The 57,671-nt window shown below is 44.5% G+C and carries 52 protein-coding genes, 12 tRNA genes and 1 rRNA gene (1 of these 65 running past the window's edge); 59 read left to right on the forward strand and 6 right to left on the reverse strand.

Annotation, left to right across the window (positions count from 1 at the left end; genetic code table 11):
- Positions 1 to 67: 67 nt before the first annotated feature.
- The 13 genes from rrf to NSQ29_RS31125 all read left to right on the forward strand — a co-directional run bounded on the left by rrf (position 68) and on the right by NSQ29_RS31125 (position 1,283).
- A 5S ribosomal RNA gene (rrf, locus tag NSQ29_RS31065) occupies positions 68 to 184 on the forward strand.
- Positions 185 to 190: 6 nt separating this feature from the next.
- A tRNA-Asn gene (locus NSQ29_RS31070) sits at positions 191 to 266 on the forward strand.
- 1 nt (position 267) lies between these two features.
- Positions 268 to 343: transfer RNA gene (locus NSQ29_RS31075), tRNA-Thr, on the forward strand.
- An 11-nt stretch (positions 344 to 354) separates the two neighbouring features.
- Positions 355 to 429 (forward strand) — tRNA-Glu (locus tag NSQ29_RS31080).
- Positions 430 to 469: 40 nt separating this feature from the next.
- Positions 470 to 545: transfer RNA gene (locus NSQ29_RS31085), tRNA-Val, on the forward strand.
- A gap of 43 nt (positions 546 to 588) precedes the next feature.
- Positions 589 to 663: transfer RNA gene (locus NSQ29_RS31090), tRNA-Gln, on the forward strand.
- Between the two features lie 5 nt (positions 664 to 668).
- A tRNA-Lys gene (locus NSQ29_RS31095) sits at positions 669 to 741 on the forward strand.
- A gap of 15 nt (positions 742 to 756) precedes the next feature.
- Positions 757 to 840, forward strand: a tRNA-Leu gene (locus NSQ29_RS31100).
- A 6-nt stretch (positions 841 to 846) separates the two neighbouring features.
- Positions 847 to 921, forward strand: a tRNA-Gly gene (locus tag NSQ29_RS31105).
- Positions 922 to 929: 8 nt separating this feature from the next.
- Positions 930 to 1,006: transfer RNA gene (locus NSQ29_RS31110), tRNA-Arg, on the forward strand.
- A gap of 30 nt (positions 1,007 to 1,036) precedes the next feature.
- A tRNA-Pro gene (locus tag NSQ29_RS31115) sits at positions 1,037 to 1,110 on the forward strand.
- Positions 1,111 to 1,121: 11 nt separating this feature from the next.
- Positions 1,122 to 1,195 (forward strand) — tRNA-Gly (locus NSQ29_RS31120).
- 14 nt (positions 1,196 to 1,209) lie between these two features.
- Positions 1,210 to 1,283 (forward strand) — tRNA-Pro (locus NSQ29_RS31125).
- Positions 1,284 to 1,383: 100 nt separating this feature from the next.
- On the opposite strand, the gene NSQ29_RS31130 is transcribed toward NSQ29_RS31125, so the two are convergent.
- Both NSQ29_RS31130 and NSQ29_RS31135 read right to left on the reverse strand, forming a co-directional pair.
- On the reverse strand, positions 1,384 to 1,797 hold the full coding sequence (locus tag NSQ29_RS31130) for an ImmA/IrrE family metallo-endopeptidase (RefSeq protein ID WP_042132516.1): 414 nt from the start codon (positions 1,795 to 1,797) through the stop codon (positions 1,384 to 1,386).
- Between the two features lie 31 nt (positions 1,798 to 1,828).
- Entirely contained in the window at positions 1,829 to 2,257 is a 429-nt protein-coding gene (locus NSQ29_RS31135) for a helix-turn-helix domain-containing protein (RefSeq protein ID WP_042192135.1), read from the reverse strand.
- Between the two features lie 287 nt (positions 2,258 to 2,544).
- Here NSQ29_RS31135 and NSQ29_RS31140 point away from each other — a divergent pair, with 287 nt between their 5' ends.
- From NSQ29_RS31140 to NSQ29_RS31245, 22 genes are all read left to right on the forward strand, one after another.
- Positions 2,545 to 3,039 (forward strand): ArpU family phage packaging/lysis transcriptional regulator, encoded by a 495-nt coding sequence (locus tag NSQ29_RS31140; RefSeq protein ID WP_042194591.1) that lies wholly within the window; start codon positions 2,545 to 2,547, stop codon positions 3,037 to 3,039.
- 425 nt (positions 3,040 to 3,464) lie between these two features.
- Entirely contained in the window at positions 3,465 to 3,878 is a 414-nt protein-coding gene (locus NSQ29_RS31145) for a phage tail terminator family protein (RefSeq protein ID WP_042192133.1), read from the forward strand.
- Positions 3,875 to 4,054: a hypothetical protein gene (locus NSQ29_RS31150; protein WP_234537626.1), complete on the forward strand. Its 180-nt coding sequence runs from the start codon at positions 3,875 to 3,877 to the stop codon at positions 4,052 to 4,054. The genes NSQ29_RS31145 and NSQ29_RS31150 overlap by 4 nt, the downstream gene beginning before the upstream one ends.
- Positions 4,054 to 5,376 (forward strand): phage tail sheath family protein, encoded by a 1,323-nt coding sequence (locus NSQ29_RS31155; protein ID WP_339798863.1) that lies wholly within the window; start codon positions 4,054 to 4,056, stop codon positions 5,374 to 5,376. The genes NSQ29_RS31150 and NSQ29_RS31155 overlap by 1 nt, the downstream gene beginning before the upstream one ends.
- A 1-nt stretch (position 5,377) precedes the next feature.
- The gene (locus tag NSQ29_RS31160; RefSeq protein WP_042192125.1) at positions 5,378 to 5,848 is read left to right on the forward strand and encodes a phage tail tube protein; all 471 of its coding nucleotides are present in this window, start codon (positions 5,378 to 5,380) and stop codon (positions 5,846 to 5,848) included.
- Between the two features lie 113 nt (positions 5,849 to 5,961).
- Positions 5,962 to 6,384 carry a phage tail assembly chaperone gene (locus NSQ29_RS31165; protein ID WP_042131197.1) on the forward strand — a complete coding sequence of 141 codons (423 nt, stop codon included), beginning with the start codon at positions 5,962 to 5,964 and terminating at the stop codon, positions 6,382 to 6,384.
- A 190-nt stretch (positions 6,385 to 6,574) separates the two neighbouring features.
- A complete protein-coding gene (locus tag NSQ29_RS31170; RefSeq protein ID WP_341126883.1) occupies positions 6,575 to 8,608 on the forward strand; it encodes a hypothetical protein in 2,034 nt (677 codons plus the stop codon).
- A gap of 1 nt (position 8,609) precedes the next feature.
- Complete coding sequence (locus tag NSQ29_RS31175) at positions 8,610 to 9,362, forward strand: LysM peptidoglycan-binding domain-containing protein (protein ID WP_341126884.1); 753 nt, start codon at positions 8,610 to 8,612, stop codon at positions 9,360 to 9,362.
- 9 nt (positions 9,363 to 9,371) lie between these two features.
- Complete coding sequence (locus tag NSQ29_RS31180) at positions 9,372 to 10,334, forward strand: XkdQ/YqbQ family protein (protein WP_341126885.1); 963 nt, start codon at positions 9,372 to 9,374, stop codon at positions 10,332 to 10,334.
- A gap of 5 nt (positions 10,335 to 10,339) precedes the next feature.
- On the forward strand, positions 10,340 to 10,636 hold the full coding sequence (locus tag NSQ29_RS31185) for a DUF2577 domain-containing protein (RefSeq protein ID WP_341126913.1): 297 nt from the start codon (positions 10,340 to 10,342) through the stop codon (positions 10,634 to 10,636).
- Entirely contained in the window at positions 10,633 to 11,064 is a 432-nt protein-coding gene (locus tag NSQ29_RS31190; protein ID WP_341126886.1) for a DUF2634 domain-containing protein, read from the forward strand. Before NSQ29_RS31185 ends, NSQ29_RS31190 begins: the two co-directional genes overlap by 4 nt.
- Positions 11,057 to 12,115, forward strand: coding sequence for a baseplate J/gp47 family protein (locus NSQ29_RS31195; RefSeq protein WP_341059394.1), 1,059 nt, complete (start codon positions 11,057 to 11,059; stop codon positions 12,113 to 12,115). The genes NSQ29_RS31190 and NSQ29_RS31195 overlap by 8 nt, the downstream gene beginning before the upstream one ends.
- A gap of 1 nt (position 12,116) precedes the next feature.
- Entirely contained in the window at positions 12,117 to 12,530 is a 414-nt protein-coding gene (locus NSQ29_RS31200) for a phosphoglucomutase (protein ID WP_076300994.1), read from the forward strand.
- Position 12,531: 1 nt separating this feature from the next.
- Complete coding sequence (locus tag NSQ29_RS31205; protein ID WP_341126887.1) at positions 12,532 to 13,554, forward strand: DUF2793 domain-containing protein; 1,023 nt, start codon at positions 12,532 to 12,534, stop codon at positions 13,552 to 13,554.
- 11 nt (positions 13,555 to 13,565) lie between these two features.
- On the forward strand, positions 13,566 to 13,901 hold the full coding sequence (locus NSQ29_RS31210; RefSeq protein WP_076300996.1) for a hyaluronate lyase N-terminal domain-containing protein: 336 nt from the start codon (positions 13,566 to 13,568) through the stop codon (positions 13,899 to 13,901).
- A gap of 4 nt (positions 13,902 to 13,905) precedes the next feature.
- Positions 13,906 to 14,517, forward strand: coding sequence for a putative phage tail protein (locus NSQ29_RS31215; RefSeq protein ID WP_341059398.1), 612 nt, complete (start codon positions 13,906 to 13,908; stop codon positions 14,515 to 14,517).
- An 11-nt stretch (positions 14,518 to 14,528) separates the two neighbouring features.
- Positions 14,529 to 16,103 carry a hypothetical protein gene (locus NSQ29_RS31220; protein WP_341126888.1) on the forward strand — a complete coding sequence of 525 codons (1,575 nt, stop codon included), beginning with the start codon at positions 14,529 to 14,531 and terminating at the stop codon, positions 16,101 to 16,103.
- A gap of 248 nt (positions 16,104 to 16,351) precedes the next feature.
- On the forward strand, positions 16,352 to 16,714 hold the full coding sequence (locus NSQ29_RS31225) for a hypothetical protein (protein ID WP_341126889.1): 363 nt from the start codon (positions 16,352 to 16,354) through the stop codon (positions 16,712 to 16,714).
- Positions 16,714 to 16,845: an XkdX family protein gene (locus NSQ29_RS31230; protein WP_094871760.1), complete on the forward strand. Its 132-nt coding sequence runs from the start codon at positions 16,714 to 16,716 to the stop codon at positions 16,843 to 16,845. The genes NSQ29_RS31225 and NSQ29_RS31230 overlap by 1 nt, the downstream gene beginning before the upstream one ends.
- A 73-nt stretch (positions 16,846 to 16,918) precedes the next feature.
- Entirely contained in the window at positions 16,919 to 17,323 is a 405-nt protein-coding gene (locus NSQ29_RS31235) for a hypothetical protein (protein WP_094871759.1), read from the forward strand.
- On the forward strand, positions 17,324 to 18,016 hold the full coding sequence (locus NSQ29_RS31240; RefSeq protein ID WP_341126890.1) for a M15 family metallopeptidase: 693 nt from the start codon (positions 17,324 to 17,326) through the stop codon (positions 18,014 to 18,016).
- 13 nt (positions 18,017 to 18,029) lie between these two features.
- Positions 18,030 to 18,311 (forward strand): holin, encoded by a 282-nt coding sequence (locus NSQ29_RS31245; protein WP_341126891.1) that lies wholly within the window; start codon positions 18,030 to 18,032, stop codon positions 18,309 to 18,311.
- 102 nt (positions 18,312 to 18,413) lie between these two features.
- Here the strand turns inward: NSQ29_RS31245 and NSQ29_RS31250 are convergent, their stop codons facing one another.
- The 4 genes from NSQ29_RS31250 to NSQ29_RS31265 all read right to left on the reverse strand — a co-directional run bounded on the left by NSQ29_RS31250 (position 18,414) and on the right by NSQ29_RS31265 (position 23,542).
- On the reverse strand, positions 18,414 to 19,724 hold the full coding sequence (locus NSQ29_RS31250) for an MBL fold metallo-hydrolase (protein ID WP_341126892.1): 1,311 nt from the start codon (positions 19,722 to 19,724) through the stop codon (positions 18,414 to 18,416).
- Positions 19,721 to 21,400: an ABC transporter permease gene (locus NSQ29_RS31255; protein ID WP_341126893.1), complete on the reverse strand. Its 1,680-nt coding sequence runs from the start codon at positions 21,398 to 21,400 to the stop codon at positions 19,721 to 19,723. Before NSQ29_RS31255 ends, NSQ29_RS31250 begins: the two co-directional genes overlap by 4 nt.
- A gap of 5 nt (positions 21,401 to 21,405) precedes the next feature.
- Positions 21,406 to 22,485 (reverse strand): ABC transporter substrate-binding protein, encoded by a 1,080-nt coding sequence (locus NSQ29_RS31260; protein ID WP_149647941.1) that lies wholly within the window; start codon positions 22,483 to 22,485, stop codon positions 21,406 to 21,408.
- Positions 22,486 to 22,573: 88 nt separating this feature from the next.
- On the reverse strand, positions 22,574 to 23,542 hold the full coding sequence (locus NSQ29_RS31265; protein ID WP_234537508.1) for an ABC transporter ATP-binding protein: 969 nt from the start codon (positions 23,540 to 23,542) through the stop codon (positions 22,574 to 22,576).
- A gap of 166 nt (positions 23,543 to 23,708) precedes the next feature.
- Between NSQ29_RS31265 and NSQ29_RS31270 the strand changes: the two genes are divergently transcribed.
- From NSQ29_RS31270 to NSQ29_RS31385, 24 genes are all read left to right on the forward strand, one after another.
- Positions 23,709 to 24,602 (forward strand): LysR family transcriptional regulator, encoded by an 894-nt coding sequence (locus NSQ29_RS31270; protein ID WP_042192084.1) that lies wholly within the window; start codon positions 23,709 to 23,711, stop codon positions 24,600 to 24,602.
- A 236-nt stretch (positions 24,603 to 24,838) separates the two neighbouring features.
- On the forward strand, positions 24,839 to 27,631 hold the full coding sequence (gene ppc, locus NSQ29_RS31275; RefSeq protein WP_341126894.1) for a phosphoenolpyruvate carboxylase: 2,793 nt from the start codon (positions 24,839 to 24,841) through the stop codon (positions 27,629 to 27,631).
- Between the two features lie 1,075 nt (positions 27,632 to 28,706).
- Entirely contained in the window at positions 28,707 to 29,273 is a 567-nt protein-coding gene (sigW, locus tag NSQ29_RS31280; protein WP_042192081.1) for an RNA polymerase sigma factor SigW, read from the forward strand.
- A gap of 122 nt (positions 29,274 to 29,395) precedes the next feature.
- Positions 29,396 to 30,010, forward strand: coding sequence for a zf-HC2 domain-containing protein (locus NSQ29_RS31285; protein ID WP_042192079.1), 615 nt, complete (start codon positions 29,396 to 29,398; stop codon positions 30,008 to 30,010).
- Between the two features lie 218 nt (positions 30,011 to 30,228).
- Entirely contained in the window at positions 30,229 to 31,059 is an 831-nt protein-coding gene (cdaA, locus tag NSQ29_RS31290) for a diadenylate cyclase CdaA (RefSeq protein ID WP_042192076.1), read from the forward strand.
- A complete protein-coding gene (locus NSQ29_RS31295; RefSeq protein WP_076285559.1) occupies positions 31,052 to 32,509 on the forward strand; it encodes a CdaR family protein in 1,458 nt (485 codons plus the stop codon). The genes cdaA and NSQ29_RS31295 overlap by 8 nt, the downstream gene beginning before the upstream one ends.
- 111 nt (positions 32,510 to 32,620) lie before the next feature.
- Positions 32,621 to 33,961 (forward strand): phosphoglucosamine mutase, encoded by a 1,341-nt coding sequence (gene glmM / locus NSQ29_RS31300; protein WP_341126895.1) that lies wholly within the window; start codon positions 32,621 to 32,623, stop codon positions 33,959 to 33,961.
- 632 nt (positions 33,962 to 34,593) lie between these two features.
- Complete coding sequence (glmS, locus tag NSQ29_RS31305; protein WP_341126896.1) at positions 34,594 to 36,426, forward strand: glutamine--fructose-6-phosphate transaminase (isomerizing); 1,833 nt, start codon at positions 34,594 to 34,596, stop codon at positions 36,424 to 36,426.
- Between the two features lie 137 nt (positions 36,427 to 36,563).
- Complete coding sequence (locus NSQ29_RS31310) at positions 36,564 to 36,935, forward strand: iron chaperone (RefSeq protein WP_341126897.1); 372 nt, start codon at positions 36,564 to 36,566, stop codon at positions 36,933 to 36,935.
- Between the two features lie 295 nt (positions 36,936 to 37,230).
- Entirely contained in the window at positions 37,231 to 38,982 is a 1,752-nt protein-coding gene (locus tag NSQ29_RS31315) for a sensor histidine kinase (RefSeq protein ID WP_341126898.1), read from the forward strand.
- Entirely contained in the window at positions 38,979 to 39,782 is an 804-nt protein-coding gene (locus NSQ29_RS31320; protein WP_042192060.1) for a response regulator transcription factor, read from the forward strand. The genes NSQ29_RS31315 and NSQ29_RS31320 overlap by 4 nt, the downstream gene beginning before the upstream one ends.
- 66 nt (positions 39,783 to 39,848) lie before the next feature.
- Entirely contained in the window at positions 39,849 to 41,105 is a 1,257-nt protein-coding gene (locus NSQ29_RS31325) for an extracellular solute-binding protein (RefSeq protein WP_234541137.1), read from the forward strand.
- A 202-nt stretch (positions 41,106 to 41,307) separates the two neighbouring features.
- Complete coding sequence (locus NSQ29_RS31330) at positions 41,308 to 42,720, forward strand: ABC transporter substrate-binding protein (RefSeq protein ID WP_339243591.1); 1,413 nt, start codon at positions 41,308 to 41,310, stop codon at positions 42,718 to 42,720.
- Between the two features lie 62 nt (positions 42,721 to 42,782).
- Positions 42,783 to 43,769 carry a carbohydrate ABC transporter permease gene (locus NSQ29_RS31335; protein WP_234541141.1) on the forward strand — a complete coding sequence of 329 codons (987 nt, stop codon included), beginning with the start codon at positions 42,783 to 42,785 and terminating at the stop codon, positions 43,767 to 43,769.
- Positions 43,759 to 44,613 carry a carbohydrate ABC transporter permease gene (locus NSQ29_RS31340; RefSeq protein WP_042192048.1) on the forward strand — a complete coding sequence of 285 codons (855 nt, stop codon included), beginning with the start codon at positions 43,759 to 43,761 and terminating at the stop codon, positions 44,611 to 44,613. The genes NSQ29_RS31335 and NSQ29_RS31340 overlap by 11 nt, the downstream gene beginning before the upstream one ends.
- Before the next feature lie 284 nt (positions 44,614 to 44,897).
- Positions 44,898 to 45,863 (forward strand): glycoside hydrolase family 43 protein, encoded by a 966-nt coding sequence (locus tag NSQ29_RS31345; RefSeq protein WP_341126899.1) that lies wholly within the window; start codon positions 44,898 to 44,900, stop codon positions 45,861 to 45,863.
- 433 nt (positions 45,864 to 46,296) lie between these two features.
- Positions 46,297 to 48,069, forward strand: coding sequence for a sensor histidine kinase (locus tag NSQ29_RS31350; RefSeq protein WP_341126900.1), 1,773 nt, complete (start codon positions 46,297 to 46,299; stop codon positions 48,067 to 48,069).
- Position 48,070: 1 nt separating this feature from the next.
- Complete coding sequence (locus NSQ29_RS31355; protein WP_076300926.1) at positions 48,071 to 48,856, forward strand: response regulator transcription factor; 786 nt, start codon at positions 48,071 to 48,073, stop codon at positions 48,854 to 48,856.
- A 114-nt stretch (positions 48,857 to 48,970) separates the two neighbouring features.
- Complete coding sequence (locus tag NSQ29_RS31360) at positions 48,971 to 50,299, forward strand: ABC transporter substrate-binding protein (RefSeq protein ID WP_076300927.1); 1,329 nt, start codon at positions 48,971 to 48,973, stop codon at positions 50,297 to 50,299.
- Positions 50,300 to 50,371: 72 nt separating this feature from the next.
- Positions 50,372 to 51,259: a carbohydrate ABC transporter permease gene (locus NSQ29_RS31365; RefSeq protein ID WP_076300928.1), complete on the forward strand. Its 888-nt coding sequence runs from the start codon at positions 50,372 to 50,374 to the stop codon at positions 51,257 to 51,259.
- Positions 51,260 to 51,393: 134 nt separating this feature from the next.
- The gene (locus tag NSQ29_RS31370) at positions 51,394 to 52,158 is read left to right on the forward strand and encodes a carbohydrate ABC transporter permease (protein WP_445671346.1); all 765 of its coding nucleotides are present in this window, start codon (positions 51,394 to 51,396) and stop codon (positions 52,156 to 52,158) included.
- Between the two features lie 10 nt (positions 52,159 to 52,168).
- On the forward strand, positions 52,169 to 54,421 hold the full coding sequence (locus NSQ29_RS31375; RefSeq protein ID WP_341126901.1) for an FAD-dependent oxidoreductase: 2,253 nt from the start codon (positions 52,169 to 52,171) through the stop codon (positions 54,419 to 54,421).
- A 32-nt stretch (positions 54,422 to 54,453) separates the two neighbouring features.
- Positions 54,454 to 56,748 carry a glycoside hydrolase family 95 protein gene (locus NSQ29_RS31380; RefSeq protein ID WP_341126902.1) on the forward strand — a complete coding sequence of 765 codons (2,295 nt, stop codon included), beginning with the start codon at positions 54,454 to 54,456 and terminating at the stop codon, positions 56,746 to 56,748.
- A gap of 183 nt (positions 56,749 to 56,931) precedes the next feature.
- Positions 56,932 to 57,671 carry the beginning of an S-layer homology domain-containing protein gene (locus NSQ29_RS31385; protein ID WP_341126903.1) on the forward strand. The gene runs 2,578 nt beyond the window's last position, so 740 of the gene's 3,318 nt are visible here — the first part of the coding sequence; its start codon is at positions 56,932 to 56,934; its stop codon lies off the right edge, out of view.

Consider the following 57,671-nt stretch of genomic DNA (forward strand, 5'->3'; position numbering starts at 1 on the left):
GAACGCAAATTCAATTCGGATTCAGTTTTCAGGCATCAAGCCTGAGCATTTACGATGTAAATGCCCGTTTGGTGGCGATAGCGGAGGGGTTCCACGCGTACCCATCCCGAACACGACCGTTAAGCCCTCCAGCGCCGATGGTACTTGGACCGAAGGGTCCTGGGAGAGTAGGACGTTGCCAAGCGGATATTCCCTGATAGCTCAGTTGGTAGAGCACTCGACTGTTAATCGAGTTGTCACAGGTTCGAGTCCTGTTCGGGGAGCCATGCTCTCATAGCTCAGCAGGTAGAGTGCTTCCATGGTAAGGAAGAGGTCACCGGTTCGAATCCGGTTGAGAGCTCCACAGATTTGCAAGGCCCGTTGGTCAAGGGGTTAAGACACCTCCCTTTCACGGAGGTAACATGGGTTCGAATCCCATACGGGTCACCAACTTTTACTTGTACTTACCCTTAGAGGGTCCCATAGATATGGAGGCTTAGCTCAGCTGGGAGAGCATCTGCCTTACAAGCAGAGGGTCGGGGGTTCGATCCCCTCAGCCTCCACCATAATCTTCCTGAGAGATTATGGGCAACATAGAGGTACCATCAATGGGGATTAGCCAAGTGGTAAGGCAACGGACTTTGACTCCGTCACTCATAGGTTCGAATCCTATATCCCCAGCCAAGTGCGAGCCATTAGCTCAGTTGGTAGAGCACCTGACTTTTAATCAGGGTGTCGAAGGTTCGAGTCCTTCATGGCTCACTTTTATTATTATATGCGCGTGTGGCGGAATGGCAGACGCACCAGACTTAGGATCTGGCGTTTCACGACGTGGGGGTTCAAGTCCCTTCACGCGCACCACTTATTGCGGACGTGGCTCAGCGGTAGAGCATCGCCTTGCCAAGGCGAGGGTCGCGGGTTCGATTCCCGTCGTCCGCTCCATAATTTTTGCGCCCTTAGCTCAGCTGGATAGAGCGTTTGACTACGAATCAAAAGGCCGGGAGTTCGAATCTCTCAGGGCGCGCCATTTTTTTATTAAGCAATCATAATATTTTAACGGGATGTAGCTCAGCTTGGTAGAGCACCTGGTTTGGGACCAGGGGGTCGCATGTTCAAATCGTGTCATCCCGATTTTCACCTTTGCGGGTGTAGTTCAATGGTAGAACTTCAGCCTTCCAAGCTGATAGCGTGGGTTCGATTCCCATCACCCGCTCCATAATTTTATAGTAACGGGATGTAGCTCAGCTTGGTAGAGCACCTGGTTTGGGACCAGGGGGTCGCATGTTCAAATCGTGTCATCCCGATACTCAGCTTAATCGCTGCTCAAAAGCTCTTACTTCGGTAAGAGCTTTTTTTGTTATGTATAGAATTAAAACACGCATAAATCATATAACATATGTTCTATCATTCTTCCAAAAGAAATTGTACTTCTGGTGGAATACCAATCCGTAGGTAATAACTTTTCCATGACTCTTCTTGCTCAGGATTACTGCCTGTGGATAGTAGCTTTACAGCAAAGACATTAGCTTGACGTTCAAGCTTCCCAGGAGAGAAGTAGGAGCTTTCCTCTAGAAAAAAGCGGTTAATCCCCTTATGAAGACGATCATGTCCTAATTCATGCGCACAAACGAAGCGCTGCCACTCAACTGGCAACTCATTATGAATGACGATAAATCTTCTTCTTAATTTTCGGTAATATAATCCCTTTGTGCCTGTCCCAAGGTTCATGAAGCGAATATGAATACCTAGCGCTGAGGCCAGCTCGAACGGACAGTTGGTTTTATATTTTTTAATCAGATTATTGATCAGTTCATCCATATTCTTCACCTGCAGCATGTTAGTGTAGTTATTAAGTGTTGTTGGATTTCTTTCTCTTGTTCATCTGTTTGGCTTCCCAGAATAAGCCGGTCAGTACATCTTTTATCCTCTGTTTGTCATCCTTGTCTAGTGGAATCCCATCAAACATCAGCTCTCCATCATCCTCCAGCATTTTACGGAAGTCACGTTTATCCTTGCTTGTAGCCCACTCTGGGACAATCTCTTCGCTTGGAAGAGCCTGTTCCTGCAAATACCCCGCTTGATCCATTAGCTCCTCGTACGGGACTCCTGTAGCCTCTGCTATTTTGCGTAATGTAGTTGGCTTAGGAACACCTCTTAGACCATTTTCAATCCGTGAAATCTGTGATCCGCTAATACCTGCTGCTGCTGCCAATTGATTAATAGTAAGTCCCTTAGTTTCGCGAAGTTGCTTCATATAATCCCCAAAATCCTGTTTCATCTCAACCACTCCTTATAGACTGAAGCTTATGTTATTAATATAAGTCATTTTTGCCAATTGGTAAACAACAAAGCGTATATTATTGCCAAAAGGCAAGATAATGGAGGGAAAGCTATTCTTTTTCGCCCAAAACAGACTCAAACGGGGTTTTACGAGATTGGTAGAGAAGTGGTATATTATAGAAAAATACGAACAGAATACGAACACTTTTATATTTTAGCACATTGCTTAGGAAACTTCCGCAATTTAATCTCATTCTGTTAAAACCTAAAGGAGTGCATAAAATGATGAACTTATCTGCTTTACCGGAGCTAGACCGTCGCCGAACCCAGGTCGCTATAGAGAGCATGTTGGAGAAATACCGTATTTTTAAGACCGTTACATTTGAGGCTAAGGAAGCCAGTACTACTTATTCGTATACAGAAAGATTTCATGGTCCTACGAATACTGTTACTGATCAGACTGCTGCGATAGCTTCTTATAATGTGGATATACCGGCTGCTAGGAGGGCTTTTTGCTCGGCGATAGACTCTGTGGTAGAAAGACTCGATACGAGGGAACAGCAATTAGTAAGAGAGCGTTATATGAAAAGAGACGAAACGTACGATTATACGATTTACAATCATGTGTTTGATCCACCGGTAAGTAAGGATACTTACGTGAAGATACGCTCGAAGGCTTTTTATAAGATGGCTTTGGCTTTAACGGATCTCGGTCTACTGTCCCTTAACACTTTAATAACAGCACCTAGAGTGAAGAAAGAGAAGATTAGTATTACTTAAGAGATATAGACGGTTACTAAAGACTGTGTCGTCCGAGCGGATGATGCGGTCTTTTTTTATTGATTTTATGATCCTCCGAAAAACCGCTCTATACCATCCCAAAGCTAGCTTAAACCTCGTCGGTATACCGTCTCTGCAAGGCAAATAGGGGTGTATATTTATAACATGGCAAATGAAGCAAAAAGAACACCGCAAGAGCATGAATGCTCTGCTAATAGTTCAACCCTAGTGGTGATGAGAACAAATCTAGCGGTGAAAGATTCTTTTGGCATTGGCCTAGTATAGAAGGGTATTATCCAACATTGGATAGTATCCTTTTTGTTCTTAATTTTAGTAGAGGGGGTGTCTTCTTAAATGTTAATGCAATTGAAGGTTAACACCATCAAGGATCGGCGAACCGCCGCAGTTCAGAAAGGAATGGAGTGATGTCGGTACAACAATTACGAGAACACATTACGAGTGCGCTGGAGCGGTATTTTCCAGATGTGCCTGTGTATGTGGAGGGGGAGAAACCTCAGACGGCTTATTTTTATCCCGGACTGATCTCAGCGACACTGGATCGGCAGCGGGAAGGCCGATATTTAGCGGTCTATCGCTTCGGTATCCGTTATGAAAAAGGCAGTCTGCTGGAAGCTGAGAGAATGGCAGATAAGCTGAGTGAGGCAATGGCAGGGATGGAGCAAGAGGGTGGCTCCTTTCGTGTAGCTAGGCAAGCCTGGGAAGCTGGGGTAGAGGGGCATGGACCGCTTTTTACAACAGACTATATGGTGTATTTGCAAAGTGAGAAGCCTGACCCCATTAAGATGGGACATATGATAGGAGGAGAAAGACTGAAATGAGCACAAAGGTGAGTAATGGAGATCGTTTTGGTAAAGAGCAGATTGTGAATTCATCGCTTTTTACGGCTAAGGAAAAGGATGTGCTGAACGTTATTTTGCAGGATGACAAAAGTTATACGATCGAAGAAGCGAAGCAATCTATGGGATTGTTTATTAATAAGGAGGTTTTGAACTAATGGCAGGCGGAACATGGACAACTCAAAACAAAGTGCGCCCAGGGGTGTACGTAAATGTAGCATCGAATCAAGGTGCCATCGGCAAAATGGGAGAACGCGGGATTACTGCTTTGGCACTTGCCTTATCATGGGGAGAACCTGGAGTGATCATGGAGATTACCCCGCAGGACGACGTGAATAAGCTGCTAGGTTATGATTTGGAACATCTAACATTACTGCCAGTACGCGAAGCGCTGAAACGTGCGGGAACGTTACTGCTCTATCGATTGAATGAAGGGGTTAAAGCGGCAGTTACGAATAGTGGTCTGCAAGTAACGGCTAAATACGGCGGTGTACGCGGAAACGATCTTTCTGTTGTTATTGAAAAGAATATTGAGAATAATGCTCTTTTTGATGTAAAGACACTGCTGAATGGAACTGAACTGAATAAACAAACGGTTGGAACGGCTGAAGAGTTGGTCGCTAACGATTATGTACAATTCCAGAAAAATGGTGCAGAAGGCTTGAAGCTAACCGCAGGGATGCCGCTTATTGGCGGAGCTAATGGTACGGTGACAAATGGTGCGCATAGCGATTTCTTGTCTGCTCTTGAGGTGCTTGAGTTCCAAACGGTTGGACTAGTATCACAGGATAGTACGCTTAAGGCGCTGTATAGCTCTTGGGTGAGAAGACTGCGGGATACGGAAGGTAAGAAAGTGCAGGCTGTACTATCGGATTATGCTACTGCGGGTCATGAGGGTGTGATCAGCGTGAAGAATGGGGTAGTACTGAGTGACGGAACTAGGATTGATAACAACAATGCTGTTGCTTGGGTGGCCGGTGCTACGGCTGCTGCTGAGGTGAATCAATCACTGACTTATCAGGGATATGACGACTCCGTTGACGCTGATGTGCGGCTTAGCCATTCTGAGACGACTGCAGCTTTGCTGCGAGGTGAATTGCTCTTTACTTACAGTGGAGGGCGAGCTGTGGTGGAGCAAGATATTAACACGTTTACGGCATTTTCTCCGGATAAAGGCAAAGCGTTCTCCAAAAATCGTGTGCTACGCGTGCTGGATGGGATTGCGAATGATCTGAAGCGTATTTTTGAGAACTACTACATTGGTAAGGTAGCGAATAATGAAGATGGACGGGCTCTGTTCTGGTCACAATGTGCGACTTATATGAATGATCTGCAGGATATGGGTGCGATTGAGGGCTTTAACGCGCAGACAGATGTTGTCGTTGTGGCTGGTGCGGATAGTGATAGTATCGTGCTGGATGTGGCTGTGAAACCGGTAGATTCCGTAGAAAAAGTATATATGAAAGTGAAGGTGGTTTAAGATGGCATTTTTAAAAGCTAGTGATACGATTTCCGGCCAGGAGGGCCGTGCGTATGCCGTGATTGGTACGCAAGCTGAAGAGATGTTCTATGTGAAGACGCTTGAAGCTACGGTAGAAAAAACAAAGGCAGAGGTGAAGACTCTAGGCCGCCGTGGTGTTCAGCATAAAGCGACTGGATGGTCGGGCAGCGGTTCGATGACGATTTTTTATATGACTAGCCGTTTCCGCCAGATGATGCTCGATTATATGAATACAGGTGTCGATCAATATTTCGATATTGAGGTTACGAATGAAGACCCATCGTCCAGTGTGGGAGCACAACGCATTATTTTAAAAGGAGTGAACCTTGACAGTGTCATCATGGCTTCTCTTGATACAGAATCAGATGCGCTGGAAGAAGAAGTGAGCTTTACCTTTGAAGACGTGCAGATTGTGCAAGCTTTTGGCGCTCCGGCCGGCTCTGGAAACTAATAAAGACAACTAGATAGGAGCAAGTAAGGCCCGGGCGTGCAGGTGAGCGGCGGGTCTCTTCTCTGTCTAGTTAGTAGTACTAGAAGAAACTAAATCATTTTAGGAGGAAGACAATGAGTGAATTAAGTTTGTTTTTTGCGCAAAATGTAGCATGTGACACGACCGAGGAGTTTGTGGTATCGCAGCGGTTTAAGGATAAGGAAGGAAACGCAGTTGCCTGGAAGCTACGCAGTATGAACGAGGATGAGAATCAGGAATGCCGTAAAGCAGCTACTCGTAAGGTCAAAGGTAAGAACGGAGTGTATACCTCCGAGATTGAACCGAATGATTATATGGCTAAGCTTATGACCTCAAGTGTAGTGCATCCAGATCTGAAAAATGCTGAGCTACAGCGTTCTTATGGCGTTCTTGGTGCCGAAACGCTGCTGCGTAAAATGCTGCTTCCAGGTGAATTCGCGGCACTGGGTGAACGGGTACAGGCCTTGAATGGCTTCGGTACAGATATGAACGAGCTGGTGGATGAAGTAAAAAACTAATCAACGAGGGCGACAGTGAAGCGAACTTAGCTTACTACGCCCTCCACGAGCTTCATATTTTACCGCATGAGCTAATGAAGCTGTCTTCACGTGAACGTGCCGCAATTTATGCGATGATTGCTGTTCGTGTGGAGAAGGAGAAGCGGGATCAGGCACGGAGTAAGGCGAGGAAGAGATAGGGGGTGAATGAATGGCAGGTATGCAAAACAATATAGCTGGAATCCAGCAAGTCTCCAATCAATGGATTAATGATATAACCAATCAAATTACAACTCAGGTTTCTGCAAATATTTCAAATTCCTTTTCCGCAACTTTAAACCGAATCAGTATGAAAATAGTCAATAAGCCCGTGTACAACATCACTAACAATTACAGTGCAGCTTATACCAGGATTCAAGCTTCTATTGGAGGCGCAGTACAGGCTCAGGAGAGACTGAACGATGCGGCAGAACAAGGAGCAGCAGGTGCTGAGCAGCAGGCGGGTACATGGGAAAAGATCACCGGTGCTTTTGGGAAAGCCAAAGGTGTGCTGGAAAAAGTTAAAGGAGTTATGGAAAAGGTGCTTGCGCCTGCAGCTGAACAGCAAAAATGGGAGGATCTTTTTAAAGCGAAAACCGGAAATGCTGATGTTGGTGTGGCAATGTTTGATAAGTTCAAGAAGAGGGCACTAGATACCGGGCAGGATGTAAACAAGTCCATGGAAAGTGTCTTGTCGTTTTATCCTAAAACTCAAAATACGGATCAGCTAGATAAGCTTATGGATTATTCCACAAGGCTAAGCATGATGTCTCCGGAGGGTAAAGATATTGGTGATACTTCATCGGCGATTACTTCTGCTTTTGAGGGGGATTCTAGTGATTTAGCATCCATGCTTCAGGTGGATAAAGAGGATCTGGGTGGACTTGATCTAGTGGCCGGAACGGGCAATATGGAAGCCTTTTTGAGTACTTTGGGAGATATTATGACAACGTCAGGGATGACGAGTGATTCGCTACAAACCATGATGGATTCACCCGTTAATCAATGGCAAGCTCTTCTTGGAAACTATAACAACTCTCTGGCTGGTATGGGAGAAGGTGCTCTTGCGGCATTGTCACCACTATTAGGCATTCTTAACCAGGCATTTTCAGATGGAAGCTTTCAGCCAATTATCGATGGGATAGCGATTGGACTGGCGATACTTGCACAAGTATTCTCGCAGGTCGTACAAGGTGCATTGTATCTCTGGAGTGTTCTTAGTAACCCTGTTGTTTTGCCGATTGTTTTGGGTGTTGTTGCTGGAGTTATTGCCTTAGCAATCGCGATGAATGCCTCAACAATTGCAACTAGAATTTCATCTATTGCTACCGGAATTGCTACCGCAGCCCAAGGCATTTTCAACGCTGTGATGAGTGCTAATCCAATTGCACTTGTAATAGGGCTTATAGTTGCACTTATAGTAGCATTTTTAGGGATTGTGGCAGCCCTTCAGCCTGTGAGGGACTTTTTGGCGAATATGTTCAGGGGACTGGGACAGCTCGTTGCAGAATTTGTGGGCTTTGTTATCGATCTTTGGACCGGATTTGTTAATGGTATTATTGGCGCTGTGAACTTTTTGCTAGATAGTATAAATAAAGTAGTTGGAGCTGTTGGCAAATTTATTGGTATAGAGTCGGAGATCAATCTTCATATTGAAGAGGTTGATAGCAGTCAATTCAAAAAGGATTTGCAAATGGACATTGGAGCTTCTTTTAATTCAGGGGCAGAAAACATCCAAAATTTTGATATCAATAAGTTTAAAGAAAAACTGAATGTAGGTGGAAATAAGAGTAATAACAACACATTAAATCAGTGGAATACTACTCATCCAGGGGATTTGTCAAAGTCTCCGAAAACGCCAACCGTACCTGATATTCCAGTAGTTCCTACGACGCCTGCGCTAAATACGCCTACAGCTGCAGGTTCTTTTCAAAATGCAGGGGTTCCGGGTAATCTGAACACCGTCAACCGTGTGAATGAACTCGGCTCCATCAACGACACCGTAGACATCTCCAGCGATGATCTGAAAATGCTGAGGGAGCTGGCGGAGATTCAGGCGATCCAGAATTTTGTGCAGCTGACGCCGACGGTGCAGGTAACAACTGGAAATATCAACAATGCTGGAGACATTGATACGATTATCAACAAGATCGGGCAAAAGCTGAACGAAGAGTTTGTCTCTACAGCGCAGGGGGTGTATACGTAACGTGGAAGAGTACGGGATTTTTCTTGGTTTTAATAATCAGGCGGAAGCATTCCGGCTGCCAGTCAACCCGGAGACCTTAGAGATCAAAGAGAGCGGGGATGGGAAAAGCTATACCATTATCGATTTGGGTGAGATCAATACGATTGCTTATCCGAAGCTTACGGAGATTACAATTGAAAGTATTTTTCCGGCACAAAAATATCCGTTCGTATTGGTGCAAGAGGACGGGTTGAAGAGACCTTTTGAATATGTGGAGCTGATTAAGAAGTGGATGACTAGTCGCAGACCTATTCGTTTTGTATTCTCTGGGGTGAGTTATGCTGATGACTTGAAAAAAGCTGATGGGAAGCTAAACAACCCTCAGAAATGGTTAAAGGAATCATCGACTAGTGAGGATAAATCCATAGAAATTGATTTCGGTGTGAATATGGCTATGAGTATCGAAGGCTTCACTTGGAAGCTCAGTGCGGGTACATCAGGGGATATTGAATATTCTTTATCTCTCAAAAAGTATGTATTCTATCAAGCGGTAGCAGTTAAGGTTGTCAAAGATGAAGTGAAGGTAGAACAGAAGCGGGCTAATGAAAAGCCCAAACCTAAAACGTATATCATGAAATCTAAAGACAATCTATGGAAAATCGCTAAAGAAATTCTTGGAGATGGCAAAAGGTGTGGAGAAATCCAGAAACTTAATGGCATTAAAGATAGTGAGCTGAGGAAGCTTCCAATCGGTAAGGTCATTAAGCTACCGTAGGAGGCTGTTATGGAGCTACTTGTAAAGAATAAGGAAGGACATTTATGGGATATTTCAGGTATCGTCTCCGATATTACATGGAAAACTGCTCGTTCAGGCAAACCATCAACGCTAGAGTTAACACTTGTGGACAGTGGTATCTATCAGCATCCCAAGTTTAGCATCAGCAACGGTGATATTATTCAGTTCAGCAAAGATAATGTGGATGTATTCTACGGGTTTGCGTTCAGCATTGATACAGGCTCGGATCAGGAGATTAAGCTGACTGCTTATGATCAGATTCGTTATTTACTAGGCAATGGTAGTTATGTTTTGCAGGATGTCACGGCTAGCGATGTTATTACTAAAATAACCAAGGACTACGGCCTGAAGACAGGTGTGCTGGAGAATACAGAGTACCGAATTCCCTCATTAATTGAAGATGACAAAAAGCTACTGGACATCATTATGGGAGCGATCGGCAGTGAGCTTCAGTATAAGGGGCGGTTGATGGCTTTTTACGATGATTTTGGCAAGCTTACACTGCGTAAACCGGAGTCTATGCTGCTTAACCTAGTGCTGGGAGCGGGGCATTATCTGTACGATTATTCGCTCAAAAAAAGTATTGATGATGATACGTACAACACCATTTTTCTATACAAGGATAACGAGAAGTCTGGTAAGCGTGATTTCTTTCCGGTTAGCGATAAGGATAATGTGAAACGCTGGGGTATCCTGCACTTGTATCAGAAGGCCGATGACAAAGCGAATGCTGCACAAATTCAGGAGAAGGCAAATAATCTGCTAAAAATGCACAACCGTGAAAAGCTTAGTCTCTCCGTACAGGCGATTGGTGATATGCGCGTAAGGGCTGGTAATTTCATTTATGTCCTGCTTGATGAATTCAAGACTCAGGTGTTTCTGGTGGATCAATGCAGTCATAAGATTTCCGGTGGGGAGCATACGATGTCCCTCGATATAAAGGTGGTGTAGAAATGATGTTGGATATTATAAAAAAAGCAAGCTTAGGAGCCGTGGGAAATACAAATCCCGTGGCTTTTTCTTATGGGATGGTAACGGAGGCAGCTCCTTTGCAGATCCAGGTGGATCAACGTTTTATTTTATCGGGGAATGCGCTAGTGCTGCCTGAATCGGTAATGGAATGTAAAGTCGAGCTAGAGGGTAGAGAAGTGGTAGTGCGTCGAGGACTTGCCTCTGGTGATCGGGTTCTGATGGTTCGGATGCAGGGTGGACAAAGCTATATTGTTCTGGATCGGCTGGTGAGTCCGATATGATTCCTGCGATTGGAAAATCTGGACCGATAACAGCCCTTCTTGAAGGCGAGGTCAACCTTGAACGTGGGGAAAGCCCCAGTCTAACCTACCGAATGGATTGGGACAGAAAAAGGATCACTGGCCAAGCGGATGGACTTGAGGCAGTGCAGCAGGCAGCGGCCAAAATTCTGCGAACCGATAGATTTGAACATCTGATTTACAGTTCGGATTACGGAACAGAGTGGCAGCTGGTTCTGGGTAAGGATCGGCTGTTGGTCAGAGCTGAAATCAGACGTGTCATTAGTGAGGCCTTACTTCAGGATGAACGAATCCTTAGCTTAGAGAATATTGAGGTTTCTTTTAACGGGGATAATCTAACTTTTGATTGTAAGGTGGTCACACGTTATGGGAATTTTCAGCTGAGAAAGGAGTGGAATGAGGATGTATGAGGATCAAACGTATGAGGCTCTTTTAGAGCGGATGCTGGACCGGGTTCCGTCAGGTCTGGATAAACGAGAGGGTAGCATCATTTATGACGCGCTCGCTCCGGCAGCAGCAGAGCTGGCGCAAATGTACATTGAGCTGGATGTGAATAATAATCTGTATTTTGCAGATACGGCTACCGGTGAGTATTTGGAGCGAAGTATCTCCTGGTCAGGAATTGTAAGGCGTGAAGCGAGCAAGGCGCAGCTAAAAGGAATTTTTTATAAAGCGGATGGGGGATATGTGGATGTTCCTCTCGGTAGCCGCTTCTCACTCGATATGCTGAATTATATGGCTGTGGAGAAGCTATCTCCTGGAGTGTATCGGCTAGAAAGTGAAACCGCTGGAGAAGAAGGAAACCGATATTTTGGTTCTTTGCTGCCAGTGGATTATATTTCAGACCTTGCGCGCGGAGAAATAGCTTCTCTTCTGATCCCTGGGGAGAACGCCGAAAGTGATGAATCGCTACGCCAGCGTTATTTGGATTCAGCCAGACGCCCAGCTACTAGCGGCAATAAATATCACTATATGGAGTGGGCGATGCAGGTTGTGGGTGTGGGAGGTGCACGTGTTTTTCCGTTATGGAACGGTCCTAAGACGGTGAAGGTGATTGTTGTGGACGCTGAGAAAAAACCTGCTTCTGAGCTACTGGTGACTAAGGTTCAGCATTACATTGATCCGGTCTCTGGAGCGGGTGAGGGGCAAGCACCCGTAGGTGCAGTTGTAACAGTAGCGTCGGCGAAAGGCAAAAGTATTAGTGTAAGCGCAAAAGTTACCCTCGCTTCAGGTTATGCGCTGCAAGCTGTAAATGATGAATTCAAGGGGATTCTTGAGAGTTATCGCAAGGAGAAGGCTTTTTCAGCAACCTATATTAGCCAGTCAGTAATCGGTGCACTATTGCTAGCTACTGAGGGAGTCGCGGATTACAGTGAACTGAAGCTGAACGGTGGAGCGGGCAACGTAATGTTGAACGAAGAAGAAATACCTTTGTTCGGCAACGTTTTACTGGAGGTGTAGCATGGGTTACCCGGAGAAAGTTGATATTTTTCAAGAAAAGCTTAATAAAAAAGCAAATGGTGGCAGCTATGTTATTGAAGAGAGATTACCGCTTGTAAATGGCATGTATAGTGGTGCGCTTGCGCATGACAACATCAATAATCAGACCATCGCGGTGTACACAGGGTCACAGTATTCCGGGATCGAGCTACGTAATTTTACGGTGTCTTTTCCGGATGAAGCGCCATGGCGGCGGTTGATTAAGATTTTTGCCGATGTGCCCGAGGTTTATGTGACTTACGAAACCCCCGGGGATACAGTTGAAGCGGATGATATTAATGGTTTGCAGGTAAGTATTACCGCTGTTCAAACTGAAATAGAACGGTATAAGAACAAGGGTCAGATTGACGGAGGATCATTCAGAAGAGAGGTGTAAAATGGCACAGACTATACAAATAAAGCGGGGAACAAAGGCTGAGCTAACGAGTTATGGCGTGTTGAAGGCGGGTGAGCTTGGTTTTTGCAGTGATACTAAGGAAGTTTATATTTGTGACGGCACGTCTAATTCCATGGTCGGAAGGGCGTTGTCCGGGCCAGAAGCTTCGCGTCCGGTTGCAGGAGCCGTTGGCCGTTTGTATTACGTGACTACGGGTACGAATAGCGGATATTTGCATTTTGATGATGGGGCAGCTTGGCGGCGGGTGAACGCGCAGAAGCTTAGCGATCTGACAGGTACAATTGATGATATCGCTGATGGAGCAACCTACGCGAAGGTGCTTAAAGCGGATATTAGTGCGGGACATATCAATAAAGTATCAGATGGCACGAATGTAAAGACTGCCGCTGAGATCAAGACTCACATTGACGATGTGACCAAGCACCGGACGATCAATGATGCCGGGACTACGATTACAGATTTGTGGTCAGCGCAAAAGATTAAAAATGAAATTGAGCTAGCAAAGCATAACATCGAACCGCAAGCGTCGGTAAAAGATCAGAACCTGCTGGCTCCACCTGCCAGTCCGGTTGAGGGTGACCGATACATTATTCCAGCGGGAGCAACTGGGGCATGGGCGGGGAAAACGAATCAAATCGTGGAGTACCAATCTGCTGCTTGGGTATTTTATGTTCCGGCCGTAGGCTGGACCGCTTACGTCGATGATGAGCAAAAGATCTATAGCTGGAATGGCAGCGCATGGGTACGCACGGGTGGTGCGCTACAGACCATTACAGCTGGGAACGGGCTGATTGGTGGTGGTCAGGCCGATGCTGTGACACTGAATATTGGTGCAGGCAATGGAATCACGGTTACTGCAGACGCGATTGCGGTTACGGCTGGAAAAGGGATCACCGTAGATGGATCCGGTGTAGCTGTAAGTGTGGATGGAAGTAGCATCATTTATGATGCTGCGAATGGCAATAAACTTACCGTAGCCAGTATTGATGGCGGAACTTTCTAGGGGGCGGGACAATGGCTTTAAAGACATTGATTCAAATACGCCGCGGATTGGAAAGTGCGATTGGAGCACTGGCTATTGGTGAGCTTGGCTACTGTACAGACAGTGGGAAGCTATATATCGGTTCTGCTGCTGGGAATGTCTTGCTAGTTGCGGCACAAAGTACCGGGGACATGCTGAAAAGTATTTACGATACGAATAACAATGGCAAGGTGGATTTCGCGCAACAAGCGGATAGTGTAGCTTGGGCGGGGGTAGCGGGTAAACCAGCAGTGTTTCCTCCGGCGGCGCATACACATGATTATTTGCCCAAAGGGCCCCTAACCTGGAATCAACTGAAGGGGGTGTAGGGGGATGAGCTATGGCAACTCTTTATTCAGCGAATTATTGTATTCCGCAGATGAAGATTCGAATCATCCGGGTGAAGTCGAGGCGCCTGATCTAATGCAGTATTTGCCGGATTATTATAAGGATGTCCGTGAAATGGAGAAGCTTCAGGAGACCATCGGGCTAGAAATTGGTGGACTGAAGGTAGGCACTGTAGATGTACTGGATCAAGCGTTTGTTGAAACAGCAACGGTGAGCCTTGGACGTTGGGAGGCTGAGCTTGGACTAAATATCGATTCATCCAAGTCATATGCCACACGCCGAGAGATGATTAAGGCGAAGCTGCGTGGAAACGGGACGACAACGCCGGAGATGATCCAGCGGACAGCGTCTGCTTTTTCAGGTGGAGTGGTTGAAGTGAAGGAAGTGCCTGATGAGTACCGTTTTGAGATTCATTTTGTAAGTACGTTGGGCATCCCTCCCAATATGGCAGGGTTGATTCAAATCATCGAAGAGATTAAACCTGCGCATTTGGCTTATGAATTTGTGTTCAGCTATACCTGGTGGGACTCTGTTAAGGCTTTGACCTGGGAGAGTGCCCACAGTAAAACATGGAACGAATTAAGAACTTATAGATAGGAGAGTGACACATGCAAACGACAGGAAATTTGGGGTTAAAGAAGCCCGAGGGAACAGACATTGTTGATATCGCAGATCTGAACGGGAATATGGATATCTTGGATAATGCCGTTAATGGCAAGGTTGATAAAGTTACTGGGAAACAGCTGTCGACTAACGATTACACCGCAGCTGAGAAAACTAAGCTGGCGGGGATTGCTGCGGGTGCAACTAACTATACCCACCCAGCTACACATCCACCAGCTATTATTGCTCAAGACGCGAGTAATCGGTTTGTTACAGATGCTGAAAAGACGGCGTGGAATGCGAAAGCCGGTACAGCCGTAGCTACAACTGCTACGAATGGCTTGATGTCTGCTGCGGACAGGACACTACTGAATAACAACACTGGATTCGGTACTACAGCTGGTACAGCCACCGCATATACCATTACACTTAGCCCAGTACCTACTACGCTGATAGCAGGATTGAAATTTAGTTTCAAAACACATATTGCTAGCGGAGTTAATCCTACACTCAATCCTAATGTTTTAGGGGCCAAAGCAATCAAGAAACCCAATGGAAATGCGGCAACACTTGCCCTGAACGGAGTTTACACGGTTGTATATGATGGGACGGCTTTTATCTTACAGGGTGAAGGAGGTGATTATGGAACAGCGACAGCAGCGGACGTGCTAGCGGGTAAGACGATAGGGACAGAGGGCGGGCTAATTGATGGCGCGATAGTACAAAGAGGTGCTACGGACGGATACACTAATTCCGTTAGTGCAGCATGGGCAGCGGGTGGTGGATGCTGGGTCCGAATACCAGCGGGGGCATATTTGAAAGCTACGGCGGTAGGAAACCCCGAAATACGAGTCACTGATCCTAACGTTGTTCCTGCAAATTGGCTACGAGGGGTATCAATGTTTGGGCAGGATGGAGCTATAGTCAATAGATCTGTGGAGAATAATCACTCTCCGTCAAATGCCGCAGAGATATGGGCGACAGGCGATGTGTTCTTAATGCCGCAAGCGGGCTACTATAATGGGGTTACCTGGACAAAAAGTACATTTCCAACTCTCGTACCTAGTAACGTCCGCGCGGGTGTCTCTATAGGAACCTTAGTTGGCACACTCCAACCCTGGGTCGGTGGGCTTACATCGGTTGACTTTGCAACGCAGGCAGGGGCTGAAGGTAAGACTGAGGAAATGTTTAGATTTCCAGCCGGGTTCACTATCGGATCGTTTGCTGGCTCGATTCTTTTCGGAACGTCGAACAACAACAGCCACCAGGATCATTCAATCGTGCTGCAGGACATCCATGGAAATCGGTTAGTGCTAATTCGTCACTTTGTGGACGGATGGTCGATGAGCACAACGCAGCAAGCTACGGGGCTAATAGTAGATAAGCGGTCGCGGCGAATTACAATGCCTAGTACCCAATATATGTGGGGCTTCGGTCACGATGGGGACATTGCGGCGGACGGATCTTTCTCGAAGCCGTTCAATATGGATGGTGAGGTAATGTTGGTTCACGTCGTAGTAGCATCGCTCGGCGGAGGTTACTCTACTGCCTCTGCACGCGGAGCCGCGGTATGGAATTAGAAGGAGGAAAATAGTAATGTACTTTTGCGCATACAAAAGCATCAAAACAATTTACGCGATCTATCACAACGACTGCAGGCGGTATTACCGTAACTAATTCATATAATCAGATTGTAGCTCAAGAATATAAATGGGTGGCTTGGGGCTAAGAAAGGGAGTGAATATAAATTTAAATAGGCAGAAAAATTTATTATGATAACGCCACAGGTAACGTATTAGTTGATACCGGAGAGCGTTCCGGCGATGTGGTGGAGACAACACAGGCGTTGGATTTAACAGTCTATAAAGCACTAGCCGAACGCGTAGCGGAAACGGTGGGGTGCTTAGATCTTGATTACGAGCAATACAAGCAAGACTTTGCAGCGTGCAGCGGCTACAAGGTAAGCATCGAAACGGGAAGATTGGAGTTTAGCTATCCTGACCCTAACATCGAACCTGACGAGCCGCAAGCGCTTGTATATCAAGTACCTATGTCCGAGCGTATCGAGCTTGTGGAGTCCGATAATGCCGGGCTGACGCTAGAACTAGCGCAAACACAGGCTAGATTCAACCAGGCGGAACAAGACCACGCCGACTTGCTGCTCACTCTTGTAACGGGAGGTGTATTATAATGGATTGGTACGCAATCATTAAAAGCTATTATGACGCAGGATGTTATTCAAAGGATCAAGTTCAAGTATTTGTAACTGCCAACAAGATCACATCAGAGCAAGCTATAGAGATTACAGATAGCGCCATATAGTAGGCGTTTTTATTTTGCCCTCGTATCTGCTACGAGGGCTGTTTTATTTATCACTTTAGAAGGGGGCTGTTATATGACCATTGTGGGAGTGAATTCAGGAGGAGGCGATGCTGAAGCAGCGCCCATTGAGCACCGTTTAGAAGATGTTGAAAATAGACTAGTAGTCATCCAAGACGAAATCTTTAGATTTGGAACGGAACATCTTAGTTTTAGTAATGAGCTTCTAATATTAAAAGAAAAACAATCGCGTCATGAGGAAGATGTGAAACAAATAAAACAATCAACAATAGAAATGAAAATTCAATTTAACGAGATTATGAGGCGTTGGGACACTTTAGACTCACGTGTGTTTCAGTTATTGCAACAATCCCAGACGGACAGCAAGAGCGAAAGAAAAGTGTTTGTTGATCTACTTAAATACGTTCTGGCTGGTACTATCTTTGCTATTATTGCCTTTTTATTTAAAGGAGGGGTATAGATGCTCACTTTGTCCCAAATCAAAGAAAAATCAAGTAAACGCCTAACCAACCTATATCCCGTAGTCCGTTCCGCTGCTACTGCGCTAATCGAGCGCTGTCACAAACTCAATATCCCCATACTCATTACGCAAGGTCTTCGCACAATTGCCGAGCAAGATGCTCTTTACGCACAAGGTCGCACTAAACCTGGAGCGATTGTCACCAATGCGCGTGGCGGGTATAGCTATCATAATTTTGGATTAGCCGTAGATTTTGCTCTTTTGTTGCCTAATGGATCTAGTGTGTCTTGGGATATGCGTCTGGACGGCAATAATAACCAGATCGCAGATTGGCAGGAGGTTGTAAAAGAGGCCAAGGCACTTGGCTTCGAATGGGGAGGCGATTGGACGAACTTTAAAGACTATCCACATTTTCAAATGGCGTTTGGGTTAACACTCACACAGTTACGAGCAGGGGCAAAGCCCTCAATATCCGCAGTGGAGTCAGCGTATAAGGTCATCAATAGGAAGGAGGAGGAAGAATTGAAGGGTGACGCAATTGCTGTCGTAAAGGTTAACGGGGTTAAGGTTGCAGATGGAGTGCTTGAAAAAGGCATCACCTACGTTCCCGTTCGTATTATTGCAGAAGCGCTAGGTGCACAGGTGGGTTATGATTCCACCACTAGGACGGTTGAGATTAAAAGTACTCACTAAGGAGGTATCTATCATGGAAACTAGAGAGATTTTAGATGATGTTATGGCGTTTGCCTTAATATTAGCTGTATTCGTGCTGGCTCTGGTTCAATTGGTCAAAAATAGTATCAACATCCCGCGTAATGCAGTCCCTGTCATCGGACTATTGATAGGCTTGCTCATCGGAGCGGCAGCGTATCCTTTTACCGATCTGGATATCGTCCTTCGGCTTTGGGCTGGAGGGCTGGCTGGTTTATCTGCGACGGGGTTGTTTGAGCTAGCTTTTAAGGATCGCCGGGGGACGACGAAAGAGTAAATGGATAATAGGTTCAAATCATAAAAAAGGGCTGTTCCAAAACGTCTGAATAGACCTAAGGAAGAGCCCCATTGTTTTTTTACGAGATTACATAGTTAAGCTTCAGAACGAAAGCGTACTTCCAGGTAGCAAAGAGTACAGCCCTGCAAACCCTTCTCCTTCTAATATAGAAGTGACATGATCAATATGCGATTTGGGAGCATGAACGAGCACCGACCGGCGGCTAGGAACCGTTTGGAGCATTTCTCGAATGTCCGGTAAGCCTTGGTGGACTTTATAGCGAATGAGTGAGATTGTACATCTCGTGTCGCTAGATTCTTCTACTATAGAATGTTTAACGAGACGGTGCCCGAAACTACCTGCCGCCAAATGTCCCGTAAAAATCACATGGTTGTCAGGAGAAGCAGAGAGCTGGTGAAAGTACTCTTGTGCTTTTGCCGACTGCATCATTCCGTCATTGGTAAACACGATTGAGCTCTTGAGATTCAACAATGCCTTTGCACGTTCCTCTGAATTAGATACAATGCACAAGTTCTTTCTATTAAAAAGCATATCAACTCGCTGAATAGCGCCCTCTTTCAGCCATTCGGTCTTATCGCTCAAACCTCTTAAAGGAGCTATGAGCTCTTCTTCGACGATCAGCTGATCATCGGGGAAGCACTCGCTTGCCCATACGATCAATTCCTGGCTTCTGCCATGGATAGGCACCGGAAGTAGGATTGAACCCCCATTTTGCAGAGTGTTACAGATCGCTGACTCTAATTGCTGTAACTTTACAAGCTGCTCATCAGGATCCGCGCCGTAGGCGGCATCGATAATGGATAGATCTACGACATCTTTTGTTTCGGCTTCCATAATCGTTGGTGAATCTGCCATGAGCAGCAGCGACTCCTTCGTATAATCCCCTGAGAAAAATACGATTGTTCCGTCCCATTCGAGGATCAGCCAAACCGAACCTGCTAAATGTCCGCTTCGCCCCCATTGTACTCGAAGATTAGATGCAATCCTCAGCCAAGTCTGAGGGGGGATATGCTCCTCCAAATACATGAACTGGATAGATTGCTTATCTATTTCTCCATAAGGTAATGATGCGGACTGAGCAGCCACGTATTTATCCCATGCTTCGAAATAATCGGGAAGCTGTTTAACGGTAGCTTTCGTTGTCCATACCTTACCTGAATATCCATACTTATATAGTAGGGGAAGTGCTATCGAATGATCCTCATGCGCATGGGATAGAAACACTGCCTGCAAATGTGGGATGATGTCTATATCTAGCAGGGGGTATTCACCTGGACCTTCTTTTTTGACACCACAATCGAGTAGAATACCAGATTGCCCATCTTTGTTCTGCAAAAGATAGGAGGAACGGCCATGCTCTCCGGCCCCTCCCCAAATCGTTAGTGTGCTCATCGTTGTCTCCGCTTTCTATCTGGGCTTAAATATTCTAATACTAGTAGTAATATAGTAGTAACGCCGACAGAGATTACTGCCATGGCCATCCCCATCGCTACTGCACCTTGTTCAAACTGGGCAAAAATATAGGTCGCCGATGTCTGCATTAAAGGTGGAAGAATGAGTAAGGAGGCTACCAGTTCCCGATTGGAAATGGTGAAGGTCATCATCCATCCAGCCACCATCCCCGGTAGAATGAGTGGAAGCAGGATACGGCGGAACACATAAAGCTTGCTTCCTCCGAATACTTGTCCCGCTTGCATAAGGGAAGAATCGATCTGCCCATAGCTCGCTTTTACATACTGAACAGTATAAGGGATGAATAGTACAACGTAGGTAAGCACAACCATCCAGTAGGTGTTATAGAGCGGAATAGGCATCCAGCGGGCATTCCATAGCAGGATTAGCCCTACTACAATTACAATTCCAGGAACTGTATTGGGAAGTAGGCTGAATAGATCTGTAATTTTCTGCTTGAATGTAGCTCCTTTTCCTACAGTTAAGGCAAACCAAGTCCCAAGAATAACCGCGATACTGGAAGCAACGATGGCTAATGTGAAGCTATTTAATAAGGCCTCAAGACCTTGAGAACCCGGTGACAGCAGCTCTGCATAATGTTTTAAGGTTAAATTGCTCCAAGATACTCCTTCCCCTCGTAGCTTCAATAATGAGGCAGTTATGATTGAGAAATAAGGAATGCCGATAGATGCTAGAAGTAATAGAACAACATACCCCCAACTAAGAACCCCTATGATTCCCGTGCTTTTATAACGTTTGGTGCGAGTCCCTTTTCCGCCAATTAGGCGATAAGAGAAGCGACTGCTAATTAGAGTCTGGATGTACCACATGACGAGACAAACCCCGAGCAGCAAGGAAGCTAGTGAAGTAGCCTTTCCAAAATCTATTGGCCAACTAGAGATATACTTATGGATCTCAGAGGTCAGAACGTAAAAGCCGATCCTACGACCAAAGGTCGCAGGGGTACCAAATTCGGCAATCGTTTTGACGAAGATGAGAAGAGCTCCAAGCCCATAGCTGGATAATAGCAAGGGAATGATTACTCTTTTAAATCTGTAAAAGAACGGAGCACCATGAACAGAGGCTGCTTCCTCCAGATTGCCTCCGATCTGCAAAAGCGCATTACGCAGCAGTAAATACAGGAAGGGGAATAAATGCAGGCTCATGATCAGCACCATCCCTCCATAACTAAAGAAATACGGAGTCAGCACGGAGGAAGCGGGCAGAAACTGTTCCATATACCCACCCGTTTGCATAAATAACATCCAACCCATTGAACCAATGTATGGCGGAGTCATAAAAGGGATTAGTAGCACAACATCAAGCCAATTATGATGCCCTAAGTCCGTTTTAGCCATAATCCAGGCCAGAGGTAGTGCAAATAGCGTAGTTAGTAGAATAACGCTTACCCCGAGCCCGATAGAATTCAGCAGTACCTCAACCAGATCATGACTACCCATAATGGTTCGTAGTGGCGCGGCTATATCCAGCTGCTCATTGGGATAGATACTGGTCCAAAAAATGAGCAGGAGTGGCAGCAGTACGAGCACTGTCAGTATAAATAAAGCAAGTCCGCCGCTCACCCATTTAAATGAGCGTAAAGAGTTAATATTCATTACGCTTATTTAAAAATTTGTGTGAAGGTCGAGGAAACTTCATCACTATGTTCGTTCATCCATTCCCATTTCACATCAAATGTCTTAATTTCATCGAGATTTGCACGATTCTCTGCTTTCACATCGGTTCTGCCTGGCAATAAGTAGGCTTTAGCAACTAGCGCTTGAGCTTCATCAGATAGAAGATAGTCGATAAAAGCTTTGGCATTATCTACATTCGGGCTTGTCTTAATAATCGCAGCCGGGCGAGGGCTGATCACTGTTCCTTCAGCAGGGTAGACGATATCTACAGGCTCTCCATCAGCTTTTGCCTTATAAGCCATATAATCTACACCTGAGGCAACGACGGATTTAGCACCGGTAATAACCGGATCAAGTGCCTCCTGATTGGCGCCCGCCATCGCTACACCATTGCTTTTGTATTGTTTAAAAAGATCCCAACCGCTGTCCCCTTTAGCGCTTAAATATCCAGTTACAAAATCTAGAGCCGAGCCAGATAGCGAAGGATCTGGAATATTGACGGTTCCTTTCCATTCCGCTTTAGTTAGATCATCCCATGAAGTCGGAGGTGTGCTTACTTTTTTAGTATTGTAGACAATCCCCAGTGCGGATGCGCTATAGCTAAAATAATTACCATCAGCTGTGTCTGACCAATCGCTAACGAGCTTATCTGCATTAACCGCCTCTTTATATGGAAGCAATAAACCATCATTCTTCATCCCTTGCATGGACGGAAGGGAGGCAAGAACAACAACATCGACTACTGGATTGGACTTCTCTGCTTCCATACGGGCTAGTATTTTTCCAGTAGTGCCTTGGAACATTTCGACCTTCACACCGGTTTTGGCTTCAAAGCCGTCTTTAATTTTATTGGCTAGACCTTCAGGACCTGCGCTGTAGACGACAAGACTGCCACTCAGAGCTTTCTCTGTGGGTTGTGGTGCTTCAGTTTGAGCTGTAGTGTTAGCGGTTGAAGTCGGATTGCTTGCGTTAGCAGCAGGAGTGTTAGTAGAGCTACAGCCGGCTAGACTCGCTCCGATTATAGTTGTTAGAAGAAGTGTACTAAGTCCTTTAGTGTTATTCATTGATTTCAATGTGAATGCCTCCCTAATATTTTTTGTGCATCTTGCTGCATGGAACAGCATCATACGAGCTATTCCATGCAGTGGACGCTTAATTCAGATGATGGATCTGGTGCTCTGAAGCGTAGACCTGGATCGTTTCTCCAACAGGTAGACGTTGATCATGATAAGCGGTCCAAGTAGTTCGGTTCTCCATGTCCAGAATGACCTCATAGCGATCACCCATATAGCTCACATGTCGAATCGTCCCCGTAAATGGAAGAGAGGAAGCATCCTCCTGAGACCAACGTAAATGTTCCGGACGAAGCATTTGCTTATCGGGAACGATCCAGTTGGATTTTCCAATAAAATGAGCTACAAAAGGATGATTAGGTTTCTGATAAATCTCCTCAGGAGAACCTGTTTGTAAAATAGTTCCACCTTGCATCACGACCACTTCATCTGACATAGACATCGCCTCGGTTTGATCATGGGTGACATATAGAGCGGTAATACCCATGTTCCTCACCAAGGAGGTTAACTCCAGCCTCATTTCATCTCGCAAGACTGCATCCAGTGCACTTAACGGCTCGTCGAACAATACGAGTTGGGGTCTAGTAACTACAGCTCTGGCAAAAGCAACCCGTTGCTGTTGTCCACCGGACAGCTGATGGGGAAAGCGTAGCTCGAGTCCTTCCAGCTTTACGGATCGAAGGGCTTGCTGAACCCTAATCCGTAAATCCTTTTTCTGCTTAGAGGCACGAAGTCCGAAGGCGACATTCTCGAAGACAGTTAGATGCGGCCAGAGCGCGAAATCTTGAAAGACCATGCCAAAGTTGCGGCTATGGATGGGGCGACTAATTTTTTTGTTGCCTGAGAAAATAAACTCGTCATCCATTAGGATTTCTCCAGCATCCGGTGTTTCTAGCCCAGCAATCAGACGGAGTAGTGTCGTCTTTCCACAACCTGAAGGACCGAGTAATGTCGTAAAGCTTCCAGCGGGAATCTTCAGATCTGCAGCCTTCAAGGCATGCACATCTCCGAATTTCTTTTCCAATCTGTGGATTGTAATTTCCTTCATCTCTATCTACCTGCCTGTTCTTAAGCTTGTTCTTAGTGTAAAGGTAAAGAATTCCCGCTATATTTGCTGAATGTAACTGTGATATTAACTTTTTTGCCGATTTATTTTAACATTCATAGAATTCTTCTATGTTACCGTTTAGTGAATAGGCGAGGAGTGGATGATAATGAACCTTAATTTAATCAAGCTGGAAATCGTAGAACTGTTAAATAAACATAAGAAAATAACTACAGTAGCCGATAAACTCGGACTGAAGCAGCCCACCGTTACGTACCATTTGAAGAATTTAGAGCAGCAATTGGGGGAGAAGTTATTTGAATCCAGAATGGATAAAATGATTCTTACGGAGAGTGGAAAAGCGTTTCTTCATTATGCGACTAAAATCAATGCACTAGCTGCAGAAGCGGAGCGGGTTGTAAAAGAGTTCAGTCAGGCGGGGCGAGGAACGCTTAAGATTGGTGCCAGTTACGTTCCAGCTACTTATATTCTTCCGAAAATATTGGGGCTGTTTGGAGAACAACATCCGGGGATTACGATCTCTTTATCGGTTAAGCCTTCCCCTGTAATCAAAGAAATGCTGGCTAGCCATGAGATTGACCTTGGTATTTTGTCTACAGAATCTTTTTATCTACCAGATCTGCATACTCAAGCCTTGTGTGAGGACGAGCTCGTGCTTGTTTTTTCGCCATCTCATGAATTTGCCTCATTTTCTAATCTAAACCCGGCTATGATTGCTTCAGCAAGTTTTATATTACATGACAAGGAGTCGAGTACACGCCAACTGACGGATAAATGGTTTGAGCGTGAGGGGAATGAACCGAGGACCTATATTCTACTGGATTCACTGGAGGCCATAAAGCAATCGCTTATGAGTGGAAAGTACGTTTCGTTTATATCGCGTCTTGCTGTGGAGGATGAGGTAGCCAGAGGAAGATTGCTAATGCGCACCATTCCAGATTATAATTTTCAAAGACATATTTATTATTCGTATAACCGCGATCGTCATTATTCTCCTCTTATTGGCCTGTTCATCGATCAGATTCGAACGCTCCGTATTTAAATACACATAATGAAGGTATGCTAGAGCCATTATATATAAGAAAGAATACATAAAATATAAGGACTGTATAAATTGAGAAATTGGTGTATAATCTTAGATGCTGTGTCGCTTTACAGCGCAAAATAGTTGGAGATTTTCACGCAGTTTTATTGTATGATATGAGGAAACCTTTAATAGGCGATTTTTAGACAGACAATAATTAACACATTGATCCGGAAGAGAATGGGGGGAGCAGCATGACCGAACTTACGACTACCGTCAGCAAAAGCAACTCTAACAATCTGCTGCGACGGGACGTACGGTTCTTGGGGAACATTTTAGGAGAGGTCTTGGTTCACCAAGGCGGTAACGAACTACTAGAGATCGTGGAGAAAATTCGCGAAACCAGTAAATCGCTGCGCTCACTATTTTTACCTGAACTGCACAGTGAATTTAAGGAGTTAATCAATTCTTTGGATCCAGAGAACCGTCATCAGGTAATAAGAGCGTTCGCTATTTATTTTCAGCTCGTGAATATTGCCGAACAGAACCATCGGATTCGCCGCAAACGTGACTATGAACGTTCAGCTGGGGAGACAGTCCAACCCGGTTCTATAGAAAGCGCGATTAAAGAGCTTCGTGAACGTGATTTCTCTCATGAGGAAGTTAACGAGATTATTGCAGGATTATCTCTGGAACTTGTAATGACGGCACATCCAACGGAAGCTATGCGCCGTGCTATTCTCGATATTCATAAGCGGATATCTGATGATGTTATGGGTCTGGATAACCCTACCTTAACCTTCCGGGAGCGTGAACAGCTCCGTGAGAAGCTATTAAATGAAGTGATTACGCTATGGCAAACGGATGAACTGCGTGACCGTAAGCCTACCGTACTCGATGAAGTACGTAATGGGATGTACTATTTCCATGAGACGATCTTCCATGTATTGCCCGATGTTTATCAAGAACTTGAACGTTGTCTCAGTAAATACTACCCAGGGCAGAATTGGCATGTACCAACCTACTTGCGTTTTGGCTCATGGATTGGTGGAGACCGTGACGGTAACCCTTCGGTAACTTCTACAGTTACTTCACAGACCTTGCGCATGCAGCGTAAGCTGGCGATTCGGGAATATCAACGGATTATGCGTGAACTCATGAAATATCTAAGCTTTAGCACAAGTATTGTTAAGGTGACGCCTGAGCTAGTAGAATCCATTGAAGCTGATCGTGAGATCATTAATCTTGGCAAGATGGAAGAATGGCGCAATGATAATGAACCTTACCGTATTAAGCTTAGCTATATGATCTCCAAGACACAAAATGTTCTGGATGATGAGAAAAAAGATACTCTTGAGCGTTATTCTACACCTGAAGAGTTTATCGATGATTTGAACGTGATTGACCGCAGCTTACGGCATCACTATGCCGATTATGTGGCCGACACTTATATTAAGAAATTGATCCGCCAAGTGGAGCTGTTCGGTTTCCATACGGCGACACTTGATGTGCGTCAGCACAGTCAAGAACATGAGAATGCTATGACTGAAATTTTGGCGAAAATGAACATTACGCCGGATTACTCCAAACTGTCTGAAGATGAGAAGATTGAGCTACTGGAGAAGCTGTTGAATGATCCACGTCCAATCACTTCTTCTTATCAGACGTATAGTGAGGGTACAGAGGAATGTCTTGCAGTGTACCGGACGATCTTCGCTTCGCAAGAAGAGTACGGCAAACAATGTATCACTAGTTATTTGATCAGTATGGCAGAAGCGGCAAGCGATATTCTGGAGGTTATGGTCTTCTCCAAAGAGGTAGGACTATTCCGCAAAGATAATGACGGTACAGTCGTATGTACGCTGCAAGCTGTGCCACTTTTTGAAACGATTGATGATTTGCATGAAGCACCACAAATTATGAATAGATTGCTCAGCATGCCTATCTACCGCGATGCAGTAAGAGCAATGAATGATTTGCAGGAAATCATGCTTGGATATTCAGATAGTAACAAAGATGGCGGCGTGGTTACCGCTAACTATGAACTGCGTGTTGCTCTGAAAGAGATTACAGCTACAGCCGATAAGTTCGGAATCAAGCTGAAGTTCTTCCACGGTCGTGGTGGAGCGCTCGGTCGTGGCGGCATGCCGCTTAACCGCAGCATTCTGGCTCAGCCAGCCTCGACGATTGGCGGCGGCATTAAGATCACCGAGCAGGGAGAAGTTATCTCCTCCCGTTATTCGATGCAAGGGATTGCTTACCGCAGTCTAGAGCAAGCGACATCTGCGCTTGTGACTGCAGCGATCAATGCGAGAATTCCACAAGCGGATTTATATGAAGAGAAGTGGGAAGAGATTGTTGCCCGTATCTCTGAAGTTTCGCTTCACAAATATCAGGATTTGATATTCCGTGATCCGGACTTCCTGACTTATTTCAAAGAATCCACACCTCTGCCTGAGGTTGGAGAGCTTAATATTGGTTCACGCCCTTCCAAACGGAAGAACAGTGACCGCTTTGAAGACTTGCGTGCAATTCCGTGGGTATTTGCGTGGACACAAAGCCGTTATTTGCTTCCAGCGTGGTATGCTGCTGGAACCGGACTGCAGAGTTTCTATGAGGGTAAGGAAGAGAATCTGAAGGTAATGCAGCATATGTATGAGAACTTCTCATTCTTTACTACACTGATAGATACGCTGCAAATGGCTATCTCAAAAGCGGACTTGATCATTGCTAAGGAATACGCCAGCATGGGCAAGAACGAAGAAGCGCGTCAACGGATCTTCGGCCAGATTGAAGATGAATTCAAACTGACATCTGAGCTGATCCTGAAGATTACTGGTCAGCAGGATATCTTGGATAACGTCCCTGTGATTCAGGAGTCGATCAGACTCCGCAATCCTTACGTTGATCCACTTAGCTACCTGCAGGTTCAATTGCTATCTGAGCTTAGAGCGCTCCGTGAAATCGATGGAGACGATAGCGAATTGCTCCGCGAAGTATTGCTTACCATCAATGGCATTGCCGCTGGTCTTCGGAATACCGGCTGATATAGTCTTAACACAAAGAGTCCGCCCTTTATCGGGGCGGACTTTTTGTGCTTGTATAGGAAATTACGATAGCAGAATCATAGATCGAAAATAAAGCGATGCGCTGTGGCACACGCGTTATGGACTTTGCCAGGAATGTGTGCAAAGGATGCACAAAAGGAGCGCTGGAGCCCGTGTTTATTTGCATCTTTATAGGAATTACTGTCTGTTCGCACACATAAACATTTTTAAGTTTCATATTTCTCTGCTTCAGGGTCAAAATGCTGAATTAAAGGTAATTATTACCTGTAAATCGGTATTTCAAGCTCATTTCGATAAAATATAGGGAATTGTTCCCTTTATATCAGCTGAACTTGGTGTAATTAATTGAAATTGGCCAATATACAGGGAGAAATTCCTTATAACTTGGTCATAAAACAGCTGTGATCTAAGTTATAGGGAGGTTTTCCCTATAACTCGTTCCATCAAAATGAAACCCTCAACCTACACTGGAATTCTTACTCGCCAATTCACCGAAAACCCTGCGGAAAGTATAACAATGTCTGCTCCATATGCGACAAATTTAAACTAACAGAAGCCTATTCAACCGACGGGATGATTTTGTTGCTTAATACGAGCTATTTTGCTCATAAACTAAATATTGTGCTGCGAAGTGATTCTTTTGTCCTGAAAAATATTGTGGTGCTTTGCCCAATATTGATCTTTCAGGCCCTACCCAAGTAACCGAGATGTAAGCGAGGGTAAATAGTGTGGCACTTATTATTCAGGTGATGGAGTAGCGTAGAGAATGTTTGGAACTGTAGGAGCGTTAGCGATCGCCTTTATTGTCAGATTTCTACCGCAAGTAGCGGTTTTAAATCAGGAAATCTGACAATAACAGCGACCGGAAGTCCAAATATTTCTCGAAGCTACACTTAATCACCTATACCAAGTTGTCCAGTTTTTAACTCAGTTTACAGAGAAGGTTACAATACAATCCTTGATTTTTACACAAACTTGAATTACGATTTAATTGCTTGTACCGTGGATATTTGAAAATAAATACCAAGGGCGGCAAGTCTGGGGGAGTTAACAGGTGGAGAATTTGGAAGGCAGATTGACAAAGCTCGCCTTAAAAGGCGACCAAAGGGCATTTGCCGAGCTTGTGGAACTATATAAAGACAAAATATATCATCTGGCGTACCGGATGCTGAACAATCGCCATGAGGCGGAGGATATAGTTCAGGAGACCTTTTTGCGTGTGTATAGAAACTTGGATCGGTATGATGATAAACAGAAGTTCTCTACCTGGATTTATCGGATTGGTACGAACCTCTGTATTGATAGATTACGCAAACGGAAACCAACCTATTCGCTCGATGCAGATATGAACGATCAGGAGGGCCTTGACGGCTATTCGTTGATTCCAAGTGATAATGTAACACCTGAGACCGAATTACTGCTCTCTGAGACGCAGGGGCTAATCTATGAGGCCATTGACAGTCTGCCTGTGAAATACAGGTCTGTGATGATTCTTAGATACCTGCAGGATTTGTCGCTTCAGGAAATAAGTGACGTGCTCGACATGCCTGTAACCACGATTAAGACGCGTGTACACCGAGGTCGTGAATTTTTACGTAAAAAATTAGGCCCGAAAATGTAAAAATAGATTTTTTTTTATGAAACATCTTTGGGAGAGCGACGTATGTAAGTTAAGCAAGTCTTATGTGTCCTGACCCTTTGTCTTAGGATAATTAAATAGCACTCATGAAAGGATTGGCTCCTATGGAATGCAAACTGGCCGTCTCTATGATGCACGACTACTTGGATGACGACTTGCCCGATCAGCAGCAGAGGGAGTTGAAGGAGCATCTTCTATCCTGTCCAGATTGCCGTGCAAAGTTTAAAGAATTAGAACAGACAGATATGTTGATGTTCTCCCTAATGCATCAGAATCCTGTTGCCTCAGATGATCTTGTGAGCCGGATAATGAGTTCATTGCCAAAGACCAAGAAAGAAAATGCTTTTGTTACCTGGATCAAGAGACACCCTGCACTTACAGCGGCATCTCTGTTTCTTGTCGTAATGCTGATGAGTTCCGTAACTTTTTGGAGTCCAGATAGACAACTTGTAGTTAGAGGTGCAGATCTGGATCAAGTGGTTATCAAAGGGGATACTGTAATCGTACCTTCCGGCAAGATTATTACCGGTGACCTTACCATTGAGAATGGTAAAGCACAGGTATATGGGGAAGTAAACGGCAATGTAACAGTCATTGACGGTTCTTTGTATCAGGCTTCAACAGCTCATATTTCTGGGCAAGTCAAAAGCATAGACCAAGCGGTAAGTTGGCTCTGGTATAAAGTGACGAACATGTTCTCTGAAGTTGCCTACCGTTAAAGAAAGCGACAGTGGTTACCTTGAGCTGGAATATTATTTTGCGCCTCTTTTTCCGGAAAGATGGCGCTTTTTTGTTGCCTAAATTTAGAAAAATTAGAAAATGGGTGAGGGGCTAAACTTGCAACTGGAGCCCGAACGTTATAACCTAGATATTGATACAGATCTAACAGACATTTTACATAAACCCAGCTAATATGAAATGACGGGGGTTTTAGGCAATGAGTTATTTTACAGACTTAACATGGAAAGATTCCATTAAAGATATTATTGATATACTGATCGTCAGCTACATTATTTATAAAGTGCTTAATATGGTCCGCGGAACTCGAGCGATTCAGCTGCTGAAGGGGATTCTGGTCTTGGTTTTGATTTGGGCTGTGAGTACCATGCTAGACCTCTATACGCTCAAATGGCTAATGAATCAAATGTTTACATTCGGGGTGCTGGCGGTCTTTATCATCTTTCAGCCGGAACTACGAAGGGGACTGGAGCAGCTTGGACGAGGTAAATTTTTCGGACGGGCTGGGGAAAGTGATGAAGAACTCAGTAAATTAATTGGCGAAGTGATTAAAGCCGTAAATTATTTATCCCATAGAAAAATAGGGGCATTAATCGTATTCGAGCGAGAGACAGGCCTTAATGAATATACGGAATCGGGTATCGCCATGCGTTCTTTAGTCAGCTCTGAGTTGCTGATTAACATCTTTATACCTAACACCCCTCTGCATGACGGAGCCCTTATTATGCAGGGGAATCAGATCGCCGCGGCTGCATGTTATTTACCTTTGTCTGAGAACCCTTTTATTAGCAAGGAACTGGGGACAAGACATCGCGCGGCTATCGGGATTAGTGAGGTTGCGGACTCGGTGTCTGTCATTGTCTCGGAGGAGACAGGACAGATTTCTCTGGCCATCAATGGTCAAATTGTAAGGGACATTAAGGAAGAATCAATGATTTCGAAGCTCCATCAAGAGCTGAGTGTAAGTTCATCACTGAAGGAGAAAGGTTCAACTTTCTGGAAACGGAAGGGGGACAAAAATCATGGATAAGTGGATGAGCAATAACAATTTCAATAAGATTCTAGCCCTTGCATTTGGGATCATACTGTTTACTATGGTTCGTATCGACACTGCGCCTGTTGGACAGACCACGGTCGATACTAAATCGAAGATTATTGAGAATGTAAAGATCGAAGAGATCGGTTTAGATAAAGATAAATTTGTACTGGAATACAAGGATGTAGATAGTGTGAGTATGGAGGTTAAGGGGAAGAACTCGGATATCTCTTTTCAGTTCTCGGACGACTACAAAGTGACCCTTGATCTAAGTAAGGTTGAGCCTGGAGATAATACGTTGCCACTCTCATATTCATTACCTAGAGGTGTAACTCTTGTCAGAATGACTCCTAAAGAGGTCAACGTACATGTAGAGCTGCGAAATACAAAGTCTTTTCCCATAACATTGGTTACCAAGGGAGAACCAGCAGCAGGGTATCAATTAGGTACCCCAGTCTTGCAGCCTACGGATACTGTTGAGGTTACGCTGCCAGATAATGAGTTAAGCAAAGTGGTGAAGGTACAAGGCACCATTGAGCTAAATGGCGAGAACGAAACCTTTAAAGAGAAGAAATTGAAGCTGCATGCTTATGATAATGAAGGAAAAGAAGTGAAGGATGCCGTCATTGAGCCGGCTACCGTTTCGGTGGAATTGCCAATTACTTTGCCTTTTAAAAGCTTACCGCTGGATATTGGCTTTACCGGACAACTTCCGGGTTCTCTCGTCTTATCAAATGTGACACCTGAGCTGGAATCAGTCGTGGTATATGGTCAAGCCAATGCATTAGCTGCATTATCTACCTATGAAGCAAGCGTCGATCTTAGCGCTATAGATTCTGCAGGAACGAAGCAGCTGAAGGTAGAACTGAAACCTCCGGCAGGAACTGAGAAAGTAATGCCTGAAACCGTGAATGTTTCATTAACGATCTCAGAAATTGCTGAACGGACGGTTGAAGCGGTACCCATCAAGTTACAGGGTGTCGGTGATGAGTTTGAAGGAAGTATTGTTAATCCAACAAGCAAGGATATAGCCCTTACCTTAACAGGTGCACCTACTTTGCTAAATCAACTAAATAAAGACGATATAGGTGTTGTGGCTGATGTGACTGGCCTGACTGCCGGGACTCACGAGGTTTCTTTACGGGTATCACTGCCTAAATTCATCGCACTGGCTAATTCAAGTGTGCCTCTTACGGTAACTGTACAGTTGCTGTCACCTGCAACGCCGGTGCCTACGCCTCATCCAGACACGGGTAGTGTAACTACTCCTGAGCCAAGCTCTGAACCTGTTATAGGCGATGAGGAGGCCACTGAGAAGCCTACACATAGCGGAGAAGTCGGAGCTACAGCGACGCCTGTCCCCACGGATAGCAGTCCAGAGAATAATGGCACAGCTAACACAAGTACGAATTCCGAGAATCCTGTAGGTACAGGGGGAACGTAACCTTTTATTGAAATACGTCTTTTAGGATATGTCCCAAAGGTACACCAAAATAGTATTCAAATCATAGGATAGAACATTAAGCTAATGTAGCGTATTCAAAGGAGAAAAATAATGGGGAAGTATTTTGGAACTGACGGTGTGCGGGGAGTAGCAAACCGTGAATTAACTGCAGAAATGGCTTACAGCATTGGTCGCTGTGGAGGATATGTACTAGCGGGTAACGTGCATAAACCAAAGGTTGTCATTGGGATGGATACACGAATTTCCGGACCTTTGCTCGAATCGGCTCTTATTGCTGGTTTGCTGTCTATTGGGGCAGATGTAATCCGTATAGGTGTAGTGAGTACACCTGCTGTTGCCTATATTACGAGATTATTAAAGGCAGATGCAGGGGTCATGATTTCGGCATCACATAATCCGGTTGAAGATAATGGCATTAAGTTCTTTGGCGGAGATGGTTTCAAGCTTACGGATGAAACTGAGCTGCGTATTGAAGAACTAATGGATGCTGAAGTAGATGAATTGCCTCGTCCTATCGGCTCTGGTTTAGGTATGGTTACGGTTGATAATGACGCCAAGTACCTCTATCTGGAGTATTTGAAGACAACCATTTCTCAAGATTTCAAGGGAATTAAGGTTGTACTCGACTGTGCTCACGGCGCAGCGTATGAACTTGCACCAAGATTGTTCAGAGAGCTGGGCGCTGAGGTTATTTCTATTGGTGCTGAGCCTGATGGATTGAATATTAATGCTGGATTTGGTTCGACACATCCAGAGACTTTGCGTGAGGAAGTATTACGTCATGGAGCGGATTTGGGACTTGCTTTTGACGGAGATGCTGACCGTTTGATTGCGATCGACAATAAAGGCGATGAAGTGGACGGAGACTTTATTCTCTGTATTTGTGGGGATGCAATGAATCGTGCTGGTAAGTTGAAGGATAGCACAATTGTATCAACGGTTATGAGTAATATCGGATTCTACAAAGCTACCGAGAAATTATCCCTGAACACTGCTAAAACAGCTGTAGGCGACCGGTATGTGATGGAAGAAATGCGCCGTAGTGGTTTTAATCTAGGTGGAGAACAGTCCGGACATGTTATCTTCCTTGATTATAATACAACAGGTGATGGTATTCTGACGGCTATCCAGCTGGTAGATACGCTTAAAGCTTCCGGTAAGCAGCTTAGCGAGGTTAAGAGCATGATGACGAAATACCCGCAGGTTCTAGTCAATGTTCGTGTACAAGATAAGACCAATTATCCTAACAACCAGGCTATCGAAGCAGCTATTGCTGAAGTAGAAGGCAAGCTAGGCGACAATGGCCGTGTGCTTGTACGTCCGTCGGGTACGGAGTCTTTGATTCGCGTCATGGCAGAAGGCCCTGATAAGGCAGATCTAGATCTTTATGTGAATCAAATTGTAGAAGTTGTTCAACGCGAATTGGTATAATTCATCACCATACCTATATAGCCGGTGTAGAGAGCGATTTGGACTCGTTACACCGGTGTTTATTATTTTTGGATGGATCGTCTGAACAGGGATTTGTGAAATTTAGGTTGGTGCAGCATTGCCAAAGTAATGTAAGGTGCATATAATAGATTAAGTGTCATTCTAGAAGGAAAGCGAGGATTGTGAGGTTTGCAATAGCAAGCGCCAGAGCTTGGTCGAGCGCGGGGGAGAAGGGAAAGCTGCTACATGGTTATGTAGACAAGGCTTGAACGGATCACGGCAGACGTAAGCTGACGAGGTGGAGGTGTTCGAAATGTTCGGCGGGGACCTCCCGGTGATGCACCAGAGCCGTAAATGGAGACGGAAAATGGAAGGGCGACCTTTCACACAACGTTTTCATGGGTGCATAAGAAATATAAAATTCATGTGTGCGCGCATCGTAAAGAAACACGTTGGTTCTGCCACGGCAGAGAAGAAGGCTGTGCATTTCATGAACATAAGATGTAAGTGACAGTTTATTTTGTTGATCCAAAAATACAACAGAATATTTGCTTTTTCTCAAAAACATGCCGCACGGCACGTTTCTTTCCTTATGCCGCCACATTACGATAACTCGGACGGGGGAAATAATAATGTGTGGTATTGTAGGATATATTGGTAATCAGAATTCGCAGGGGATCTTGGTTGAAGGTTTGAAGAAGCTGGAGTATCGGGGATATGATTCTGCTGGTATTGCTGTATTCACTGGGGAAGGACTGCAAGTAGTGAAAGCACAAGGCCGTTTGGCGAATCTGCAGTCGAAGCTGGAAGGCAGCCCACTGGCAGGTAGCGCAGGTATCGGACACACACGCTGGGCAACTCATGGTAAACCATCCGATGAGAATTCCCATCCACATACGGATAACAGCATGAAGTTCTCGGTCGTTCATAACGGTATTGTCGAAAACTATCTGGATCTGAAAGAAGAGCTGATCGCTGGCGGATGCCACTTTGTCTCCGAAACAGATACAGAAGTTATTTCACACCTGATTGCTCGCGAATATGATGGAGATATCGTGAAAGCTGTGCAAAAAGCGATCACCTTCATGCGCGGTGCTTTTGCATTAGGCGTCCTGACTGAATATGAACCAGATAAATTGGTGGCTGTGCGTCAAGCAAGCCCGCTCATTATCGGTCTTGGCGAAGGAGAAAACTTTATCGGGTCAGATATTCCTGCATTGCTTGAATATACCCGTAACGTATATATTTTGAACGACGGCGAAATGGCAGTCTTGACAAGAGATGCTGTCGAACTGATGACGATTGAAGGAAACTTTATTTCTCGGGAAATGATTACTGTCGATTGGGATGCAGTTACCGCAGAAAAAGGCGGCTACGAGCATTTCATGTTGAAAGAAATCCACGAGCAGCCTAAGGCTTACCGCGACACTATGCGTGGTCGTATTAATGCTGAAGGCAACAAGGTTGTTTTGCCAGAGTTGAACATGACGGAAGAACAAATTAAGAACCTCCGTAACATCCAAGTTGTTGCTTGCGGAACGGCATACAACGCTGGTGTGGTAGGACGTACTATGATCGAATCTTTGGTTCGTATTCCAGTAGAGAATGACATTGCTTCGGAATATCGTTACCGTTCACCAATCGTGACCCCGGAAACTTTGGTTATTGTTGTCAGCCAATCCGGTGAGACTGCAGATACTTTGGCAGCTCTTCGTGAAGCGCAAGCTAATGGTGCACATGTTCTGGCAATCACAAACGTAGTGGGCAGCTCTATTGCTCGCGAAGCGAATGATGTGTTGGTAACCTTGGCAGGTCCAGAAATTGCTGTTGCCTCGACCAAAGCCTACACCTCACAATTGGTCGCTTTCGGATTGTTTGCTCTTTACTTGGCTGAAATACGTGGTACACAAACCGAAGCTCAAGTGGCTAAGATTTTAGCAGCTATGCAAGCTCTACCAGAGCAAGTGGAAGAGATCCTAGCTCAAAAAGAAGCGATCAAAGGTTATGCAGAACAAATTTCTGAGCACAAGAACCTGTTCTTCATCGGCCGCGGCGTAGACTATGCAGTTGCTCAAGAAGGTTCCTTGAAGCTGAAAGAAATCTCTTATATTCACTCCGAAGCTTATGCTGCAGGTGAATTGAAACACGGTACATTGGCTCTGATCGAGGAAGGCGTTCCGGTTATTGCCTTGGCAACTCAGGAAGCTGTGCTTGAGAAGACCGTCAGCAACATCAAAGAAGTGAAAGCTCGCGGCGCAGACGTGCTTGCAATTACTCACCAAGAGCATTTGACTGACCTGCTTAGATCAGTAGATCAAGTGTTTGTTATTCCTAAGACATTGCCAATGCTGACAGCAGCGTTGTCTGTAGTACCTCTGCAATTATTGTCTTATTATGCTTCTCTTGCGCTAGGTCATGATGTGGATAAACCACGTAACTTGGCGAAGAGTGTCACTGTGGAGTAGGATATAACCTTTCCCACACAATAGTACCGTTATAAAAAGTTGCACCCTAACACCCCGTTAGATATGATTATCTAACGGGGTGTTTTTTTGTAACTACGCCTGAACAAAAGGCGATTCTGAGGTTAGGAGTGATCGACATGGAGGTTTTTGCAGACTATTTAGCGCAAATTGATAACCCGCAGCATCGGGAGCGAATGGAAGAGGTGTTGGCTTGGGTAACTAAGAAATTCACAGATTTAAAACCAAAAATTGCGTGGAATCAGCCTATGTTCACCGATCACGACACCTATATTATTGGCTTTAGCATATCCAAACAACATATGGCTGTTGCGCCTGAAATCGCAGGGATTAATCATTTCTCTGATGCAATTGTACAGGCTGGCTATGATCACACCAAGCAGTTGTTACGGATCCGGTGGGATAGTCCGGTTGATTTCTCATTACTTGAGAAAATGATCGAGTTTAACATTATGGATAAGGCAGATTGTTCAACTTTTTGGCGAAAATAAAAAATTAGTTAGCCTCGATGATGAATACATCATCGGGATTTTTTTAATTAGGAGTAAGACACTCCTACATAAAAGGTTGCTAGAAATGGAGCTAATGACCCCGTCTGTCGGTATTGGGGGCGAGAATATTAGTTCTTTTTGTCGAATCCATAATTCTTTCTTAGCGGATCATTAGCAAACATGCTAATATAATGACTGAAAAGGTTGAAAGCCCTTACTTTTTTACGGATAGGGGCGATCATCTCATGCTCATATGACAAAGAGGGGAAGAGACTGCATGCGGCGGATACTGTCGATGTTAAAGTTAAATACGCTGCGAAATCAAATGTTGCTCGGTTTTCTCGCCGTCATGCTCATCATTCTGACGTTCGTTGGAGGGATTACGTTCCATTCAGTCTCGACGCTACTCAAGAACAATGCGGAGAAGCATATTCAGCAAACCGCGATTCAGGCTAACGGCCGTTTGGAAAGCGTTCTCGAACAGATTAATTCTCTGACGACGCTGGTCTCGACTAACGATTATATTCAGCAACTCCTTTTACGCGATATAGAGGGTCATCCCGCTACCTTTACGGAACGGCAAGCGCTGCCATCTATTATCAATCTGGTCCAAATCTACACGGACGGCATCAAATCTGTTGAGCTTTATAATAAAGACGGAGTGAGGCTGTATCCTCTCGACGGCAGCACCCTTAGAGATAAGGTACCCGAAGATTGGATCGAAATGGCGACGAGAAAGGAAGGCAGTCTCGTTTGGTTCGGTATTGATCCGCTCGATCCTACATCGCTTGTGGCGATTCGACAGATCAGCCTTATTGATCGGCATTTCACAACTGGAGGGTATTTACTCATTCGCTCAGACCGAGACAAGTTTGCACTTAAAGAGTCTTTATCCGGGGAAGGGGACGGAGAAACAGTATTACTTCTCGCTCCTGATGGGCAGTTCATCACGTCTAACGATGACAGTATTTCACAAAAGACAGCAGCAAAGCTGGTGGAGGAATCTGACGATCAGAATGTTTCTATCGGCAAACGATCCTTTATCGTTGTCAAACAGCGGTCTTCCGTGACAGGATGGACGCTACTCATCTTAACCCCGGTGAACGTCATCACCAAGGGGATATCGGTCTTGCGGACGACCATTGTCGTATCGGCCTTGATGGGTACCTTACTGTTCACCTTGCTTTCGTTTTTCCTATCTATACTTATTACCAGACCTGTGTTCAGGTTGATCAAAGCTATGAGAAGTACCCGTCTAGGCATTCTGAAGCCTATCGAAAACGTATCGTCCACTATGGAAATTCAGGAACTGAATTATTCCTATAACAAAATGGTTGATAATATCAACGAGCTGATCCAGTTAGTTTATGAGAAGGAGTTATCCCGGAGTCATACGGAGTTGAAGGCACTTCAGGCGCAGATTAATCCGCATTTTTTGTTCAATACCCTAGATGTTCTGTACTGGTCATTGTTGGATAGGGATGAAGATCAACTGGCAGAGTATGTTGTCGCCATGTCTGATTTATTCCGTTATACGATCACCGGCTCGAGTAAAGGGGGATGGGTGAAGTTACAGGATGAGCTGGAGCATGTAAAGCGATATTTGCTTATTATGAAGATGCGATTTGAAGATCGCTTGGAGTGGGAAATTGAGGTTCCTCCTGAATTTTCGAATGTGGAGTTACCCCGACTGTTGCTGCAGCCCCTTGTAGAGAATGCCGTATTGCATGGGGTCGAGAGCAAGATTGAACCGGGATGGATAAAGCTAACGGTTGCTGGAGATGAAGAATGGGTCACCATTACGGTGGAAGATGACGGGATGGGAATGGACGAGGAGATGCTGCGCTCTCTTGTGGAAGGGCTGGATAGCGGAAAGGTATCTTCTTCAAAAGATTCCGGTGTCGGAATCGCTAATGTGCATAGAAGGCTTCAACTATTTTTTTCGAGAGAGAATGAGCAGGGTGCGGCAATGACCATCGATAGCCAAAAAGGTCAAGGTACCCGTATAAACATCAAAATTCCTGTTCGAGGAGACAAAATGTCATGAGAAGCCGAACAATTCTTATTGTCGACGATGAACCGAGATCTAGAGAAGGAATGAAGAAAATACTAGAGGTGTGGGCAGCCGGTCATTATGAAATCCTTACGGCAAGCAATGGGATCTCGGCTATTGAAATTTTGGAGGAAATACCAGTGGAGCTCATGATATCGGATATCCGCATGCCGGGAATCAGTGGTCTTTCTTTAGTTAGTCAAATAAGGGATAAAAAAATACAGCGTCAGCCATCCGTTATTCTCATCTCCGGTCATGCCGAGTTCGAGTATGCTCAGCAAGCGATTCAGTTGTCCGTAGTTGAATATTTGCTCAAGCCAGCCAGTCGGGAAAAGCTAATCGCATCTGTGGAGAATGCCCTGAAGGCAGGGGAGGAGCAGGAACATATCGGCTTCATGCGGAAGATGGCTGATCCACAATTAATGGCCATAAGAGATGAAGATGCCGCATTAAGCGATCCGGTCCGTCAGGCGATAGACTATGTGGAAATGCATATAGAAGAGGCGATCAGCCTGCAGGAAGTAGCCGGACTTGTTCATCTGAACGGGAGCTATTTCAGTTCTCTTTTCAAGGAGCAATGCCAGATGAATTTCAGCGAGTATGTCGCCCGTAGAAAATTGCAGAAAGCGAAGGAATTACTGTTGAAAACGAATCTGCCTATAGCGGAAATTGCCAGCCTTACGGGTTACCAGACGGTTAAATATTTCAACAAGCTGTTCAAGGAATACGAAAGAATGAGTCCAGGGCAGTATCGTTCTTCCATGAGGAATGGTATAGAAGCGAATATCCAATGACGGCTCGGCAAGGGGGGAATATCTACGAAGAGGATCGGATTATCCATCACCCTTTTCTTAACATTGTTGTTGATAACAACAGCTTGCAATGGGGATAAGGGGAATAGCAGCAAGAGCGACGGCGAGAAAATCACTTTAAAAATGATGCATCTATGGCCGGATAGCAATAACTCCGCGCAAAACAAAATGGTAAAAGAAATCATCAGAGAATTTGAAGAAGCTAATCCGAATATCACCATCAAGACAGAAGTTCTTGAAAATGAGCAGTATAAAAGCAAACTGAAGGTACTTGCCGCTTCCAACGATCTACCGGACATCGGATTCACCTGGGCAGCAGGCTTTATGGATCCTTATGTTAGGGGAGATAAGTTTGCAGCCGTGGACGATCTTTTACAGGATGAGTTGAAAGGAAAATTCGTAGCTGGTACGACGGAGGGGTACTCCTTTGATGGGAAGACGTATGCCCTTCCTGTCGAACTAAACATAGTTCCGGTCTACTATAATAAAGAAATATTTTCAGAATTTAATCTGCAGCCTCCCCAAACCTTGGATGATCTCAAAGCGATCATTCGAACACTGAACAACAATGGCATAACACCTGTTACTCTTGGAGGCAAGGACGGTTGGCCGGCTTCCTTCTGGTACATGTATCTAGCTGATCGTATTGGGGGACCTAACCTGATGGATAAAGCTGTTGCGGATCAGGACTTCACAGATCCTTCCTTGCTAGAGGCTGCAAGACAAGTACAAGAATTGGTAAACCTGAACACATTCATCAAAGGCTACAACGGATTATCCAATGATGAAGCTAAGGTACAGTTCATGAACGGAAAGTCAGCCATGTTCGTTACAGGGACTTGGGAGCTGCCAGATTTCACGACCACAACAAATATAGCCCAAGAATTTAAAGTCAACATCGGTTATTTCAAGTTCCCGACAGTTGAAGGCGGCAAAGGTAACGTCGATGATTGGGTCGGTGGTCCGGGCACTGGATTGTTCGTTTCCAAAAATTCCAAACATGCTCTGGAGGCCAAAGAATTCGTCAGCTTTTTCGTTCAAAAGTGGGGGGAGCATTCTGTTGTCAATGCAGGCGTAATCCCGGCTACCAAAGTAGATACTGCGGCCATCAAGCTACCGCAAATGTTCATTGATCTATTAAACGAGTTAAATAAGGCTAATAAAGTAACTCTTTATCTGGATACACAAATGAAGCCAGTCGCATCTACCATACACATGAATCAGATTCAGGCATTGTTCGGTGAAGCCGTCACACCTGAAGAATTCATCAAGAAGCAGGATGATGCGCTAAAAGCGGATAAGTAATGATCAGAAATATAAACAGAGTATGGAGACACCAAGGGATAGATCCCTTGGCGTCTCTTTTTTTGCGCTCTATAGAACTGAATCTAAAAATAGTGGAAGTTTTCCTAAAGAGGGTGTCCTTATGCTTAAGGATTGCAGGATCTATAATTATGAATGCGGTTACATAAAACCGAAGTGATAATACAAAAGGGGAGGCAAAGATATGAAAAGTATGAAACGTAGTTTAGTGGGGCTCTCTACATTGCTCGTGATGTCATCTGCTCTCGCAGCATGTGGTGGGAACTCGAATTCTAATTCTAATTCATCTAGCTCAAGCCCAACGACTGCACCAGCAGCAAACGCTACCGAAGCTCCATCAAAAGGAACAGGTGAGAAAGTCACTATCAATCTCTGGAGCTTTACAGATGAGATACCTAATATGACCAAGAAGTACATGGAAACTCATCCGGATGCGAATGTTGAGTTCAAAACTACGGTTATTGCAACCACTGATGGTGCTTATCAGCCTGCTCTTGATCAGGCTCTGGCAGCTGGTGGAAAAGATGCCCCGGATATTTTTGCAGCTGAATCAGCATTTGTGCTCAAGTATACACAAGGCGATGCATCCAGCTATTCGGCCAACTATTCTGACCTGGGCCTTGACGACCAAATGGTTAAGGACGCTGGCATCGCTCAATACTCGGTTGACATCGGTAGCCTAGACGGCAAATTGAAAGCCCTCGGCTATCAAGCGACTGGCGGTGCATTCATCTATCGCCGTTCCATTGCGAAGGATGTTTTTGGAACCGACGATCCAGCCACTATTAAAAATGAAATTGGACCAGGCTGGGATAAATTCTACGAAGCAGCCGCGAAGTTGAAAGCTAAAGGATACGGCATCGTTTCCGGCGATGGAGATATCTGGCATCCAATTGAGAACAGCTCGGATAAGGGTTGGATTGTTGATGGCAAGCTTCATATCGATCCGAAGCGGGAAGAGTTCCTTGACCTCTCTAAAAAGTTAAAAGACAATGGCTACCACAACGATACAACGGATTGGACGGAAGCTTGGTACGCCGATATGTCAGGCTCTGGAGCCCAACCAATCTTCGGTTTCTTCGGTCCTGCTTGGCTCATCAACTACGTGATGAACGGTCAAGTAAAAGACACGAATGGCGACTGGGCGGTTTCCGAACCACCAACAGGGTTCTTCTGGGGTGGCACTTGGCTGCTTGCCAACAAAGACGTCACCAAGGACGATGCCAAGAAACAGGCTGTTGCAGACTTTGTGAAGTGGGTTACACTCGACACCTCCGAAACGGGACTCCAATATTACTGGGCTAACGGTACCATGAAGGAAGGCGAGCAAGGTACGAAGGACAGCGTTGCTTCCTCCGTTGTCATGTCGAAATCAAACGGTGAAGTTCCACTGCTCGGTGGTCAGAACATGTTCGACGTGTTTGTACCGGCCAATGCAAACGCTTCAGGTAAAAACTTGACCCAGTACGACGAAACAATCAACAAGCTCTGGCGTGATCAAGTGCGTGAATACACCGCGGGCAACAAGGACCGTGCCAAAGCGATCGAAACCTTTAAGCAACAAGTCAAAGACCAACTTGGCATTGAAAGCGAATAAGAAGGATTCGGAGGGGCGGGGGAGTAATCCCGCCCCTTCATATCAACTAAAGAGGTGAGAGCATGCGCCGCAAAAATGTGAACTATTCGAAATACGGTTATATTTTTACCTTTCCGTTTGTCCTGGCATTTCTGATTTTCTCACTGTATCCCATTTTATATACCGCAGTCATTGGATTCACCGATATGAAAGGAATAATACCAAAACCGATCCATATCCTTGATAATCCTTTTCAAAACTTCAAAGATCTTCTCTTTGATAATCCTTCGTTCCGGAAGTCTTTGATCAACACTGGATTGCTCTGGATTACTAACTTCGTTCCCCAGATGCTTCTCGCGCTCTTGCTAACGGCATGGTTCACGAATAAGCGTCTCAATATAAAGGGACAAGGCTTGTTCAAGGTTCTGCTCTATATGCCTAATATCATCACAGCGAGTACGATTGCCGTGTTGTTCAGCACTTTATTCGCCTATCCGATGGGTCCTGTAAACAGTTTGTTTCAAATGTTGGGATGGACCGACGCTCCGGTGTTCTTCTTGCAGGATAAGACGACAGCACGGGGCATTGTCGCGTTCATCCAGTTCTGGATGTGGTACGGCAACACCATGATCGTCCTGATTGCCGGCGTTATGGGTATAAATCCTGCTCTCTTCGAGTCTGCATCGATTGACGGGGCTAACGGGTTTCAAACCTTCTTCCGTATCACACTGCCGAGTTTGCGTACGATATTGCTGTTCACACTGATTACATCGATGGTGGGTGGTTTGACCATGTTCGATATTCCGCAATTATTCCTTGCAGGCGGACCGGACGATTCTACGCTTACCACGTCCATGTTTATCTACGGGCAAGCATTCAAGGGCAGCTATATGTATAATCGTGCTGCAGCAGCGAGCATGATCATGTTCTTGATTTCGGCAGTACTGGCTGGAATCCTGTTCTATGTGATGCGTGACCGCGATGCGTCAAGACTTAAAAAAATACAAAAACAAAAGTATAGAAAAGCTGCTATAGCAGCCCGTGAGGGAGGTGTAACACATGGCAAATAATCAGAAAAGCGGAACCGTTAACCGAAAGATCAACAAGACAATTATCTATGTTGTTTGCATCTCTTTGGCGGTGCTCAGTATCCTGCCGTTTTGGATCATGTTTGTAAATGCCACACGCTCTACACCGGAAATTCAAAGCGGACTTTCTCTGCTTCCTTCGAGCCACATGATGAGCAATCTGCGAGTGTTGCTCGATAAGAGCTTTGATCCGCTTCAAGGGTTCCTGAATTCATTTATTATTGCCAGTTCTGCAACCCTCTGTACAGTCTATTTCTCGTCCTTGGCGGCCTATGGGCTCGTCACTTACAGCTGGAAGCTACGGGGGCCATTCTTTACCTTCATCATGTGCGTGATGATGATTCCTTCCCAAGCGAGCGCAATTGGATTCTATCAGTTCATGTATAAATTACATTGGACCAACAATTTCCTTCCGCTGATTCTACCAGCAATTGCTGCACCGGCGGTGGTGTTCTTCATGCGCCAATACTTGCTCGCAACTCTGTCGATAGAGATCGTTGAAGCTGCGCGCGTAGATGGGTCTGGTGAATTCTTCACTTTCAACCGGATTATCTTACCGCTGATGATGCCGGCAGTAGCAACACAGGCCATCTTTGCCTTTGTGGCCAACTGGAACAACCTGTTCATGCCGCTGATATTGCTGACACAGAAGGAGAAATATACCATGCCAATCATGGTCAGCTTGCTCCGAGGTGATATCTACAAAACGGAGTTCGGCTCAATCTATATGGGTCTGGCTTTGACGGCTTTACCGTTGTTTATAGTTTACTTCTTGTTATCCAGATATATTATCGCGGGCGTGGCACTTGGTGGTGTCAAAGAATAACCCCGGTAAGCTGGCTTCGAATAAGGTAGCGCAGTGGAACCAATCAAATCCAATCTAGGCCTGTTGATTAGCTAAATTATAGTTATGGAAATGTGAGAACATTAGCTGAAAATACTTTAGGAGCGCCTTAGTGTACCTTTTTTTGAAATATCAGAAAGTATAAGTTTCACATGTCTACTCATGTTCTGATATTTCTCGCAGAAACGGAACCGTCCCTATAAGGACGGTAAAATCCATTTCTGCTTGGCTACAGGCGTAATCTCAATCAGGAGGAGAGTCCTATTATGGCAACAAAAAATGAACCGTTAGTTACCCATCTCTATACAGCCGATCCCTCCGCTCATGTATTTGAGGGCAAGCTGTATATTTACCCATCCCATGATATTGACCATGATGGACCTACAAATGATAATGGTGACCAATATGCGATGGAGGATTATCATGTGTTTTCCTTGGAAGATCCTACATCCCCCTGTGTAGATCATGGAGAGGCGCTTCATCTTCGGGATGTGCCTTGGGCTTCGAAGCAAATGTGGGCGCCCGATGCCGCGTACCGGCAGGGGACGTATTATTTGTTTTTCCCGGCCCGGGACAAGGAAGGTATTTTCCGTATCGGAGTGGCTACGTCTACTTCTCCGTCTGGTCCTTTCCAGGCTCAAGAAAGCTATATCGAAGGGAGCTTCAGCATCGATCCAGCCGTATTCGTGGACGAGGACGAAAGAGCCTACATGTATTTTGGCGGCTTATGGGGTGGACAATTAGAAAAGTGGCAAGACGGTATTTTTCAACAAGATGCGCTAGAAAAGGGTCCAGAGGAACCGGCTTACGGTCCTTGGGTGGGTGAGCTGAGTGAAGACATGCTGACATTCAAATCTGACCCTCAGGAGATTACCATTATTGATGAAGAAGGGAACTCAATCCTTGCGGGTGATGAAGACAGGAGGTACTTCGAGGGTCCATGGATGCACAAGTATAAAGGGAAATACTATCTCTCGTACTCTACTGGCACAACCCATAAGATCGTCTACGCGGTGAGTGATAAGCCTTGCGGACCTTTTGTTTTTCAAGGAACGATCCTGAATCCAGTTATTGGCTGGACGACTCATCATTCTATCGTGGAATTTAACGAGAAATGGTATTTGTTCTATCATGACGCATCGCTGTCTGGCGGCGTGGACCATAAACGCAGTATGAAATTTACGGAACTCCATTATGAAGAAAACGGCAAAATCCGCACGATAGAGCTCTAACCGAACGACTCGACACTTTCTATGAGTTCCTTATGAAGACCTACTTAAGGATGTCTTGAAGCTAATACTTCAGAGACATCCTTATTTGTCTTTTTATTTCTGTCAGAGCCTTTTGATTTTAGAAGGCAAACCCATTATCTAATATTGTATTCATTTTACAGGGGCTATCGCCCTATGGAGGGCAGATGTATAATCATGGAATAAAGCGCAAAGGATTTGAAGCGATGAAATTATATTTGTTTATTATTCAAGCCTTTTATTTATTATCGCTAATTCCCTAACACGAGTGGAAATTGGATTAACCGTCCAGTTCCCTTCGTGTTTTTTGCTCTGCACAGCATCATATAATCATCTCTCTTGACAATCATGTATTGAAAATCTAAAAATGAGTGGAAGAAACAATAAAAAATTCAATTAGGTGGGAGGGAATGGATTGGCACGATATTCATTAAAGCAGGTATTAAAAAAAGTTGTTCCATCATCATTGAAGTATAAGCTTTTCGTTGCATATTTCTTATTGCTGCTTATACCTCTATCATCCATTAACCTATATAACTTCTACACCGCTGAAGAAAAGATGTGGTTAAAAAATAGTGAACAAAGCCAAAGCTCATTAGAAAAGATTCGGCAGGAGTTAGAAGATTATATGGGTATTGCTGCAAAAACAATGATATTGATTGAACAAGACCCATCCACAGAACAAAGATTGAAGCACCCAGAGCAATATACCTATCTTGAACGGAGAGACGAGATTGAAGCACTTCTCAATGGATTTATGATCAGTTTGTTTCTCTCTGCCCCCCCTGTGTTCTACACCATCTCAGATCTTAAAGACAATGTATTCTTAACGTATAGTCCACTGAACAATGACAATCAATCAAAGACCATGATGGCGATGTACTCGGAGATGCTCTCCAACAACGAAACTTACAGATGGCAAAGAGAGGCGAATTATGTAAACCGAGACTATACAACGAGTCTGGATATATTGTCCCTATACAGTGTTCTTAAGGACAAATCATTAAACCCTTATGCTATCGTGCGTATAGGTATAGATTATAGGCAATGGATTTCTAAAATGAAGAAGAATTCAACGCAAGGTGAACATTATTTGATCATGGACAAGAATGGCGAGATCATACTTACGACTGGAAGTAGTGATCAAGTTAATGGTGCTCAGCTATTTGAGAAAATGAAAACGATTACTTCCACAAAAATAATGGATAAACAATTTGCTTATCATTATAGTTACGTTCCAAAACTCGAATGGTATTTAGTCCGCATGGTACCGCTTGATACCTTGTTTGCAGAAACCAATCAATTGAAACGTTCATTTTTCTGGACTTTTACCATACTGACCGTATTGTTTGTCATGGTGACATTCTTTATTTCATCTAGTGTGAGTCGTCCTCTAAGGGAATTGCAATTGAAAATGCGACAACTGGCGAAGACGAATCTTAAAACGGGGTTAGATGAAGAGCGCTTTGATGGAGAAATACTAACCCTTGCACAAAGCTTTAACTCGATGGTAGTGGAAATTGAAAGTTTGATTTCTAAGCTCAAGATAGAGGAGCGGCAAAAGGAGGCTGTCCGATTTCAAGTTCTGCTCTCACAGATGAACCCTCACTTTTTATTAAATACTCTAAATACAATAAAGAGTATGTCTGTTATTCCGGAGGAACAGCATAAGGTCCATGAGGTATGCATCGCACTGGGCAGAATCCTTGAGACAAGCCTGAATACCGACGTTGATATGATTTACTTGGAAGAAGAAATGAGTATGATTCAAGCTTATTTTTTGATCCACCAGCAACGTTTTGGAAGTCATATTCAAATTAAATATGAATGCGAGTCTGATCTGAACCACACGCTTGTTCCGAAATTTAGCATACAGCCGCTTGTGGAGAATGCAATTACACATGCCTTTCAGACGATTGCAGAACCTGTCATTACAGTGCGAGCTAGTAAGCAGGAACAGAATTTAGTGATAGAGGTTTCTGATAACGGAATGGGCATAGAGAAGGCAGGGGCTATCAAATCTTTAAGACGGCGTAAAGGGATTAGTATCGACAATATTAAAGAGCGATTACAACTTTTGTTTAAGGACAAAGCGAAGTTCTCAATGGTCTCTTCTGAGCAGGGGACAACTGTTCAATTGACTATTCCATATCTGCTATCAGAGCCGTATCGAAAAGGAGAGAAATAACATGTGGAGAACACTTCTTGTTGAGGATGAGATACATTCATTAAGCTACTTAAGAAATTTTATTTCATGGGAAGAGGAAGGCTTTTCGATTGTCGGAGAATGCCACCATGGGCTAAGTGCATTTGAGTTTATTAAAGAGCACCAACCTGATTTAGTCATATGCGATATTATGATGCCTGTAATGGACGGTATTACACTTTTGAAAACTGTTCGTGACAATGGCTATAATTGCAGGTTTATCATGTTAACTTGCATGAGTGAATTTGAGTATGCGCAACAAGCAATCGAGCATGGTGCGTCAGGATATATTCTGAAGTTATCTTTAGAACGTGAGAAGATGCAGGCACTATTAAAAAAATTGAATAAGGAACTGCAACAAATGAGGAAGTTAACGATGATCGAAAAGATTTTACCGGAAAGCAAGCCGACTAATACTAAACAGACCTTCACGGATCACCCTGAAATCAATAAGATCATGAATTACATATATCAAAATTACAAAGACCAAATCACGCTGAAAGAAATGTCCGCTTATATCAATATGAATCAGAATTATGTAAGTGAATTGTTTAGTAAAAAAACAGGCCATTCGCTTATTTCTTTTGTCCAAAAGGTGAGAGTGGAGAAGTCCATAACCTATTTATGCGATACAGATTCGTCAATTTCGCATATTTCAGAGTTATGCGGTTTTATAAATGTAAATTATTACATACGAGTTTTCAAAAAAATTATGGGGGTAACGCCAAGTGAATATCGGAGATCCACAATCATGCCCTATAAAAAATAAAAAACGTAAACACGAAAAATGTGTAATTTTACACGAAATCTGTTTCTGTGAACGCGCTTACTCCGGTGATATGCTTTAGCTGTAAAACTTAACTTAGAACACGGAGGGGTTAATGTGAAGACAAGAAAGAGATATTCTGCACCTGTAGTGTTACTAGCTATCACCCTAGTACTAGCAGCATGCGGTAAATCAGGGGACTCTAGTACTAGCATCAATGCAAGTGATAGTCCATCTAAGCCTTCGAGTAGCGCTGTTTCAGAAGAGCCTGTAAAACTAACATTCTGGGGCTCCGTTCCAGAAGAAGCGGGTCCGCAAGAAGCAGTAGATGCTTGGAATGCAGAGAACCCGAAGATTCAAGTGGAGTATATTCGATACGTAAATGACGATAGTGGAAATCTTAAGCTGGATACAGCATTGGTAACGGGGCAGGATGTAGACCTTTATGTGAATTATAACAAGGGGTTTCTTGGTAAACGTGTTGACAGTAAGGCTGCTCTTGATTTAAGTCAATTTAGCGATTATGACATTTTGGATGCCATGGGTCCTGAGGCGGCAGATTGGCAAGTTAACGCTAAATTTTATGGCATACCAACAAGTAAAGGAAATAACTTTATTTTTCTTAATAAAAATGCTTTAGACGCAGCAAATTTACCAATTCCTCCACTGGACTGGTCCCAGAATGATTTACGTAAATATGCGAAGGTGTTGAAACAAGATTTTGAATATGGCTATGCACAATTTGATTGGTACTATTATATGCAAATTGACGGCACCTTCCAAAATGCGATCGCTGAAAATAAAACTTCGAAATTTGATGCCCCAGAGGTCAGAGAAAGTCTGCAAAATTGGCATGCCATGATGCATGAGGATAAATCAATTCCAACCTATGGGGATCAAAGTGCTTCTAAAATGGCTGTGGATGCAATGTTCTTAACTAAAAAAGCAGCTATGCTTGGCGCCGGTGGCTGGATTTTTAGATCATCTAACAATCTGACAGATTATCCTCGGGATTTCAAAATTGCTTTTGCCACTATACCAAGTGCAGTAGATAAACAATCGAATTTCAAAATTGAAGGCGGCTTAGGCGATGTGGTTTCTATTAATGCAAATTCAGAGCATAAAGAAGAAGCTTGGGCCTTTCTAAAATGGTACGCGGATGTTGGTTCGCAATATTTGGCAAAGGGAGGAAGAATTCCAGCCTCTAAGCATACGGATTTGGATCAAACTGTTAAATTGATGACAGCTGGCATGGAGGATCTTTATGACATGGACTCGCTAAAAGCAGTTGTACTCGGGAACAGTCCTAAATATATCAACAGCATTGACCGTAAAGTATCGGATATGAGGAAGGAAGAAATAGAACGTTATTTCCTAAAAGAGAAAAGTCTAGACGAAACAATTAAAAGTATCGTTAAGAGACATAATGAATTATTGGCCCAGTAACAATTGATAGATTTCTGGAGGAAGCATTCAGGGATTCAGGGAATCTTCCTCCACCTACTCGGAGGTACTTCTATGAAGTGGAATTATAACTTAAAGCAGAAGCTGGCAGGATACCTATTTATCACACCGAGCATGATCGGCATTATATTTTTCTTTTTGGTGCCTGCATTATTCTCATTCTATTTGATGTTTACGGACTGGACTTATATGAGTGGAAAATCACCCGAATTTATAGGTATAGATAATTTTAATAGATTATTTAATGATGGGTCCTTTTATCGATCAATTAAGAACACTTTTATATTTGTTATGAGTGTGCCCGTATCCATGTTTATTTCGTTTTTTATTGCTTATTTTTTAAATCGCAAGGTTTACTTTCAAAAGCTGCTCAGATCCATGTATTTCTTACCTTATGTCATGAACGGCGTGGCTATTGCATTTGTATGGATGCTGTTATTTGAACCCCAAAATGGTCCTATCAATGGAACGCTGAGAGCGATTGGTATATCTGACCCTCCTGGATGGCTGTCTACAACAAACACTTCAATTTACGCCATCGTTATTATCCAGGTTTGGATTATGATTGGCTACAACATGATTATTTATCTTGCAGCCTTACAGGAAGTATCACCAGAATTGCTGGAAGCAGCAAAAATCGACGGCGCTAAGTCGAATCAAATTGTAAGGCATATCATGTTGCCGTTAATCAGTCCATCTTCTTTTTTACTCCTAATTACTGGCTTTATAGGCGCGATAAAATCCTTTGGCATTATACAGGCGATTACTGGTGGCGGACCAGGGGATAGTACGACAGTCCTATCACTATATATTTATAAATCTGCATTTCGTTATTATGAGATGGGTTTTGCCTCAGCGGCGTCATGGGTGCTCTTTGCTTTTGTTCTCATCCTCATGCTTTTCAATTGGTACGGACAAAAAAAATGGGTGCATTACGGGTAAAAGGAGGCTAAACCATGAAAGCAACTGTTATAAATCATATTCTACAGAAACAAGCATCCGTTAAGAAACGGACGCGTCCAATAGAACTCCGAAAGCTAATTCCAACGGCCATTGCATTAATCTTCGGTGTACTTATGATTCTCCCGTTTATATGGATGCTTAGTACATCTGTAAAAACACCGTTAGAAGTGTTTGACTATCCGATTAAATGGATTCCGGATAAGTTTCAATGGAGTCATCATTACAATGTTTGGTTTGGTGAACAAAACTTTATTCAATATTATTCGAATTCATTAAAGGTGGCCGTTCTTTCAACGGTAGGTTCATTATTCGTATCAAGCTTAGCGGCATATGGATTTGCCAGAATTGAATTTAGGGGTAGAGATTCATTGTTTCTGTTGTACTTATCCATGATGCTTATCCCTCCCCAAATTTTATTCGTGCCAAAGTTCATTATGTTTAACGAAATGGGTATTTTTAATTCACATTGGGCATTAATCTTGCCTGGCATCTTCACCATCTTTGGCGTGTTTTTGCTTCGCCAGTTCTTTATGGGTATTCCGAAGGAGATCACGGAAGCTGCATTAATAGATGGGGCAGGCCACTTTCGGATATTCATTCAATTAATTGTACCACTAGCTAAACCAGCCATTGCCACACTTGCCATTCTGGATTTCTCGTGGAATTGGAATGATTATGAGAATTCACTAATATTTCTGATCGATAAGAATCTATACACGATACCGCTGGGGCTACAGAATTTTATTTTAGAAAATTCAATCGATTATAACGGTATGATGGCGGCAGCTTCAGCAGCGATCCTGCCTATGATAATCATATTTATAATTTTCCAGAAATACATCATTCAAGGTGTTGCCAATGCTGCGGTGAAAGGTTGAGGTGAATGTAATGAGGGAGGAAACCATTCAGATAGACATTACAGTAGTAGGAGGAGGTTTAGCCGGTGTCAACGCGGCGATCGCAGCTGCTCGTCTAGGACGAACCGTTGCACTTGTTCATAATCGTCCTGTTCTGGGTGGGAACTCCAGCAGTGAGGTGCGCGTCTGGGTCTGTGGGGCAACCGCGCATGGTAAACACCGTAATGCGCGAGAGACGGGTATCATGGGCGAATTGTTTATTGAGAATCAGTTCTGCAACCCGGATGGAAACCCTTATATCTGGGATCTAGTTGTAATGGAGGCAGTGAAAGCCGAACCGAATATCCGTTTGTTCTTAAACACTGATGTGCATGAAGTTGAAGCTGAGGGAGAAGCGGATCAGAGACGCATCTGCTCCGTCACAGGCTGGATGATGGGTTCCGAACGAAAAATTCGACTGAAAAGTGAAATTTACCTCGATTGTACAGGTGATGGGCTGATCGGATTTCTTGCTGGTGCTCAGTACCGATTGGGACGCGAAGCCCATAACGAGTACGGAGAGGCTTGGGCTCCTGAGAATGCCGACGATATCACTCTAGGCAGCACGATCTTGTTCTACACCAAAGATGCGGGTCATCCTGTAAAATATGTACCGCCAAGCTTCGCTAAAGATATTTTGCGAACAACGATTCCTATAACAAGGGTAATTCGCAGTGGTGATTCTGGTTGCGATTACTGGTGGGTCGAGTGGGGGGGCGAGCTAGATACCGTACATGAGAATGAGCGCATTCGGGATGAGCTATGGTCTGTCATCTATGGAATATGGGACTATATTAAAAATTCTGGCAAGTTTGACTCTGAAAATATGACGTTAGAATGGATTGGTGCGTTGCCCGGCAAACGAGAATATCGCCGCTTTATAGGCGATTACGTGCTTAATCAAAACGATATTATTGCACAACGAAGATTTGAGGACAGCGTCGCCTTTGGTGGTTGGTCGATCGACCTTCACCCGCCTCAAGGTATGTATTCGATAGAAAGCGGTTCGAAGCATTGGCATATGGATGGTAGCTATCATATTCCGTTTCGGTCACTTTATTCAATCAACGTCTCCAACTTGATGTTTGCGGGACGTAATGTGAGCGCAACGCATATTGCCTTTGGAACGACCCGGGTCATGGCGACCTGCGCAGTTATGGGTGAGGCAGCGGGAACAGGCGCTGCAATAGCGGTACAGCATGGGGGTTCGCCACGTGATGTCTATGAGATACATCTGGAAGAGCTAAGTCAGACACTGCTACGACAAGACGCTTCTGTCCTTGGTATCGTCAACCATGACGATCGTGATCAGGCGCAGAGGGCAACCATTTGTGCCTCAAGTACCCGAGTACGGCTTGCTGCAGAGAATCCATCGGACAAATTCGCGCTAGAGACAGATGCTGGCTTGCTGTTACCTGTTAATCCTGAGCTTTCAGAGTTGGAGTTGCTGCTAGACTCAGCTGGCGATACCAAGTTAACGGTAGAAGTATGGAGCACGGGAAGTCCGCAAAATTATGTACCTATTCAATTAGAAACATCGGCGACAGTAAGCGTTTCAGCTGGCGAAGCTCAGTGGGTGAGTTTCCCATTGTCTTGGAAACCGGGTACTCCGAGGAATGCATTCATTATTATAAAGTCCAATTCTTGTATTACCCTGCGCGTCGATGATCGTTACGAGACTGGCGTTCTAAGTTTCCGTAAAAACGATGGTGTGATGGAGACGAATACACTCACGGATCAGCAAGAGGATCAACTGTTGGTCATGTGGAGGACTAATGGACTTGAACGAAAGACTTTCTGCTTTCGCGCGTTTCCAGAGATAGAAGCCTATAGTGCGTATAAAGCGATCGACGGTTATCGTCGTCCATACGATGGTCCTCACGCTTGGAAATCGGAAGAACTGAGCTGTGGAGAAGAGGCCTGCCTAGAATTGAGCTGGACAGACAGACCTGTCGAACTGAATCAAGTACACATCGTCTTTAACGATGACGTAAATGAAGATCTAATTAATCTTCATCATCACCGTACTCCGTTCGATACTATTCCGGAGCTTGTTCGGGATTATCGACTAGAAGCATTTTCGGAAGGAAAGTGGACTGTATTACATCGGGAAAAGGGGAATTACAAACGAAAAAGAATACATCGTTTGCCTGCTCCAGTCAAGGCAAGTGCGCTTCGCCTCGTCGTGGAAGCTTCAAATGGAGGTCGTTTTGCGGAAGTTGTTGAAGTTCGCGTCTACTCATAATCATTCATTACGTACCACTGGGAGGCGTTATTATGATTCAAGAAGAGTCATCGAATTATTCGAAACGAATTTGGTTCAACAAATCTGCAACAGATTGGAATGAAGCTCTACCTGTTGGAAATGGCAGGCTAGGAGGCATGATTTTCGGTGGTGTTCGAGAGGAAAGGATCGCACTCAATGAGGACAGTGTATGGTCAGGGCAACCGCATGAGAATGAAAATCCTTTGACGCAAATTTCGTTAGATCAAGTCCGCGACTTGCTATTCCAAGGCAAACACAAAGAGGCGCATGATCTTGCACATGAAACAATGCGCATTCCTAATAACCCGAATTACGGAAACTATCAGCCGCTTGGCGATTTGTTGCTCTCATTTAGGCTGCCAGAGGGTGAGCCGTCTAATTATGAACGGGAATTGGACTTGAATACAGCGATTACAACCACATCATACCGTTTCGGAGAAACTCATTTTTTACGTCGAGTATTCTGCAGCTTTCCGGATCAAGCACTTATCGTTAGGTTAGAACAGGAAGGGCAGCTTCTTCGAGATTATGCTTGCACGATTATGTTGGATCGGAAACAACCGGTTAAGCTAACGTTCGATGGCTGCGATACGCTCATGATGAGCGGGGAGTGTGAGGATGGCGGGGTTGGTTTTGAGGTGCAGCTGCGTGTCGTTCTAGAAGAGGGTTGTGTCTTCCCAGTTGAATCTGGCTTACGCCTTGAAGGCTTTCGAACGGCAACTATATTTATGACCGCTCAAACTACTTACCGGAAGAGGGAACCTGCACTCGTTTGCCGAGAAGAATTGGATAAAGCAGTGTGCAAAGGTTACGAAGCTATCCGATTGTCTCACGTAAAGGACCATGGTGAGCTGTTCGAACGGGTTCAACTGCGCTTAGACGAAGGTGGGAAAGAAAACATACCCACGGATATTCGGCTAGAAGCATTTCGCCATGGAGAAATTGATCTCAGCTTGATTGCGCTGCATTTCCACTTTGGGCGATATTTACTCATTGCATGTTCGAGGCCTGGGACGCTTCCGGCTAATCTTCAAGGCATATGGAACGAGAGCTTTACACCACCCTGGTTCTCCGACTATACGATCAATATAAACCTGCAGATGAACTATTGGCTTGCAGAAACCTGCAATCTGTCAGAGCTTGCGGAGCCCCTTTTCACCTTTTTGGAGGCGTTACGCCCGGAAGGAAGACGAACTGCTTTGGAGCGTTATGGCAGCAATGGCATTGCATTCGGCGTTCGTACGAATCCTTGGCACACGACGACCCTTCGGAACTACGTGCATTTGCTGTGGCATGAAGGAGCAGCATGGCTGGCTTCACATATGTGGGAGCATTATTTATTTAGCGGTGATCTCGATTTTCTGCGACTGAGGGCTTATCCGTTCATAAAGGAGGCAACACTCTTTTATCTCGACTTTATGGTTGAGCACCCGGTTACAGGACACCTAGTATCTGGACCGACAACGTCGCCCGAGAATCAATATATCGCGCCTGACGGCACAATCGGAAGCCTTGATATGAGTCCAGCAGCTACGGTGCAAATTATTAACGAGCTTTTTGAACAATGCATTAAAGCTGGCCCCGTAGTTGGTGAAAACGAGGGTTTCTTGGAAATAGTTTCCCATGCTAAGGAGAGGCTACCCCCTTTGCGTATCGGTAAGAAAGGACAACTGATGGAGTGGTCTGAGGATTATGTAGAAGAAGAACCAGGTCACCGTCATATGTCCCATTTGTACGGCCTTTTCCCAGGAACCAGTATTCATCAAGGGAGTCCAAATTTGATTGAGGCCGCGAGGCGTACGATTGAACTACGCTTGGCAAATGGCGGTGGTCATACTGGCTGGAGCTGCGCGTGGTTGATTAATCTATTCGCACGTTTAGAGGACGGAAACCAAGCGGAAACTATGATTGAGATGCTGTTGCGGCACTCTACACAATTCAATCTCTTAGACGTTTGTCCGCCATTTCAAATTGACGGTAATTTCGGCGGATCAGCAGGTGTGGTTGAAATGCTGCTGCAGAGCACTTCCGATGAACTTGCTTTACTGCCTGCTCTTCCGGACTCGTGGAGCAACGGCTTCGTTTCAGGTTTACGCGCACGTGGAGGCTTCGAGGTTTCCATAACGTGGGAGGTAGGCTTGCTAAAAGAAGCGCGTATTGTTGCTTCACGTGAACAACAATGTTTTATTCATGCTACACAAGCTTTCATTATTGATGGCGAAGCTGCAACAATACAACGACTTGCCCCGAATCGAGTTTATGCAGAAGTGAGCGCAGGGGCTTGCTTGATTATCCGCGCCGAATAATTAGACATATGAACAGACAGAGAAGATCACTTATTGTCCTGTAAGGTGATCTTCTTGGTTTCTTCAAAAGAGGAAACGAATTTGAATTTTAACTTAGCTATGGATGTAGCTTTTTATTATGATCAACTTTATGTAAGCGCATACTTTTAACGGTAGATCAACTGAAGGGAGTAGATCTCTAGCATGGTTAAAAAGATATTATTTCAATTCATGCTGTTTTCATTGTTGTATTTCTCAATTTCTGCGGTTAGTTTTGCGTCTTCCATTGTAATTGATAATGGGGATGAAGGGTATGAGGAGAACGGTAAATGGGAGAAGAGTGGTGTGCTGGGTTATAAAGGTTCTGGATCAAGATATACAACCGAACCAGGGAGTTGGGCAAAGTGGACCCCGAAAATTCAGAATCCAGGAGAGTACGAAGTATTTATCTACAGCCTTGTCAATGCCGCTAGTGAGAGTAACGTCGAAATTGAGGTTGTACACGAAAATGGAACGGATCTTATATTTCAGAATTGGAAAGCTGGGACGCCAGGTTCATTAAGTTCATCAGGTTGGGTTAGTCTAGGGGTTTATACTTTCACCGAAGAGAATTCGGGATATGTAAAGATAACTAAAAACTCAAAGGATCGGAATTTATATACACGGGCGGATGCAGTGAGATTTGAAGATTTGAATCCTCAGGTACCAGAGGAGCCAGAAGTAGTACCATCAGCGACCTATTATATTGATCCTTTTAATGGAAATGATTTAAATACTGGAACTAATGCGGATGCTGCATGGCAAACTCTTGAAAAGGTCAATTCTGTTGTTTTCCAGCCAGGAACTAAGCTTCTATTTAAAGCTGGAGGGTATTGGAAGGGACAGTTGAAGCCTCAAGGATCGGGTAGTGATGGAAACCCTATCATTATTGATCGATATGGAAC

The organism is Paenibacillus sp. FSL F4-0236 (assembly GCF_038000135.1).
In the GTDB taxonomy this organism is placed as follows: Bacteria; Bacillota; Bacilli; order Paenibacillales; family Paenibacillaceae; genus Paenibacillus_AQ.

What these genes read in the sequence shown, in the direction of transcription:
- NSQ29_RS31130 (WP_042132516.1), bottom strand. Translation starts at nt 1,797, where the DNA reads ATGGATGAACTGATCAATAATCTGATTAAAAAATATAAAACCAACTGT.
- NSQ29_RS31135 (WP_042192135.1), bottom strand. Translation starts at nt 2,257, where the DNA reads ATGAAACAGGATTTTGGGGATTATATGAAGCAACTTCGCGAAACTAAG.
- NSQ29_RS31140 (WP_042194591.1), top strand. Translation starts at nt 2,545, where the DNA reads ATGAACTTATCTGCTTTACCGGAGCTAGACCGTCGCCGAACCCAGGTC.
- NSQ29_RS31145 (WP_042192133.1), top strand. Translation starts at nt 3,465, where the DNA reads ATGTCGGTACAACAATTACGAGAACACATTACGAGTGCGCTGGAGCGG.
- NSQ29_RS31150 (WP_234537626.1), top strand. Translation starts at nt 3,875, where the DNA reads ATGAGCACAAAGGTGAGTAATGGAGATCGTTTTGGTAAAGAGCAGATT.
- NSQ29_RS31155 (WP_339798863.1), top strand. Translation starts at nt 4,054, where the DNA reads ATGGCAGGCGGAACATGGACAACTCAAAACAAAGTGCGCCCAGGGGTG.
- NSQ29_RS31160 (WP_042192125.1), top strand. Translation starts at nt 5,378, where the DNA reads ATGGCATTTTTAAAAGCTAGTGATACGATTTCCGGCCAGGAGGGCCGT.
- NSQ29_RS31165 (WP_042131197.1), top strand. Translation starts at nt 5,962, where the DNA reads ATGAGTGAATTAAGTTTGTTTTTTGCGCAAAATGTAGCATGTGACACG.
- NSQ29_RS31170 (WP_341126883.1), top strand. Translation starts at nt 6,575, where the DNA reads ATGGCAGGTATGCAAAACAATATAGCTGGAATCCAGCAAGTCTCCAAT.
- NSQ29_RS31180 (WP_341126885.1), top strand. Translation starts at nt 9,372, where the DNA reads ATGGAGCTACTTGTAAAGAATAAGGAAGGACATTTATGGGATATTTCA.
- NSQ29_RS31185 (WP_341126913.1), top strand. Translation starts at nt 10,340, where the DNA reads ATGTTGGATATTATAAAAAAAGCAAGCTTAGGAGCCGTGGGAAATACA.
- NSQ29_RS31190 (WP_341126886.1), top strand. Translation starts at nt 10,633, where the DNA reads ATGATTCCTGCGATTGGAAAATCTGGACCGATAACAGCCCTTCTTGAA.
- NSQ29_RS31195 (WP_341059394.1), top strand. Translation starts at nt 11,057, where the DNA reads ATGTATGAGGATCAAACGTATGAGGCTCTTTTAGAGCGGATGCTGGAC.
- NSQ29_RS31200 (WP_076300994.1), top strand. Translation starts at nt 12,117, where the DNA reads ATGGGTTACCCGGAGAAAGTTGATATTTTTCAAGAAAAGCTTAATAAA.
- NSQ29_RS31205 (WP_341126887.1), top strand. Translation starts at nt 12,532, where the DNA reads ATGGCACAGACTATACAAATAAAGCGGGGAACAAAGGCTGAGCTAACG.
- NSQ29_RS31210 (WP_076300996.1), top strand. Translation starts at nt 13,566, where the DNA reads ATGGCTTTAAAGACATTGATTCAAATACGCCGCGGATTGGAAAGTGCG.
- NSQ29_RS31215 (WP_341059398.1), top strand. Translation starts at nt 13,906, where the DNA reads ATGAGCTATGGCAACTCTTTATTCAGCGAATTATTGTATTCCGCAGAT.
- NSQ29_RS31220 (WP_341126888.1), top strand. Translation starts at nt 14,529, where the DNA reads ATGCAAACGACAGGAAATTTGGGGTTAAAGAAGCCCGAGGGAACAGAC.
- NSQ29_RS31230 (WP_094871760.1), top strand. Translation starts at nt 16,714, where the DNA reads ATGGATTGGTACGCAATCATTAAAAGCTATTATGACGCAGGATGTTAT.
- NSQ29_RS31235 (WP_094871759.1), top strand. Translation starts at nt 16,919, where the DNA reads ATGACCATTGTGGGAGTGAATTCAGGAGGAGGCGATGCTGAAGCAGCG.
- NSQ29_RS31240 (WP_341126890.1), top strand. Translation starts at nt 17,324, where the DNA reads ATGCTCACTTTGTCCCAAATCAAAGAAAAATCAAGTAAACGCCTAACC.
- NSQ29_RS31245 (WP_341126891.1), top strand. Translation starts at nt 18,030, where the DNA reads ATGGAAACTAGAGAGATTTTAGATGATGTTATGGCGTTTGCCTTAATA.
- NSQ29_RS31250 (WP_341126892.1), bottom strand. Translation starts at nt 19,724, where the DNA reads ATGAGCACACTAACGATTTGGGGAGGGGCCGGAGAGCATGGCCGTTCC.
- NSQ29_RS31255 (WP_341126893.1), bottom strand. Translation starts at nt 21,400, where the DNA reads ATGAATATTAACTCTTTACGCTCATTTAAATGGGTGAGCGGCGGACTT.
- NSQ29_RS31260 (WP_149647941.1), bottom strand. Translation starts at nt 22,485, where the DNA reads ATGAATAACACTAAAGGACTTAGTACACTTCTTCTAACAACTATAATC.
- NSQ29_RS31265 (WP_234537508.1), bottom strand. Translation starts at nt 23,542, where the DNA reads ATGAAGGAAATTACAATCCACAGATTGGAAAAGAAATTCGGAGATGTG.
- NSQ29_RS31270 (WP_042192084.1), top strand. Translation starts at nt 23,709, where the DNA reads ATGAACCTTAATTTAATCAAGCTGGAAATCGTAGAACTGTTAAATAAA.
- ppc (WP_341126894.1), top strand. Translation starts at nt 24,839, where the DNA reads ATGACCGAACTTACGACTACCGTCAGCAAAAGCAACTCTAACAATCTG.
- NSQ29_RS31285 (WP_042192079.1), top strand. Translation starts at nt 29,396, where the DNA reads ATGGAATGCAAACTGGCCGTCTCTATGATGCACGACTACTTGGATGAC.
- cdaA (WP_042192076.1), top strand. Translation starts at nt 30,229, where the DNA reads ATGAGTTATTTTACAGACTTAACATGGAAAGATTCCATTAAAGATATT.
- NSQ29_RS31295 (WP_076285559.1), top strand. Translation starts at nt 31,052, where the DNA reads ATGGATAAGTGGATGAGCAATAACAATTTCAATAAGATTCTAGCCCTT.
- glmM (WP_341126895.1), top strand. Translation starts at nt 32,621, where the DNA reads ATGGGGAAGTATTTTGGAACTGACGGTGTGCGGGGAGTAGCAAACCGT.
- glmS (WP_341126896.1), top strand. Translation starts at nt 34,594, where the DNA reads ATGTGTGGTATTGTAGGATATATTGGTAATCAGAATTCGCAGGGGATC.
- NSQ29_RS31310 (WP_341126897.1), top strand. Translation starts at nt 36,564, where the DNA reads ATGGAGGTTTTTGCAGACTATTTAGCGCAAATTGATAACCCGCAGCAT.
- NSQ29_RS31315 (WP_341126898.1), top strand. Translation starts at nt 37,231, where the DNA reads ATGTTAAAGTTAAATACGCTGCGAAATCAAATGTTGCTCGGTTTTCTC.
- NSQ29_RS31320 (WP_042192060.1), top strand. Translation starts at nt 38,979, where the DNA reads ATGAGAAGCCGAACAATTCTTATTGTCGACGATGAACCGAGATCTAGA.
- NSQ29_RS31330 (WP_339243591.1), top strand. Translation starts at nt 41,308, where the DNA reads ATGAAAAGTATGAAACGTAGTTTAGTGGGGCTCTCTACATTGCTCGTG.
- NSQ29_RS31335 (WP_234541141.1), top strand. Translation starts at nt 42,783, where the DNA reads ATGCGCCGCAAAAATGTGAACTATTCGAAATACGGTTATATTTTTACC.
- NSQ29_RS31340 (WP_042192048.1), top strand. Translation starts at nt 43,759, where the DNA reads ATGGCAAATAATCAGAAAAGCGGAACCGTTAACCGAAAGATCAACAAG.
- NSQ29_RS31345 (WP_341126899.1), top strand. Translation starts at nt 44,898, where the DNA reads ATGGCAACAAAAAATGAACCGTTAGTTACCCATCTCTATACAGCCGAT.
- NSQ29_RS31355 (WP_076300926.1), top strand. Translation starts at nt 48,071, where the DNA reads ATGTGGAGAACACTTCTTGTTGAGGATGAGATACATTCATTAAGCTAC.
- NSQ29_RS31365 (WP_076300928.1), top strand. Translation starts at nt 50,372, where the DNA reads ATGAAGTGGAATTATAACTTAAAGCAGAAGCTGGCAGGATACCTATTT.
- NSQ29_RS31370 (WP_445671346.1), top strand. Translation starts at nt 51,394, where the DNA reads ATGATTCTCCCGTTTATATGGATGCTTAGTACATCTGTAAAAACACCG.
- NSQ29_RS31375 (WP_341126901.1), top strand. Translation starts at nt 52,169, where the DNA reads ATGAGGGAGGAAACCATTCAGATAGACATTACAGTAGTAGGAGGAGGT.
- NSQ29_RS31380 (WP_341126902.1), top strand. Translation starts at nt 54,454, where the DNA reads ATGATTCAAGAAGAGTCATCGAATTATTCGAAACGAATTTGGTTCAAC.